Below are 56027 nucleotides of genomic sequence, written 5' to 3' on the forward strand. Positions count from 1 at the left end.
ATCAGCAGCAGCACGTAGGCGGCCAGGCCCCCCGCCCAGCCCAGCAGGCTGCGCCGCGAGTCGGCCAGGGTCTGCCGGTAGAGTTCCGGCCAAGAGGAAGCAGACCCGTGGGGCTCAGGCCACATGGGGCACCTCCGGGCGGTACTCGCCCAGGAACGCGTCTTCCAGGCTGGACGGCGTGAGGCTCAGGCTCCGGAGCGACTCGCGGGCGAGCGCCCGGATCAGGGTGTCCGGGGCGCCGCGCCACAGGCCGCGGAAGTCCAGCCCCAGCTGCTCGCCCCCACTCATGCCGGGCAGCTCGGCGAGCCTGAGCTGTGGGGGCGCGGCGAAGCTCACCCGCACCTGTTGCGGCAGGCTGGCCTTCAGCGTGGCCAGCTCCTCCACCCGGATGAGTTCCCCCGCGCGGATCAGACCCACCCGGTCGGCCACCCGCTCGACCTCGCCCAGCACGTGGCTCGACAGGAAGACCGTGCGGCCCCCGGCGCGCGCCTCGCGCAGCAGCTCCAGCACCGTCTCCTGGGCCAGCGGGTCGAGGCCGTCCGTGGGCTCGTCGAGGATCAGTACCTCGGCGCCCGTCATCAGCGCCAGCACCAGTCCCACCTTCTGCCGGTTGCCCTTGCTGAGCGTGCCCACCCGCCTGTTCAGGTCGAGGGTCAGGCGCCGCGCCACCTGGGTTCCGTGTTCGGGCGTGGCGGCGGGGCGCAGGGCCGCCGTGCGGCGGATCAGCTCTCCGGCCGTCCACTCCGGGCGCAGGTGGACGTCGCCCGGCAGGTAGCCCACGCGGGCGTGAACCGCCTCTCTCTCACGCCAGACGTCGTGGCCCAGGATCTGCGCCTGCCCGCCGCCCGGGCGCAGGAAGCCCAGCAGCGTGCGGATGGTGGTGGTCTTGCCCGCCCCGTTCGGCCCCAGGAAGCCGAAGATCTCTCCCGGCGGTACCGCCAGGGTCATGGGCTTCAGGCCGACCCCCGGCGCGTAGAGCTTGCTCAGGCCGCTGATCTCGATAGCGTTCATGTGCTCCCCCTTCAGGTGCCGTCTCGCTGCTGCCCCTCTGACCCGTGACCCTCTCGCCGCTGGCCTTCCCTTCGCTGCAGGGCGTGCCACTCCTCCAGCACCCTCGGAAACAGTTCGAGCCACAGTCGGTAGAAGGCGCCCATCTCGCGCAGCGCCCCCGGATCGCCGCCCGGCGGCAGCGCGGCCAGCCCTTCCTCGGCCAGCCGCACGAAGGTCTCCAGCTTGCGGTTGCCCTGCTCGGTCAAGGTCGCCCAGGCGCCGGGCCGCACCCGGAAGCGGTCGGCCCGCTCGCCCGGATTGGGCGCGTGCTCGATAAAGCCCATCAGCGTCAGGTGCTTCAGGCCGGTGCTGATGCCCGCCCGGCTGGACTGCAGCGTCGCGGCGAGTTCGGCGGCCGTGTGGCCCCCCGGCGGCGCGCACAGCAGCGCCCCCAGCACCCGCCCCGAGACGCGCGGCATCCCGATCATCTCCAGCATCACGCCCGCCCGCTCGATGAACTGCAGGTGGCCGCTGAGCCCGGGATCCGCCTTGCCCGCATCGGTCATGACGAAAGTGTACGACATTTCAGAATATTCTGAAAGATGTAGATGACCCAGGGCAGGTCAGACGCCTGGGCCCCGCGCGGCCTCCCGCGGACTACCCTGGGGAGCATGACCCAGACCGCGCCCGCGCCCCCGGCCACCGCCCTGCCCGAGCACACGCCGCTGAACCGGGAGCGCCTGATCGCGCCCGGCCCGGTCGAGGTCGATCCGCGCGTGCTGCTGGAGCTGGCCCAGCCCCAGATGCACCACCGCGCGGCGGCGGGCATCGAGAAGCTGATGCAGGCCCGCGCCCAGCTCACGGCCCTGCTGGGCGACCCCTACGACGCCGTGATCACGACCAGCAGCGGCACCGGCGCCTTCGAGGGCGCGCTGGTCAGCACCACGCCGGTCGGTGCCAGGGTCGTGAACGCCCAGGCCGGGAAGTTCAGCGAGCGCTGGGGCGAGATGGCCGCCCGCCTGGGCTACGACACGGGGGTCGTGGCGAAGCCCTGGGGCCAGGTGCTGGACGCGCAGGAGGTGGCCGACGCTGCCAGGGGCGCCCACACCCTGCTGATCACCCACTCCGAGACCAGCACCGGCGCCCTGCACGACCTGGAGGCGATCGCGGTGGCGGCGAAGGCCGGCAACCCTGACCTGATCGTCATCACGGACTGCATCACGTCCTACGGCGTGGCGGAGCTGCGTCCGGGCGCCTGGGGCGTGGACGTGATCGTGTCCGGCAGCCAGAAGGGCACCGCGACCCCGCCGGGCCTGGGTTTCGTGCTGTTCAGCCCGGAGGTGCAGGCCCGCATGGTCAGGGACACCCCGCGCGGCTTCTACCTCGACATGACCCGCGAGCTGGCCGGGCAAAAGGCCGGCAACACCCCGCAGACCCCGGCGATCAACCTGATCTATGCCCTGAGCAGCGCCCTGGAACGCCTGCTGGCGGTGCCGCTGGACGTGCTGTGGGCCGAGCAGCGCCGCAAGACCGACGCCCTGATCGCCGCCGGCGCGGCCCTGGGTGCCCCCGCCTGGGCCCCGCGTACCAGCCCCGCCGTGGCCGTCCTGACGTCGCCCCCCGGCCTCACGGGCCGGCAGGTCGCCGCCCGCCTCGCCGACATGGGCCAGCGCGCCCTGCCCGGTCAGGCCCCGTTTGAAGACACGGTGTTCCGCGTGAGCACCATGGGCTACGCCGACCGCTACGACGCCCTGGCGATCGCCGGCATTCTGGAAGACGCCTTCGCGGGGCTGGGCGTGGCCTTCGAGAGGGGCGTGGCGGTGCAGGCCGCCTGGGCGGCGTTGAAGGGCTGACCAGTGCGGCTGGAACCGGCGGCACCGGGATCATCTGCCGAGGCCATGGGACAGGGCCGGGGACTGCGGGCCGTCGCAGGCCACGTGGAGGAGACTCGACCCGCTTCTCCAGCAGCGAGGCCATCGCGCAGCGGGCCTGGAGGGTCTGGAACAAAGTGAGCGGCCCGCCACGGTGGAAACCGGTGGCGGGCCGCTCAGGTCTGTGGGGCTGATCTGGAGGGTGCTGATCTGGTGTCTGGATTGACGGCCTGTCCTGCCGAACGCTCCGTCGCGGCTGTTCCTCCAGAGATCGTCAGGTGATCAGTTGCAGGCCTGCCGGGTGTAGCCGCTCATCTTCGCGCCGCGCAGGTCGAGATCGCGCTTGATGGAGTTGATGTTCAGCGACCGGGACAGCTCGCAGTCCAGGGTGCCCTCATACTCGGCGTTCAGGGCCAGCTTGCCGCGCTTGACGTACTCGGACAGCGGGCCGCACTCGCCATACTGCTGGCATTCCTCGTTCAGGATGCCGTCGAACTTCTCGACCATCATCTTGCCCGTGCGGTCTTTCAGCAGGATCTTGTCGGGCCCGTTCTTCTGGAACACGGCCAGCCCGTAGGCGTGGGCGCGGTCGGCCACCCAGCCGTTGAAGTCGATCTGCTGCTGGGTCGTGATGCGCCCACCGCTGACGTTCTCGTCATTCTGCAGATTGTCGGGTTCGACCGCCGCGAAGCCCTTGTCGGCGCACATCTTCAACCGGTTGTTCAGGATGGTGGCGAGCACGGAGTTCGCCTTGAACACGTCAGTCACGTCCAGGAAGTACTCCCCCGGCCAGCCTGGATCGGCCTGAATCTTCAGGTACTCCGGATACTGGCCGGAATCGGGCAGGCCCGGCTGGTAGCTCCCGGCGTTGATGTAGCAGACCGTGTAGATCCCCTGCGCGTTCATCTGAGCCACCTTGGCGGCCGAGGTGCCGAAGCCGTCGACATCCATGAGCCGGACGCCGGCGGGTACCACGATGTCCGCGTCGGTGCCCGCGCTGATCTGCCAGTCCCAGGCCACGGTGCCGGCAGGCGGCAGCCGGATGCCCGAGGGCGAGGCCGGAGCCGGCGCTGGCGCTGGTGCGGGGGTCGGTGTGGGCGCTGGTGCTGGTGCGGGCGCTGGGGCCGGTGCAGGAGCGGGTGCAGGCGCCGGGGGGACGGTCTGCGCCGTGGACAGACAGCCCAGCAGCGTGGGCACGGCCCAGTCGGCGTGATCGTAGGCGTTGCCATTGCCGGCGTCGGTCACGACCATCGACAGGGTGCTGCGTCCGGCGATGTTCACCTTGATGGACCGGGTGGCGGTGGCGCCGGTCATGGTGCCGGAGTCGTACAGCTTCACGCCGTCGCCGAACACCTGGAAGACCACGCTGCCCCTGCTGCCCACCTCGTCGTCGACGCCGATGTCGGCCGTGAAGGTCGGGCACTGCCCGCCCACGGCGAAGGCCAGCCGGGACGTGGCATGGACGCCGTAGCCCTTGCTGTAGGTCTTCCCGTTCAGCGTCAGGGTGCGGCCGTCTCCAGCCGTGGCCTCACCGTTGCTGCGGTTCAGTTCGACCGGCCCATAGCCGTTGGTGGCCTGTGTCCAGGTTCGGCCGGTGACCGCGTTGTTGCCGGCCACGATGCTCAGGGCGAGCCCGCCCAGGGGCGTGTCGGTGGTGATGTCCCGGGCCGAGGGGACGCCGCCCGCCAGGGCCTCCTGAGGTGCGCTGAGCGGGCCGCCGCATCCGCTCAGGAGGGCGACTGCTCCCAGGAGCAGGAGGGGTGAGGATGATCGGCCGAGGGGAAGGTTCCTTCTCATAGCCGCCAAGATTAAGGAGGCTTAATGCACCGATGTGGGGAAATCCGACATTTAATCCGGCGGTCTTAGACAGCTTTATGAGATGTGAAACTGATGAAAATCGGCTCAATTCTTCTCGATAAAGATTCAGACAGGAGTCGCCCGATCAGCTGAGGACTCAGTGAGTTCACATCTGACCGCCTGTCTAAAGGCTCTGCCCCCGTCGGATACCCCCGGAGGAACAGCGGTGTTGAAGCCTGCCCCGATTCCTAAAAAGTAGTGCACGTCACATTGTAGGCCAACCCTCAGCCACGTCGCCTCGTGCGCCGCCCCAGCACCGGCGGCAGGGCCAGCGCCAGGGCCACGCCCAGCAGCAGCAGGGCCGTGAGCGGCTGCCGGACGAGGAGGCCGACCTGCCCCCCACTCTGTTGAAGCGCGGTGCGGACGAGGCCTTCGGCAGTCGGCCCCAGCACCACGCCGATGATCGCGGGCGTGAGCGGGAGGTCGAAGCGGCGCATCAGGAAGCCGACGACTCCGAAGACCGCCAGCAGGAACAGGTCGAACACCGAGTTGTTCAGCGAATACACGCCCACCGTGCTCAGCACCAGGATGCCGGCATACAGGTAGGCGCGGGGAATGGACGCGAGCCTCGCCCAGACGGCTGCCAGCGGCAGGTTCAGCAGCAGCAAGGCGCTGCCGATGTACAGGGAGGCGATCAGCGCCCACACCAGCGTGGCGTTGGTCACGAACAGCAGGGGCCCCGGCTGCAGGTCGTACTGCTGGAAGGCGGCCAGCAGGATGGCGGCGGTCGCGCTGGTGGGCAGCCCCAGCGTCAGCAGCGGCAGCAGCACCCCGGCCACCGAGGCGGCGTTCGCCGCTCCCGGCCCCGCCACGTCCTCGATGACGCTCCCGCCAGACGCTTCCGGATGTCGGCCGAGGCGTCGTTCAAGGGTGAGGCTCAGGCGGGTGGGGAGGTCGGCGTCGCCGGTCGCAAGCGCGCCGAGGGGGAAGCCCAGAACCGCGCCGCGCAGCCAGGGGTTCCACGAGCGGCGCCAGTCCCCGCGGGTCATGGCGCCCCCGCCGCGCAGCCTGAACCCGTCCTGAACCCGGCCGGGGCGGCTCGCCACGTACAGCGTCTCGCCGACGGCGAGCAAGCCGATCACCACCGTGCTGAAGTCGATGCCGTCGAGCAGTTCCGGGCGGCCCAGGGTAAAGCGCGGCGGTCCGCCCTGTGGGTCGGCGCCGATCAGCGCGATCGTCAGGCCCAGGAAGAGGCTGATCAGCCCGCGCAGGGGAGAGCGCGTAAAGGTGGCCGAGACCATCACGAAGACCAGCAGGATGAGCATGAAGCTGGCGCTGGCCGGCATGGTCACCGCCACCCTCGCGATGGCCGGCGTGACGAGGGTAAGCAGGGTGGCGGCGATGATGCCCGCGACGAACGAGCCGGTGGCGGCTGTCGCCAGCGCCGCCGCCCGGCCCCGCCGCGCCCTCCGGTGTCCCTCCAGCGCCGGGATGGGGGGGGCCGCCTCGCGCGGCGTGTCCCGCAGGCTGGAGGCGGCCGAGTCCCATGACATCCCGCCGTAATAGACGCCGGCGAACATGATGAAGGCGCTGACCGGGGGGAGCCTGGCCGTGACCGGCAGCAGCAGCGCCACGGTGAGTGCCGGGCCGAGACCGGGGCCAGGGCTTGGGCTGGAGAGCACCCCCACCAGCGTGCCCAGCGTGACCCCGATCAGCGCCCACAGCAGATTCGCGGGGCTCAGGGCGGTGCCGAACCCGCCGAGCAGTGCACTCAGGGTCTCCACTATCAGGGCCTCCACTACAGGAGGCCCCCGAGCACGCCGGCCGGCAGGCTCAGGCCCAGGCCCCGCGTGAAGACCAGGAAGATCAGCACGGCGAGCAGCAGGGCCACTCCGACCATCAGCGCCCAGCGCCGTTCGCCGAGGGCCAGGGCCACGCAGAACGCCATCAGGGCCGTGCCGGGCACGAAGCCCAGCGGCGGGATCAGCACCATGCCCAGCAGGAACCCGCCCAGGATGAGGCCGGGGGCCTTCAGATCGGCCGGAGCGTCTGGACTGGTGTCCGGGGCCCCAGCCGGCCCGGCCCGCTCGCCGCGCAGGGTGAGCACGGCCAGCCACGTGCCCAGCGCCAGCGTGCCCAGCGAGACGGTCAGCGGGAAGACGCGCGGGCCCACCACCGCGTCGGTGCCGGGGGGAATCCGGAGCGTGCCGTACAGCAGCAGCGCGCCGAGCAGCGTGACGCCCAGCGCCATCAGCAGGTCGGGGACGCTGGGAGCGCGCGGCGGATCAGGGGGTGATGGGCGGGAGGGGTCAGACATGCAGGGCTCCTCGTGGCGGGCGACCGGACGGGGCGGGGGAGCGGGCCGGGTTCAGCAGGCCGGTGTCCTGCGGGAGTCCCCTGCACCTCGGGCCGCCGAGCCTGGCGCCGCTCATGGACACCTCAGACCCGGACGCGAACGCTGCGGCATAGGGGAATGGCGTTGGGGAGGGGAAAGGGATGCCCGACCCCCGCCGCGCCCCGAACCAGGATCGGCGACGTCGAAGGGCACGTGATCCAGGGTCGAATCTGCATCGACCAATCTGGTAGGCAGCGGGGCCGATCTACTGACGTTCATGGTCGACCTCCGGGGGAGGGCCAGCGCCGCCCCCTGGGCGAACTGGTCGCTTCCAGCCTACGCGCCGGCCACCCCACGATCAATACTGCGGCCCCGCCAGCACGTCGTTTTCCGTATCCGATGCTTCCGTGCCCGGAACGCACGGCGGCGAGCACCGCGCACGGGGCGGCGCCGGTGGGCCAGGACGCGGCTGTCCGGTCGCCCCTGGAAGGCGTCCCTGGAATCTCCCCCGATCCGCGCTCTACACTGGGTGCCCGTGCGTCCCCTGGCCCCCCTGCTCCTGAGTCTCCTGCTGATGCTGGTGGGGTGTGCGCCGAATTTGGTGATCCATCCCTTCCGGGCGGCCCCCCTGGCGCTGGACGGCCCGGCCCCCGATGTGGTCGTCCTGAGCATCTCGGGCCGCTGTGCGCCGCCCTGCGTGTCGCCGCGTGACAACTGGGATTACCTGAGTTCGCGGGGCACCCTGGACAGACTGGCCGACACCATCTCCGCTGCCGGCTACCGCGTGCAGGTCGCCGGATACGCCAGCCACCCGGCGGCCCTGGCCCAGTCGCCCTATCTGGCGACGGCGCAGCGAGGCTTCGAATCCCTGCTGGCCGACTTCGACCGGATGAACCGTGGCTGGCTGGGCGGGCCGCGCCCCCCACGGGTGGTGATGCTGGCCCACTCGCACGGCGTGGTCTGGTCGCACCTGCTGACGCGCCGCTACCCGCAGGTGCCCTTCGCGCTGCAGATCGATCTGGACGGCATCTGTGTGGCCTGGGGCAGCGATTACGGCGCCGCCCTGCGCGACGTTCCCGCCCCGCCGGAAGGACTGCCCTCGGCCCGCGCCGCCTGCGACAAGGTGAACGTGAAGGGGCGCGGCGTGGCGTACAAGGACATCGTGTGGCCCAACGTGGCGCGCAACCTGGAAGTCCAGAGCAAGCGCCTGCCGTCCAGAACCGGCGCGAGTGGGGGCCTGCCGGTCAATTACCTGTTCGAGCTGTCGGCCAACCGGCGGCTGGACGGCACCACGGGCGGCCTCGAACGCTTCGTGTCGGCCCGCGAGGATCACGGCGCCGTGACCCGGCCCGGCAGCGACGCGCTGAACTGGGTCACGGCCAGGACGAACGTGATCCTGCAGACCTGGAAAACCCAGGACGCGGCCCTATCACCGTCCGACCGGCCAGACGCACACCGGCCAGACCCGAGCCAGCCTGACCCCGGCTTGCCCCGTCCCAGCCCGTCGGAGCGCTGATCTCAGGGTTTCCAGGCCGCCCAGGCCGAACCCGGTGCTGGACTCCACCTCTCCCACGGCATTTCCTTGATGGAGCGACATCCATATCCCCAGTGGTTTGGACAGTCTTGGAGTGAGTCTCTTTTCGAATGCGATCGAAACGAGTTTCTACTACGAAGTTAAAGTGATCCTGCGACATCCAAGACCCCTCACCCTTCCGCCGCGTTGCGGCTCCCTCTGCTTCGCAGGTCTTCGACTCCCTCTCCCCAGGGGAGGCTCGCAGAGCTGCGAAGCAGAGGGTTGGGGTGAGGGGTCTGCTGATGGCGACTCCGCCATGTCTCGCCATCACTTCAGTCCCGTATCAGCCCCTCCCACCTTATGGGGAAGGCTGGGACTCGGCGAGCTGCACAGCAGAGGGGGGCGACGCAGATGGCGTCCCAGACAGCAGGAACCGAATTGTTCAGTGATGGTGTGAAGAGACTGTCCGGATCATTGATCAAGCTCGCCAGTCCGCTCCACCTCTCCGACTGACTTCAGGGCTCGGCTAAACTTCGTTTCAGGGCTGAACCTCGTACAGTTCGACCTGGCGCAGCACCACCCCGCCGAACGACAGCACGGCCCGGTAGGCGCCCTTCTGGGGAGCGTCCAGCCGGAAGCTCGCGCGGCGCTGGGCGGCGTCCAGGTACACCGAGTCCTGGCCCAGGCTGCGGCTGCCGTCGAACCACTGCACCCTCAGGTAATCCGGTTCGAAGCGGCCGTCCACCTGCGCCTGCACGGTCAGGACGTCTCCCTGGCGCACCAGGGTCGCGGTGGTCACCCGAACCGGCAGGGCCACCTCGACCGGCGTGGGCACAGCGGGCACGAAGGCGTACCGGCAGGCCGTGAGCGGCGCGGCGAGCAGGCACAGCAGGGTCAGACGGAGCGCGGGGCGCAGCATGGGGCCATGCTAACGCCCGCGAGATGTGAAGCCCGGCCCGCTGCCGCTGTTCAGCGCAGGCGGTGGGCCTCGATGAAGCCGATGACGGCCTGCCGGGTGCCGCCCAGCAGGGTCAGCGGGCGGGCCATCGCCGCGATGATGGTGATGTGGTTCAGGCGGGGCAGCACGGTGCGCGTGACCGGCACCCCGGCCTTCTTCAGCGCGGCTTCCATGTTGATGGCGTTCTGCGGATAGACGGTCGTATCGTTGGCGGCCACCAGCAGCAGGTGGGGCGGCGCGTCCGGCCGCACGTGGCGGTCGGGCATCACCTGATCCGGCGTGGCGCCCTCGGGGAAGGCGCGGCGGCTGGCGAACTCGCGGAAGTCGTAGGAATAGGGCCCGGCGATCCCGATCACGCCGCGCACCGCCGAGACCGGCACTCCCGCCTCGCGCAGCCAGCGCTCGTTGTCGACCATCTCGACCGCGTTGAAGGCGCCGGCCGAGTGCCCGGAGACGAACAGGTTCTCCGGATTGCCGCCGAAGGACTTCGCCCGCTCGCGCAACACCTTGAGGGCCTGAGCGGCGTCCTGCACGTAGGTGGGATAGCGGTTCTTCGGCGCCAGGCGGTAGCTCATGACCGCGGTCACGTAGCCGGCGCGGGCCAGCGACTCGCCCACGAACTTGTGGCCGTCCTTGTCCCCGCCCTCCCAGGAGCCGCCGTGGATGAACAGCACCACCGGCGCGCCCTGGGCGTTCTGCGGCGCGTACACGTCCATGCGGTTGCGGCCGTCCGGGCCGTAGGGCACGTTCTGGGTCACGGTCAGGCCGCTGGTCGAGACGGCGCGGTTCAGCGTGTCCTGGGCGCTCTGCTGTGAGCAGGCGGCCAGGGTCAGGCCCAGCGTCAGGGCGCCGGCGGCGAACAGGAGAGGTCGGGGCAGCGTGGTCTTGGAGCAGAGCTTCATGGGCTCAGGCTAGAGCGCCGCCGCCGGGGCCACCTCACAGCAGCCCACAGTCCGCCTTGACCGTCCGTTGACCCACGGCCGGGCGCAGGGGTGCAGTCCCACACTCCGCAACGGGTCGGCCGCGCTAGCCTGCCCCGAGTGACCGACACCGCCCCACAGCCCACCCGGCCACCGCGCGAAGGGCCACCGCCTGGTGGGCCGGGGCCGACCGACGTGCTGATTATCGGAGGCGGCCCCGCCGCGCTGGCGCTGGCCGCCGAGCTGTGTGCCCGGCAGCTGAGCGTGCGCGTGGTCGCGCCCCATGCGCCCACCCCCTTCCGGCCCACCTACGGCGCCTGGCTGGACGCCCTGCCCGCCTGGGCCCAGGCCTGCGCGGCCCAGGTCTGGACAGACGTGCGGGTCTACACCGGCCCCAAGCCCACGCCCCTGCTGCGTCCCTACGCCCTGCTGGACAACGCCCGCCTGCTCCGGGCGCTGCTGGAACGTGCCGGAGAGGGCCTGCACTGGACGCTGGGAACGGTGCGGACGGTCGATGTGGACGCCAGGGGGCCGGGCGGCGCGGCGGTCGTCCACGGCGCCGGGGGAGAGCGCTGGCCTGCCCGCGTGGTCGTGGACGCCTCCGGCCACGGCGCCGTGGTCAACCCGCTGCAGTTTCCGGGCGGCCCCGCCTTCCAGACCGCCTTCGGGCTGGTGGCCCGCTTCAGGCGGCCTCCCATCGCCCCCGGCGCGATGGTCTGGATGGACTACCGGGGCCCGGCACACCCGCCCCGCCTGCCCACCTTCCTGTACGCCATGCACCTCGGCGGCGACCGCTACTTCGTCGAGGAGACCAGCCTGATCGCGCGCCCCGCCCCGGATCGCGGCTTTCTGGAACGCCGCCTGCGGGCCCGCCTGGAGGAAGCGGGGACGCCCCCCCACCAGACCGAGTCCAGCGAGTGGGTCGCCTTTCCCATGAACGCGGCCGCTCCTGCCCCCGGCCCGGTGCTGGCCTTCGGCGCGGCGGCCGGGCTGGTGCATCCCATCAGCGGCTTTCAGGTGTCGGGCGCGCTGCAGGACGCTCCGGTGGTGGCCCAGGCGCTCGCCCAGGCCCTGGCCTCCGGCACGGACGCGGCGCAGGCCGGCTGGGACGCCCTGTGGCCGCCGGAACGCCGCGCGGCCCGCGACCTGCATCTGCTGGGCGTGCGCGCCCTGCTGGCCCTGCCGGGGGATGCCCTGCCCGCCTTCTTCCAGAGTTTCTTCCGGCTGGGCGCGCCCCAGTGGCAGGCGTTCCTCGATCCCCGCACGCCGACCGGCCCGCTGGCCCGCACCATGCTACAGGTGTTCGCCGGCGCGCCCTGGAGCGTGCGCCGCCCCCTGGCCGCGGCCGGAGTGGCCGACGCGGGCGTGAGCGTGCGCGCCCTGAGCGCGGCGATGAAGAGACCTTCCCCGCCCTCCCACCTATCTCCTGCAGCGGCGCGGCACCCTGGAGCCATGACCAGATCCATGGACGCCCAGCACGACGACGCCACCCTGCAGCGCGAAGACCTCGACCAGACCGAGACCGTTGAGGAGGGGATGCAGGGCTCGACCGGCAGCACGGACGCCAACGGCCTCGACCCCCAGGCCGACCAGCAGGAGAAATTCCAGGAGTTGCGGGACAATCTCGCGCCGCTGGCCGGGCAGCAGGAGTAGGCGCATACTGGCCGCATGTCCCTGCTCGACATGATCGGCCCTGTCATGATCGGCCCCAGTTCCAGCCACACGGCGGGGGCCTGCCGTCTGGGCCTGGTGGCCCACCACCTGCTGGGCGAGGCACCCCGGCAGGCGACCATCGGCCTGCACGCCAGCTTCGCCAAGACTGGGCGTGGCCACGGCACGCATCTGGCGCTGGTCGCGGGCTTGCTGGGCTACCGGCCCGACGACGCCCGGCTGCCCCACGCCTTTCAGGAGGCCCAGGCGGCCGGGCTGAACTGCGAGTTCCGCGACGTCGACCTGGGGGACGTCCACCCGAATACCGCGCACATCGACCTGCGGGGCGAGCAGCAGCGGCTCACCCTGCAGGGCAGCAGCACGGGCGGCGGCGTGATCCAGGTCAGCCAGGTTCAGGGGCTGGGCGTCAACTTCAGCGGGGCCAGCCCCACCGTGCTGCTGCGCTACACCGACGCCGTGGGCATGATCGCCCGCATCGCCAGCACGGTCGCCGCCGACGGGGTGAACATCGCCACGCTGACCTGTACCCGCGAGACGCGCGGGGGCCAGGCGCTGCTGGCGATCGAACTCGATCAGGCGCTGAGTGCCGAGGCCCTGGCGTTCCTGAACCGCTGGCCGGACGTGAACTGGGTGCGGATGCTGCCGAAACTGATGGACGGCTGAGCGCCGGGTCGCTGCCGCCCTAGCGGTGGCCCAGCGCCCAGCTCACCTCGGCGGCGGCGTCCTGCAGGGCGCGCAGCAGGGTGTCGTGTTCCCTCAGGCGTGGCGTGGGCAGGCTCAGGCCCAGCGCGGCCAGCACGGCGTTCCCCTCACCCCGGATCGGCGCGGCGAGGCTGCTGGTGCCCGTCGCCCATTCGTCCTGGCTGTGCGCGTGGCCGTGCGCCCGGAGGCGCGCGGTCTCGGCCTGCCACTGTTCGGGCGTGGTCAGCGTGCGCGACGTGAGGGCCGGGGCCGGCTGCGGGAGGGGCTGTCCGGCCAGCGCCAGCAGCAGCTTGCCGCTCGCGGTGGCGTGGGCCGGGAGTTCGAAGTCGAGTTCACCGGCCACCGGCGGCCCGTCCCGTCCCTGTACCGAGCGGGCCACGCACAGCACGCGGTCTCCGTCCAGTACGCACAGGAAGGCCAGCAGGTGGGTGCCGCGCGCTAGGCGCTCCATCGCCTCGTGGGCCGGGGCGTACCAGGGCAGCGAGCCGTACAGGGCGCTGCTCAGCTTCAGCAGGCGCCAGCCCAGGCGGTAGCGGCCCCGCCCCACCCGGCTCAGCAGCCCGGCCGCGGCCAGCGTGCTCAGGCCCTCGTGGACGGTGGAGGTCGGCTGGCCCAGGTGCCGCGCCAGATCGCTCAGCGACCACTCGCTGCGGTCGGCGTCGAAGAGGGAGAGCAGCCGCACAGCCTGATCGACGGTGGCGTGGGTGCGCGGCATGGGGCCACTGTACCGGCTCTCGGCCCAGCTTTCCGGATAATCCGGAAGATCCGCTGGCGGCCCGCCGCGGCGGGGAGGACGATGCGTGCACCTCACCCCGCGTCTCCCAGGAGTGCCCATGACCCAGACCGCTGCCAGCCCGTCCGATGTCCCCGCCATCCGCGCGCCGCGTGGCCCCGAGCGAACGGCCAGGGGCTGGATTCAGGAGGCCGCCAAGCGCATGTTGATGAACAACCTCGACCCCGAGGTGGCCGAGCATCCGGAGACCCTGGTGGTGTACGGCGGGCGCGGCAAGGCGGCGCGCAGCTGGGCGGCGTACCACACCATCGTGGAGACCCTCGACCGGCTGGAGAACAACGAGACCCTGCTGATCCAGTCGGGGAAGCCGGTCGCGGTGCTGAAGACCCACGAGTGGGCGCCGCGCGTGATCCTGGCGAACTCCAACCTCGTGCCGCACTGGGCGACCTGGGAGACCTTCGACCGGCTCGACCGGGCCGGATTGATGATGTACGGCCAGATGACCGCCGGGAGCTGGATCTACATCGGCACCCAGGGCATCCTGCAGGGCACCTACGAGACCTTCGCCGGGGCGGCCCGCAAACACTTCGGCGGCAGCCTGAGGGGCACGGTCACGGTGACCGCCGGGCTGGGCGGCATGGGCGGCGCGCAGCCGCTGGCGGTGAAACTCGCCGGGGGGGTCAGCATCACCATCGAGATCGACCCCACGCGCATCCAGAAGCGCCTCGACACCCGCTATCTGGATGAGGTCGCCCACAGCCTGGAGGACGCCATCGCCCGCGCCGAGAGCTACCGGGCACAGGGGGTCGCCCGCTCCATCGGCGTGCAGGGCAACGCCGCCGTGCTGGTGCCGCGGCTCGTCGAGCTGAACTGGACGCCGGATCTGATCACGGATCAGACCAGCGCCCACGACCCGATGTGGGGCTACCTGCCCATCCTCGCGCCCGACGAGGACGCCGCCGCCCTGCGTGAGGAGCGGCCGGACGACTACCGGGCACGGGCCTACGAGGCGATGGCCGCGCACGTCCGCGCCATCCTCGCCCTTCAGACCCGCGGCGCGGTGGCCTTCGACTACGGCAACAACCTCCGCCACCGGGCGCAGGAGGCCGGCGTGGAGAACGCCTTCGACTACCCCGGCTTCGTGCCCGCCTTCATCCGCGACTCCTTCTGCGAGGGGCGCGGCCCCTTCCGCTGGGTGGCGCTCTCCGGCGACCCCGAGGACATCCGCGCCACGGACAGCGCCCTGCTGGAGCTGTTCCCGGACGACGAGCGGCTGCAGTCCTGGCTGAGCTACGCCGCCGGCCAGATCGCCTTCCAGGGCCTGCCGGCGCGCATCTGCTGGCTAGGCTACCGCGAGCGCGACCGCGCCGCGCGCCTGTTCAACGAGATGGTCGCGGACGGCCGCCTGAAGGCCCCCATCGTGATCGGCCGCGACCATCTGGATGCCGGCAGCGTGGCCAGTCCCTACCGCGAGACCGAGGCCATGAGAGACGGCTCGGACGCCGTGAGCGACTGGCCGCTGCTGAACTTCGGCGTGGGCATCGCGTCCGGCGCGGCCTGGATGAGCTTCCACCACGGCGGCGGCGTGGGCATGGGCTTCTCGCAGCACGCCGGGCTGGTCGCCGTGGCCGACGGCACCCCCGAGGCCGCTAAACGCCTGAGCCGCTGCCTGACCAACGATCCCGGCCTGGGCGTGATCCGCCACGCCGACGCCGGTTACGACCGGGCGCTGGACGTGGCGAAGGAACGCGGCCTGGATCTGCCGAGCCTGGGGATCGGGGACGGGGATCGAAGTGGACAATGAGGGCATGGGGAAACGAGTCTCGATGGCCCTGGTGTTGATCCTCAGCGGTCAGGTCAGCGCCCAGGAACGAGGCTTCGATCCTCGCCTGGCGGTGACCCTGACCACCATGTCGGGCAAGGTCGTGGAGATCAGGGGGCCCGAGATCATCACCGGGGCTGACGCCGATCTCGACTACAGGTGGGGGCCACCCACTGTGCAGGCGAACAGAACCGGCAAGTTCGTGGCTGTCCATTACTCTGGAAACAAGGCTCCCTGGTGGGCTTCCGAGGTCTATCTCGTTCGTCCCGATGGTCGGGTAGATCGGTTGAGGAACGACGCTGTTTTCAAAGTCACTTGGACTGTTGACGGCAGCTACCTGATTGGGTTCGGCGACAACACGCTCACGATATGGAACGTGAGTGGTGGCTTGCGGCAGGTCGCCTTTCAGGACATCCGCGCCTTCAATTACTCCTCCAAGAACGAGATCTGTCTCAACCTGGCCTGGTATAGCCCGACCACAGGGCAACCCAGCCGCACAACCGAAGTTCACCTCGCGGTGCCCTCGCTGACCCGGATTTTCGAGAAAGACACGGATGGTCAGCAGACTTGTGAGGCCCCTTGAGATGACCATCCCTCCCCACCTGCCCTACGGCGGGATTCCCACTTTTGCCCGCGCGCCCATCGTGGAGCCCGGGGGCGAATGGCGGGCGAACGTCGCGGTGCTGGGCATCCCGTTCGACCTCGCCCTGGGCTTCCGGCCCGGTGCCCGTTTCGCGCCGCGGGCCCTGCGGGAGGCCAGTCTGCGCTGGGTGCCGCCCCTGACCGGCCTGGACGGCGTGACCCGGCTCTCGGGCGTCACTTTTGCCGACGCGGGCGACGTCGTGCTGCCTAGCCTGGAGCCCGAGCTGGCCCGGCAGCGGATCAGCGCGGCGGCGGAACAGGTGCGGGATCAGTGCAGCCTTCCGGTGTTCCTGGGCGGCGACCACAGCGTCACGTATCCGATCCTGCGCGCCTTCGCGGGCGTACCCGATCTGCACATCCTGCAACTGGACGCCCACCTGGATTTCACGGACGTCCGCAACGACACGAGCTACAGCAACTCCAGCCCCTTCCGGCGGGCCAGCGAGGCCCTGCCGAACCTCGTGCACATCACGACCATTGGCCTGCGCGGCCTGCGCTTCGACCCGGAGGCGGTCGCGGCAGCGCGGGCACGCGGGCACGCCCTGATCCCCATGACGGACGTGGGCGCCGACCTTCCGGGCGTACTGGCCCAGCTGCCTCGCGGGAAGAATCTGTACCTCAGCGTGGACGTGGACGGCTTCGACCCCGGCGTCCTCCCCGGCACCAGCAGCCCCGAACCGGACGGCCTGACCTACGCGCAGGGCATGGCGATCCTGGCCGCAGCGGCGCGGCACAACACCATCGTGGGCCTGGACGTGGTGGAACTGGCCCCGAACCTCGACCCCAGCGGCCGGAGCGAACTGCTGGCCGCCCGGCTGATCATGGAGACGCTGTGCGCCGTGGACGAGTCCGACTCCGCACAGCCCGGGTGGAAGCCATGACTGGCACCGGAACGCTGTTCACGAACATCGGCCAGCTCGTCACCCCGGCAGCCGGCGTGCAGCGTGGCGCGGCGATGCGCGACCTGAACGTCACTCGCGACGCGGCGCTGCTGGTGCAGGACGGCGTGATCCGCTGGGCCGGGCCGCGCGCCGACGCCCCGGCCAGCCCGGACGAGCACGACCTGGGCGGCGTGGCCGTCGTTCCGGGGCTCGTCGATCCGCACACGCACGCGGTCTGGGCGGGGGATCGCCTGGCGGATTTCGAGGCGCGCATCGCTGGCGTTCCGTACGAGGAGATTCTCGCGCGGGGCGGGGGCATCCGCTCCTCGATGCGGGCGACCGGCGCGGCCAGCGTGGACGACCTCGTGACCCTGGCCCGGCCCCGCCTGCAGGCCCTGCGGCACTCCGGCGCCACGACGGTGGAGGTCAAGAGCGGGTACGGGATGGAGTTTGGCGCTGAATCGAGGATGCTGCGGGCCATCCGTGATCTCCAGGCTGAATTTCAGCTCGTCCCCACGCTGCTGATCCACGTCCCTCCCACGGAGGACAGGGCGGAGTACGTGCAGGCAGTGTGCCACGACCTCATCCCCAGCGTGGCGCGTGAGGGACTGGCCGCTGCCGTGGACGTGTTCACCGAGCGCGAGGCGTTCACGGTGAACGAAACCCGCGCCATCCTCCAGGCGGGGAAGGCCAACGGCCTGCACGTCAAAATTCATGCCGACCAGTTCCACGCCATCGGTGGCACCGAACTCGCCTGCGAGCTGGGCGCCCTGAGCGTGGATCACCTGGAGGCCAGCGGCCCCGCGCAGATCGCCGCGCTGGCCGCGTCGAGCACCGTGGCGACCCTGCTGCCGGGCGTCAGCCTGCACCTGGGACTGCCGGCGGCGCCGGGCCGCGCCCTGATCGACGCGGGCGCGGCCGTGGCGGTCGGCACCGACCTGAATCCCGGCTCATCTCCGCTGTACAGCGCTCAGATGGCCCTGGCCCTCGCGGTGCGCCTGTGCGGGCTGACTCCCGCCGAGGCCCTGTGCGCCGCCACCGTGAACGCGGCCGCTGCGCTGGGCCTCGCCGACCGGGGCGCCCTCGTGCCCGGCCAGCGGGCCGATTTCCTCGCCCTGCACAGTGCCGACTGGCGCGACCTGCCCTATACGCTGGGGGCCAGTTCAGTGCGAAGCGTCTTCGTCGGCGGCACTGCACTCTGATCTCTTTCCATCACCCATCAACTATCAACCTTCCCCCATCCCCCCTCCGAAGGAGCCCCCGTGATCCTCGACCAGCACCTCTCCCTTGAAGCCTTCCTGTCCGTCGTGCGCGGCGGCGAGGCCGTCGAACTGGCCCCGGCCGCGAGGAGCCGCATCCTGCGGGCGCGGGCGGTCATCGAGCGGATCGTGGACGGCGAGGCGGCGGTCTACGGGGTCAACACCGGCTTCGGGAAGTTCGCCTCGGTGCAGGTGCCGCGCGCGGGGCTGGAGCAGCTGCAGCACAACCTGATCATGTCGCACGCCATCGGGGTGGGGGAGAACCTGCCCGCCGAGGTCGTGCGCGGCATGATCCTGCTGCGGGCGCAGTCGCTGGCCCTGGGCCACTCGGGCGTGCGGCCGGAGGTCGTGGAGCTGCTGCTTTTTCTGCTGAACGCGGGGGCACACCCGGTCATCCCGGCGCAGGGCAGCGTGGGGGCCTCGGGGGACCTTGCGCCGCTGGCGCACCTGGCGCTGGGCCTGATCGGGCTGGGGGAGATGGAGTACCGGGGCGCGGCGCGGCCCAGCGCGGACGTGCTCAGCGCCCTGGGCCTGAGCCCGCTGACCCTGCAGGCCAAGGAGGGGCTGGCGCTGATCAACGGCACGCAGCTGATGGGCAGCCTGCTGGCCCTCGCGGTGGCGGACGCGCGCACGCTGCTTGGCACGGCGAACCTCGCGGCGGCCATGACCGTGGAGGCGCTGTACGGCTCGCACCGGCCCTTCCAGGCGGACGTGATGCGCCTGCGGCCCCATCCGGGCGCGGTGGCGGTCGCCTCGGAACTGCGCTCCTTCCTGCAGGACTCGCAGATCGCCCCGTCGCACCTCGTCGGAGACGGCAAGGTGCAGGATGCCTACTCGCTGCGGGCCGCGCCCCAGGTGCACGGGGCCAGCCATGACGCGCTGGAGCACGCCGCGCGGGTGCTGGCGGTCGAGTTCGCCTCCGTGACCGACAACCCCCTGATCTTCCCGGACACTGGGGACGTCGTGTCCGGCGGGAACTTCCACGGGCAGCCGCTCGCCGTGACCATCGACGCGCTCAAGGTGGCGGTGGCGGAGCTGGGCAGCATCTCGGAGCGCCGCTGCGAGCAGCTCCTGAACCCCGCCCTGTCCGGCCTGCCGGGCTTCCTGGCGCCGCAGGGTGGCCTGAACAGCGGCTTCATGATCGCGCAGTACACCGCCGCCGCGCTGGTCAGCGAGAACAAGGTGCTGGCGCACCCGGCCAGCGTGGACACCATTCCCACCAGCGCCAACCAGGAGGATCACGTCTCCATGGGCGCCCACGGCGCACGCCAGCTGCGGGCCATCCTGGAGAACGTACAGAACGTCGTCGGGATCGAGCTGATGTGCGCGGCCCAGGCGCTCGACTTCCAGCAGCTGCGCGCCGGGCGGGGCGTGCAGGCGGCCTGGGAGCACATCCGCGCCCGGATTCCCAACATGACCAGCGACCGTTACTACCGCCCCGATCTGCTGCGGATCGTGGAGATGGTGCGGAGCGGCGAGCTGCTGCGGGTGGCCCGCGAACCCTCGACGCCAGACGGCGCTCCGACCTAAGTCCGTTCCGGCGGGCACGGCGAGGGGAGTAGCCTGGAGTCATCTTCCATCAGGGCGGCGTGCCCAGGCCTGCCGCCAAAGGCAGGTTGGACATGCGAACTCTGACGAACAACGCGCTGGCCGGCGGTCTTCTGGGCGTGGGGCTGGGGGGCGTGTTCCTTGTGGCCCTGGCGACGCCCGCCACATCGGCGGCGGCTGATCCGCTGGCCACCCAGGTCAAATCCGGCGCCGCGGTCTACGCGAAAAGCTGCCAGGGCTGCCACGGCGACAAGCTGCAGGGTGTCCGTGGCCCGGCGCTGCTGGGCGCGGGCCTGCTGGCGAAATACGCGGGCGGCACGCACACGCTCGCCGACCTGCACACCAAGGTCTCCAAGACCATGCCCAAGAACGCGCCCGCCAGCCTGAAGCCCCAGCAGTATCTGGACGTGGTGGCGTTCCTGTTCGACCGCAACGGCGTGGCCCTCCCCAAGACCGGCCTGACCCGCGCCAGCTTGACCCAGCCGGCCGTGAAGGCGGCGGCCGCCACCCCGCGCGCCACCCAGGTGCAGGCGGGCGCGGCGGTGTTCGCCAGCAGCTGTCAGGGCTGCCACGGAGCGACCCTGCAGGGCGGGCGCGCGCCTGAGCTGCTGGGCACGGACTTTATCTCCAAGTGGACGACGGCCGGCGAGCTGCACGGGCTGGTGTCCAAAGCCATGCCCATGAACGCGCCGGGCACCCTCAGCGAGCAGCAGTATCTGGACGTCGTGGCGTTCCTCCTCGACCGCAACAAGGTCGCCGGCGGCCCCGCCGCGCTGAGTGCCAAGGATCTGGCGACCCCGCTGAAATAGTCTGGGAGGCGTCGGGCGCATCCCGGGCGGGTGGGCCGGGAACGCGGGTCAGCATTGTGGGACAGAGGAAGGGCTGGGGCGGGCCGACCCGCTAAGCTATTCGTCTAGACCACTGCCCCAGAGTTCCGCTGCCGAGGTTGCGCCCATGACCCTAGACGACATTCTCAACGCCCCCTCCCCGGCCTCCGCCTGGATTCTCGCCCAGGACTGCGCTGAGACCGGCCTCGACCCCCAGGACATCCGCGCCGAGATGCTGCGGCGCATCGGGCAGATGCGCGAGAGCATCGAGCGGGGCCTGAGCAGTGACGCCAGGAGCATCACCGGCATGGTGGGCTGGAACGCCAAGGGTCTGTGGGACGCGCCGGACGTGCTGGGCGCGCCCCTGCTGAGGCGGGTGCAGGCCTACGCGATGGCCGTGAACGAGGAGAACGCCCGCATGGGCAAGATCGTCGCGGCGCCCACCGCCGGCAGCGCGGGCACCATCCCCGGCGCCCTGATCGGCGTGGCCGACCACCTGGGGCTGCCCGACGAGCGATTGGTCGATCCCATGATCCTGGCGGCCGGCATCGGCAAGGCGATCAGCAGGCGCATGTTCATCTCGGGCGCCGCCGGGGGCTGTCAGGCCGAGATCGGCTCCAGCGCCGCGATGGCCGCCGCCGCCGTGGTCGAGCTGCTGGGCGGCACCCCGCGCGCCGCCGTCCACGCCGCCTCCATGGCCCTGATGAACACCATCGGGCTGGTGTGCGATCCGGTGGGCGGCTACGTCGAGGTGCCCTGTGTGAGCCGCAACGCCTTCTACGCGGTGCACGCCGTCAGCGCCGCTCAGCTCGCCCTGGCGCAGCTGGAGAGCTTCATTCCCCCCGACGAGGTGCTCGGCGCCATGGCCTCGGTGGGCCGCATGATGCCCGCCGCCCTGCGAGAGACCGCCGAGGGGGGGCTGGCCCAGACCCCGACCGGGCTGGCCGTGACCGAGCGCATGGAGGGCAAGGGCGGCGAGACGGGTGGGATGATCGATTTACCGATGGCCTGAGGAGGGGAGAGTGGTGCTCGGCTTGGATTTGCCCCGCAGCCACGCCTGAGAGGCGCGCCGGCCGGCCCAGGTGCTGAGGAAACCGGCCATTGCCGTCCCGCCTGCGAACGTCAGACTGGCCCAACTGAGCTGATAGACGGCGAAGTCTGTGGAGAACGCCTGGAACGACTCACCGGCCTCGCTCCAGACGCCTTCTGATCGCACGCCCAGGCTCAGCAGCCAGAGCACCAGCGGCAGGCAGGCCAGCACCGCCGCCACCCGTCCGGGCCGGAGCCCATGCCAGCCGAGCAGCAGACCGGCCAGACCCAACGTACCCAGAAAGAGCAGGTCGAAGCGGGCGGGGTGGACGTTCATCCAGGCACCGAGCACGTTCTGATCCATCTTCCAGGCGACTCTGGACACGGCCACCAGGCCGACCAGCCAGAAGGCGGCCAGTGCAAGCGCCACGCCGAGCGCGATCCCCGTATCGGCGAGAGGTCGGTCCCAGTCTCGCGCCATGTTCCGTGTTTCCCTGCCCCACACCGCGTCCTGCACGGTTACCGCCTCGTGCTCCATAGCCAGCCTCCACTCGTCGGGGGTCATGTCGATCTCCTGAAGAGGAATGCCTGAAGGCGGCTGGAGGCTGCTGCGCCCATCCACATCAGCACTGCCGTCAGGAGCATACGGAACCAGCCCCCGAGGGCCGCATACCCCATGAGATTCACCGATTCCTCGCCCCCAACGGTTGAAAATGTCATCGGGGCGTTGAACAGGGTGTACATCCACGCCCCAGCGCTGCACAGCATGATCGAAGCGGCGCCCATCAGAGCCAGAACGCCCGGCCGGACTCCTCCCAGACCCATCACGACGGCCAGGATCAGCGGAACGACGTAATAGTGGATTTCGATCAGGGAGCCGTAGCTCGTCCGCTCCAGCACCCAGAACCCCAGCGGGTCGTATTCCCTCAACACTTGCGACCGGATGCAGGCAGCCATGAGCGTGGTCAGGACAATGCCGTTCATCATTAGGGCCACCGCAGGAATGGTCAGTTCAGCTCTCAGAGGCCAGGGCCGAAGCCGACGCGCTGTCCAACGGGCCTCAAGCGCCCAGGGGCCGTCCGTGCTGTGGGCCGCCTCGTGCTCCATAGCCAGCCTCCAGTCGTCGGGGGTCATACGACAAGCCTCCGGCGGTATTGGAGTGCACCCCCGACCCCGGGCCACGAGGCAAGACACTTCGCTCTGGTCAGCCGTTACGCTGACCACACCGCGAAGGAGCCCGCATGCCCGGACGTCAGCACAGCCGAGAGTTCAAACTGGAAGTGGTCAGCCAGATCAATTCAGGCCAGCGCACCACCGCTCAACTCAGCCGCGAGCACGCTCTCGCCCCAAGTCTGATTCACCGGTGGCGTAAGGAGGTCGAGGCGCGTGGCGTGGCCGCGTTCACCGACGGGGCCGCAACGGATCGTAGCGCTGAGCTGCGAATCGCTGAACTGGAGCGTCACTGCGGCCAGTTGTCGCTGGAGAACTCAATCTTAAAAAAGTCCTTGTCGACGTACCGCTCGACCAGCGGCACCAAATGATCCAGGATGCGCGCAGCGCGCATCCTGAGGTGTCGGTACGTCGACTGTGCCAGCTCCACGATGTCAGCCGCTCCTGGTACCTCGAGCAGCAGGGCCGGGAGGTGGCCGACCCCGATCAACCGCTGGCCAAGGAGATTGAGGCCGTGGTGCTGAAGTGGAGCGGCTACGGGTATCGGCGAGTCACTCGTGAACTGGCGCGCCGGGGACACCGGGCGAACCACAAACGTGTCCTGCGCGTAATGCGGGAACGTCGGCTGCTGTGCCGTCCCAGGCGCCGGTACCAGGCGACCACCGATTCCAAGCACAGCGAGACTCGCTTCCCGAATCTGCTCCCACAGGTCGAGGCGGTCAAACCGGATCAGGTCTGGCAGTCCGATTTGACGTACGTCCGCGTGCAGGACGGCTTTGTGTACCTGGCCTGTGTGCTGGACAGCTGTACTCGCGAGATCGTGGGCTGGGCGATGTCGAAGTTCATGGACGTCGATCTACCCCTTACAGCGCTCAACAACGCGCTGACAGCGCGTTGTCCTGCTCCTGGTCTGCTGCACCACTCGGATCAGGGGTCGCAATACGCCAGCCGGCTGTACATTGACCGCTTGAAAGCCATGGGCATCACGCCAAGCATGTCCAGGACGGGCAATCCCTACGACAATGCCCGGATGGAAAGCTTCTACAAGACCCTGAAGACCGAGGAGGTCAATGTGCAGGAGTATGTCGATCTGGACGACGCCCGTGAGCACATCGACCACTACATCGGGACGCTGTACAACCGCGAACGCCTCCATTCCAGCCTGGGCTACGTTCCACCCGCCGAATTCGCCACCCGCTATCATCACGCCTAGAAGTGACTTGCCCCGTGGCGCGGTCGATTGGGTTCACTCCAGTATCGAGAAAGGTGTGCCAGGCCGATGCCTAATGTCACAGCAAGAGTGTTGATCAGCAGCATCGATCCGAGTTGTGGCCAGGCTATCTCTACAGGGATTGAGGGCAGTAGATCCATTGGCAGGTAAATGGCCCCCGACCAGCTCGTGGGCATCGGCAGCGTCACAACTCTGGCCAGTAGAGACAGCAGCAGTGTCGAGACCAGATGCACCAGCCTGACCGGGAACGGCCTGATGTTCCGTTCGGTCAGCTGGTAGGCGATCATGCAGGGCAGGGCCAGCCCCCCGAGCGCCAAAGCTGGAAGGTATGGTTGCCCGGATACGCCAGTGCTGAGGCTCAAGGCATTAAACCCAGCGGTCATCACAGTACCCAGGACGACATAGATCAAGGTGGCTGCGGCCATCAGGTTTGCTCGACTGCGGAAATGCAGGACACGGCCGCTGCGGCGGGCCTCGCGCTCCCATTCTCCATCCTCCACGCTCGCCGCCTCGTTTTCAATTCCTGTTTTCCACTCTTCAGGGGTCATGTCAGCGCTCCTTTCAGGGTGCGTACCGGCTGAGAGTCGTGCCGCTCGCGCGCCAGCTTCAGGCCGGCGTCACTCAGGCGGTAGATGTGGCGGGGCGGCTTGCCCGGATGCGGCGAGTCCTCCCACCGGGCGTCCAGATAGCCCTGCTCGTGCAGCCGTTGCAGGATGGGGTAGAGGGTGCCGCTTTTAAGCTCCGTAGCTTTACTCAGGTCGTAGCCGTAGGTGTGGCTGGGGTAGGTATCCAGCAGGCTGTGCAGCACGGCGCGGGTGTGCGGGCTGGTATTCGGGGAGCGGGGCATGTCCTATTTCGACATATATAGACTTTAAAGTCAAGCGGCGGAGTGGGTGGCCCGGAGTCCGATCAGGCCAGCGTCTTCCGATCAGGCCAGCGTCTGCAGCCCGAGTGCTTCCCGAAGCTCGGCGTGAGAGTGCAGGAAGCGGGTCACGCCGACCTCCTGTAGGGCCTCACGCCCATCGTGGGTCAGGTGCCCGTCGTGGGTCAGGTGGCCGCCCGCCAGCAGGCCCCACACGGTCGCCCCGGCGGCCACGCCGGCACTCGCCCCCGGCGCGCTGTCCTCGATCACCACGCAGCGCGTCACGTCGGCGCCCAGTTGAGCGGCGGCGTAGCGGTACAGCTCCGGGTGGGGTTTGCCCAGGCCGCCCACGAACGAGGGATCGTAGGCGTGGGGGCCGACCAGCGCGGACAGCCCGGCGCCGTCCAGCTTCATCTTCAGGCGGTTTTTCTCGCTGTTGCTCGCCACCGCGAACGGGATGCCTGCCGTCCGGAGCGCGCCCAGCGTCTCGGCCGCGCCCTCGATCAGTGGGACGTGCGAGAAGGCGCCGTTGAAGCGCTCGCCGAGCATGGGCAGGAAGTCCTCGGGGGCCTTCCAGCCGCGCCCCTCCTCCAGCGCTCTCAGCACGCCCTCGAAGCGCTGCCCGGAGGTCAGGCGGGTGATCTCGGCCGCGCTGAGGTGCAGGTCGCGCTCGGCGAAGATCTCGGCCCACAGCGCCCCGATGATGGTCTCGGTATCGACCAGCACGCCGTCGAGATCGAACAGGACGGCCGCGAACTCCACTTCCGGCATCACGTATCGGAGTCCGGGCCGTGCTCCCAGCCGGCCAGGATGTGGATGTGCGTGTGGAAGATGACCTGCCCGCCCCCAGCGCCGCAGTTCACCAGCAGGCGGTAGTCCTGGGCGTGCATCCGGGCGACCTTCAGCGCGGTCAGCCACAGCTCGCCCAGTTCGGCGGCGTCGGTGATCTCGTCGATGCGCGCCGTGACCTTCTTCGGGATGACCAGCAGGTGGATCGGCGCCTTCGGGGCGACGTCGCGGATGGCGATGTACCGGTCGTCCTCGTACACGATCTCGCTGGGAATCTCCCGCGCGATGATGCGCTCGAACAGGGTGGGCTGGGACGTCATGGGGTTCACTCTACCCGCCGGGCCCGTCCAGGCTGGGGCTTCATCTGGCGTTCATCTCGGGGGGAGGCGTGATCCGATCCGCCCGGCCGCCGCTTATAGCTGGATGTCAGACGAACGCCCCAGGGTGAGCCCCTCACCGGCCCGGCGTGACCATCCTCCGCAGCCCCTCACCGGGTCACGCCCCCGCGGCGTGCTCCGCGGGCCCTTGCACCCCCTCCCAGGAGACCGACCATGACGACCATCGACGACCAGACCACGACTGCCACCACCGACACCCTCAACCGCCGCGCCGCGCTGGGCTTCCTGGGCAAGATCGGCCTGGGCACCGCCGCCTTTGGGCTGGCCGGCACGGGCGCCCTGGCCGCGCCCAAGAAGGACATCGACGGCGACGTGCTGAACTTCGCCCTGAACCTGGAATACCTCGAAGCGGCCTTCTACCTCGCGGCCGTGGGCCGGGTCAACGAACTGCGCGCCATCGGCGGCGGCGCCGAGATCCGGCTGCCCAAGAACCTGGACATGACGCGCGGGATGCAGTTCAAGGACAGCAACGTGCAGGCGCTGGCCAACGACATCGCCGAGGACGAGCTGCAGCACGTCAAGTTCCTGCACGGCGCGCTGGGCAAGGGCGCGGTCATGCGGCCCGTCATCGACCTGAGCGGCGCCTTCGACGCGGCCGGTCAGGCGGCCTCGGGCGGCGCGATCAAGGGCTTCAACCCCTACGCCAACGACCTGTTCTTCCTGCACGGCGCCTTCATCTTCGAGGACGTGGGCGTCACGGCCTACAACGGCGCGGCCACGCTGATCACCAACCCGGCCTACCTGCAGGCGGCGGCGGGCATCCTGGCCGTCGAGGCCTACCACGGCGGCGCCATCCGCACCATGCTCTACCAGCAGCGTCAGGTCACGGCGGCGGCCGGACTGTACGTGGGCCAGGTCGTCGGCGCCATCAGCGCCCTGCGCGCCAAGGTCGGCGGCGGCAAGGACATGGGCCTGAGCGACGCCAGGGGCAGGGCCGTCATCGCCCCGGCGGACATGAACGGCGTGGCCTACGGCCGCACCACCCGCGAGGTGCTGAACATCGTCTACCTGGCGCCGAACGCCAGCAAGGGCGGCTTCTACCCGAACGGGCTGAACGGCTCGATCAAGTAAGCCAGACTTCAGGTGTGCTCTAGGCGCACCCGAGCGGAGCGAGAAGAAGTGGCGGCCGGAGTGCGGCGAAGGAGGGATCTGCCGGTGGTGTCCTGGCAGGTCTCGGAAGCAGAGCACTTCGGCGGAACAGAGAAAGGCGGCCTGGACGTGGTTCCGGGCCGCCTCCCTGTGTGCCTCATGGGGTTGATAGCCTGAGGGAGTGACCCCTGCGCCCACCCCGGCCGACCTGCGCGCCGCCGCCCGCCGCACCCTGGAGCGTCAGCCGTCGGTACAGGCGGCCCTGAACGCCATGGGCTTCCTGCAGGCCGATCCCATCCGGGCCCCGGCGCGCGCCCAGGACCTGACCCTGATGGCGCGCGTGCCCGGCTACCGTGCCGGCGATCTGGAGCGGCTCTACCCGGAGCTGGACGCCGAGGAGGACATGATCCCCAACTACGGCTTCGTGCCCCGGGCGGTGCAGGCGCTGCTCCACCCGCGCGTGGTCGAGTCCACCCGCATCGAGCGCGAGCACCCGGAGCTGCTGGACGAGGTGCGGGCGCTGCTGCGGGAGCGCGGGGAGCTGCACCCCAAGGAGCTGGTCGCCGCGCTGGGCAGGCGCACGGCGTCCAACTACTGGGGAGGGCAGAGCAGCGCCACGACCCGCGCGCTGGACGCCCTGCACTACCGGGGCGAGGCCCGCGTGACCCGGCGATCCGGCGGGGTGCGGGTCTACGGCGTGGCCCCGCATCTGGAGGCGCTGCGGGCTGCGCCCCTGCCCGAACCCGAGCGGCTGCGCGCGGCCGTGCATCTGCTCGCCGCGCTGTACGGCCCGCTGCCGGAGGCCAGCCTGGGCTACCTGACCTCGCTGTCGGGCTTCGGCTTTCCGCACCTGAGAACGGCGCTGCGTCTGGCGTTCCGGCAGGCCGTGAAGGAGGAACTGGCTGGTGCGAAAGTGGATGGCCTGCGCTACGTCTGGACACTGGACAACGATCCGCAGGGCGCCCCCACCCCGCGCGGCGTCCGCATCGTGAACCCCTTCGACCCACTGGTCTGGGATCGGCGGCGTTTCGAGCACCTGCACGGCTGGGCTTACCGCTTCGAAGCCTACACCCCGCCCGCCAGACGCACGATGGGCTACTACGCCCTGCCGGTCTTTCAGAACGAACGCGCGGTCGGCTGGGCGAACCTCAGGGTAGAGGGGAGCGAGCTGCGCGCCGAGGTCGGCTTCGTGCCGGGTGTGCGCGAGACGGCGACGCTCAGGAAGGGGCTGGACGCGGCACTGGGCCGCTACCGGACATTCCTGGGCCTGGAGACCTCCGCCTCCGCCCAGGCCTGAAGGACGTCCTCCTGCGCCTGGATCACGCCGCTGCCCGGTTGCCGGTGAGCCTGCCGGATGGTCGAGAGGACATTCAGCGCGAGCCCTGCCCGCTCCTCGTCGGCCAGGGCTGAGGGTGTGAGCGCCAGACCGTGTTCGGCCAGTTCCTCCCGGTACGCCTCCCGCAGCGCCGGCCCCAGTCGGGCGCGTTCGGCGGCGTTCAGGCGGATGGCTAGCAGGTGCGCCAGATCCTCACCCAGCACGGATGGGTGCGTCTGGCCGTAGTCGATCAGCACCGCCTCCTCGCCGGAGCGCGGCCACAGCACCTGCCCGGAATGGATGTCGCCGTGGGCCAGCGTGACCACGCGGGAATGCGAGAGCAGCTTCGGCAGGGCCTGCACGATGTCCTGCACGGCCCCCTCTGCCGGGCCATACCTCCAGGTCTGCGCCGCCATGCGCCCGGCCCGTTCGAGCGTTCCCGAGGGGTTCCAGGCCCAGTCGCCCCGCAGGTGGGGCAGACCCGGCCCGCTCCAGAAGGCGTGGTGCCGGGCCAGTAGGCGCACCACCTCCAGCAGCGCGGCCTCGCGCGCCCCGTCGGTCTGGAAGGCGCCCCAGCCGGTGGTCTCGTCCGTCAGGTCGCGGGTCAGCAGATGGGCCCGCGTGCCGCCGGGCCCCCCGGCCGAGTGGAGGTGCGGTGCGTGGCGCACGGGCGACAGCGGCGCGAGGTCGCGCAGGTAGGCGCTCTCGCGGGCCAGGCGCTGCGCCGCGCGCCCGTCGGCCCAGCCGGCCGGCAGGTACTTCAGGAACAGCGGGCCGTGGGCCGAGGCATAGCGGGCGAAGGCCGCCCCCTCGCCTGTCCAGGCTTCCACCACGCGGCGGGGGCCCGGAAACAGCGCCCGCAGGTCGCGCGGCCAGATCCAGGCAGCGAGCACCGGGCCGTGGCCGCGCAGGGCGTCCCAGACGTCACCGAGCAGGGCGACGGGACGCGGCAGGGCCGCCCCCATCAGGTCAGCCCCAGCAGGCCGGCCCCCATCAGGCCAGCCCCCATCAGGCCAGCAGGGTCACCACGCCCAGCAGGCCGCCGCCCAGGGCCAGCGCCGCCACCACGAAAGCGCCCAGGCAGCCCAGCGGCCCGCGTGAGCGGCGCACCTGACGGTAGTGGCCGCCCTGCACGTAGCGGCCCCGGTGTCCGCTGGAATGGCTGTGGCTGTGGCCCAGCAGGCCCCCCGCGAGCCCACCTGCCAGTCCACCCCGGCGGCGGTGACCACTGCGACTGAAGGAAAACGATCCGACCGAGAATCCACTCATGCCCCCAGGTACGGAGGACGGCAGTCCAGGGTTCCCCGATTTCACGAGGCTGATCCCGGTTCAGGCATGAGCCTGTTACACACCCTACTCAGGCGCTTATGATGGGCCCCATATGAGCAGCGCAGTGAGCGAGCGGAAGTATTTTGGCACCGATGGTGTCCGGGCCGTGGCGGGCGAGCACCCCCTCACGGCCGGCTGGGTCATGGCCCTGGGCGCGGCGGCCGGCGAGGTGCTGCAGCAGCGCCACCCCGCCGCCAGCGTCGTGATCGGCAAGGACACCCGACAGAGCGGCGACATGCTGGAGGCGGCCCTGGCGGCCGGGCTGACCAGCCGGGGCGTGAACGTGATCCACGTGGGCGTGCTGCCTACCCCTGGGGTGAGCTACCTGACCCGTCACCTCGGGGCGGCGGCCGGCGTAGTCATCAGTGCGTCGCACAACCCCTACGAGGACAACGGCATCAAGTTCTTCGGCGCCGACGGCCAGAAGCTCTCGGACACCACGGAGCTGGAGATCGAAGCAGCCCTCGACCGCGTGGCGCGGCTGGTGCCGGTCACCGGGGTGCGCCTGGGGGGCGTGACCAACTACACCGAGGCCGAGCGGCTGTACGTGGATTTCCTGCGATCCCACGCGCCCGACCTGCGCGGCCTGAAGATCGCCCTGGACTGCGCGAACGGCGCGGCCTACCGGGTGGCGCCCAAGGTCTTCCAGGCGGCGGGCGCCGACGTGTTCGCGGTGTACACCACGCCCGACGGCCGCAACATCAACCGGGGCTGCGGCTCCACGCACCTCGATCACCTGCAGCGCATCGTGCGGGAGGGCCCCTACGACCTGGGAATCGGCTTCGACGGCGACGCCGACCGAGCCCTGTTCGTGGATTCGCGGGGGAACGTGGTGCACGGCGACCACATGCTGCTCCTGAACGCCCGCGCACGCGGCGAGAAGTCGGTGGTCACGACGATCATGGCGAACATGGCGCTGGAGGTGCGGCTCCGGGAAGCGGGCATCGCGCTGGAGCGTACGGCGGTGGGCGACCGCTATGTCCACGAGCGGCTGCACGGCCAGGGCCTGCATCTGGGCGGCGAGCAGAGCGGACACGTGTTGTTCCTCGACATCTCCCCGACCGGCGACGGCGTGCTCACGGCGCTGCTGACCCTGGCGAGCATGCGGCGGCTGAACACCTCGCTGGATTCCCTGCACGACGACCTGGTGATGTTCCCGCAGACCCTGGTGAACGTCAGGGTGGGCGACAAGAAGGCCATCGCCCGCGACGAGGTGGTGCTGTCGGCCGTGGCCGAGGCCGAGGCGCGGCTCTCCGGGCGGGGCCGCGTGAACCTGCGCCCCAGCGGCACCGAGAACCTGATCCGCGTGATGGTCGAGGGCCAGGACAGCGCCGAGATCCACGAGATCGCGCGCACGCTGGCGGGGCTGGTCGAGCAGCGGGGACAGCTCGGGAGCTGAACGGCGGGGCTGGCCCAGATCAGCGGCGCCTCCGGAGCATTACGCCCACAGTAGAATCGTTGGCATGACCTCCGGCTCTCCCGACACGCTGGTGCTGATTGACGGGCACGCGCTGGCCTTCCGCTCCTATTTCGCGCTGCCGCCGCTCACCAGCCGCTCCGGTGAGCCGACCAACGCCATCCTGGGCTTCCTGCGCCTCACGCTGCGGCTGGTGCGCCAGCGCAGCAATCAGGTGATCGTGGTCTTCGACCCGCCGGTCAAGACTTTCCGGCACGTGCAGTTCGACGGCTACAAGTCCGGCCGCGCCGACACGCCCGCCGACCTGCCGAAGCAGATCAACCGCATCCGCGAGATCGTGGACGCGCTGGGGCTGCCGCGCCTGGAGGAACCCGGCTACGAGGCCGACGACGTGATCGCCACGCTGACCCGCATGGCCGAGGGCACCGGCATGCAGGTGCGGATCGTGACCAGCGACCGCGACGCCTATCAGCTCCTCGATGACCACGTCAAGGTCATCACCAACGACTTCAAGCTGATGGGCCCGGCCGAGGTGCTGGAGAAATACGGCGTGACCGTGCGCCAGTGGGTGGACTACCGCGCCCTGACGGGCGACGCCAGCGACAACATCCCCGGCGCCAAGGGCATTGGCCCCAAGACGGCGGCCAAGCTGCTGCAGGAATACGGCACGCTGGAGGGCGTCTACGAGGCGGCGCGGGCCGGCACCCTGAAGCCCGACGGCACCCGACAGAAGCTGCTCGATTCGGAAGAAGCCGTCCAGTTCAGCCACCAGCTCTCGTGCATGGTCACCGACCTGCCGCTGCAGGTCGACCTGGGCCGGGGCCGGCTGCCCGGCGATCCGGCGCGGCTGGAGGAACTGCTCAGCGAACTCGACCTGCACTCGGTCAAGCGCGACGTGGCCGGCCTGGACGGCCAGGAGTCGGCCCTGCCCGACGCCGTGCTGGACGCGGGCGAGCGCTCGGCCCCCGCGGCGGATCGCCCGGCGCAGGAGGGGGGCGAGCCGCTGGAGGCGCCCGAGGTGCGGCCCTGGCGGACTCCCGGTCAGGACGTGGTCTGGGGCTATGTCCTGTCGCGCGAGGACGACCTGACGGCCGCGCTGCTGGGCGCCGCCACCTATGAGCTGGAGGACGGGGTGGCCGTGGTTCGGAGTGCCCCGACCCAGGAGCCCGACGAGTGGCAGCGGGCGGTCGAGGCGGCGCGGCCGGTGGGGTTGTTTGGTGAGGAACTGGGCGCCGATCCGCCCAACAAGGCCCAGCAGAAGGCGGCCGAGAAGGCCCGCAAGGAGCAGGACAGGGCCACCGCGAAGCTGCGCGGCCAGTTCCCCGCCACCGTGGACGACGCCGAGTTCATCGGGCAGCGCGAGGTGCGGGCGGCGGGGGCCAAAGCGCTCTCGGCCCACCTCAGCGTGCGCGGCACGGTGGTCGAGCCCGGCGACGACCCCCTGCTGATGGCGTACCTGCTCGACCCCACGAACACCACCATGGCGACCGCCTGCGAGCGCTACCTGCGCCTGCCCTGGCCGGCCGACGCGGCGGGCCGGGCGGCGATCACGGCGGAGCTGCTGCGGGTGCTGCCAGGGCAGCTCGACGAGGCGCGCCGCACGCTCTACGACGATATGGAGCGCCCGCTGGCGAAGGTGCTCTCGCGCATGGAGGTGCGGGGTGTCCGGCTGGATACCGAGTACATCCAGACCCTGGCCGCGCAGATGGGCGTGCGGATCCGAACCCTGGAGGCCCAGATCCACTCGCTGGCGGGCCGCGAGTTCCAGATCCGCAGCCGCGATCAGCTCGAAGCCGTGCTCTACGACGAACTGGGGCTGGCCAGCGGCAAGAAGACCAAACTGACCGGCAAGCGCTCGACCGCCGTGGCCGCCCTGGAGCCGCTGCGCGACGAACACCCCATCATCCCCGCGCTGCTGGAATACCGCGAGCTGGAAAAGCTGCGCGGCACGTACCTGGAGCCGATGCCGAACCTCGTGAACCGGCGCACCGGGCGGCTGCACACCACTTTTAACCAGACCACCGCCGCCACCGGCCGCCTGAGTTCGCTGAACCCGAACCTGCAGAACATCCCCATCCGCTCCGAGCAGGGCCGCGAGATCCGCAAGGGCTTCATCGCCGACGAGGGCTTCTGTCTGATCAGCGCGGACTATTCGCAGATCGAGCTGCGGCTCCTGGCCCACATCGCCGACGATCCGCTCATGCAGCAGGCCTTCACCGAGGGCGCCGACATCCACCGCCGCACCGCCGCGCAGGTGCTGGGCCTGGACGAGGCGACCATCACGCCCAACCAGCGCCGCGCCGCCAAGACGGTCAACTTCGGCGTGCTCTACGGCATGAGCGCCCACCGCCTCTCGAACGACCTGGGCATTCCCTACGCCGACGCGGCCGGCTTCATCGAGGTGTACTTCAGCACCTATCCGGGCATCCGGGGCTACATCGACCGCACGCTGGAATTCGGCCGCACGCACGGCTACGTGGAGACCCTGTATGGCCGGCGCCGCTACGTGCCCGAACTGGTCGCCACGAACCGCACGCTGCGCGAGGCCGGCGAGCGGCTGGCCTACAACATGCCCATCCAGGGCACGGCGGCCGACATCATCAAGCTCGCCATGATCCGGCTCGACCGTGAGCTGGACGCCCTGGGCGCCCGGCTGCTGCTGCAGGTACACGACGAACTGCTGATCGAGGCCCCCGAAGACCGGGCGGATCAGGTGGCGGCCATTACCCGCGAACTGATGGAGGGTGCCGCCCAGCTCAAGGTGCCGCTGGCCGTCGAGGTCGGCGTGGGGCCCAACTGGTACGACACGAAGTAGGGAAGCAGGGAGGCTCCGGGGTCAGGCGGACCGCCCGAGCGTCATGTCACCCGCAAAACCATGGCCTGGAGGCTGTGTGGATCGGGTGGAGGTCGGTGGGCGATAAGCAGTGGCAGATGGGCAGAGCCGGCGCCACCCGAGCCTGAGTGGCATCCTGAGCCGCACGTCAGGCTCCACGCTGCCTGGGTTGACCGTTGCCCCTGTCCATCCTGTGCTGGTGCAGATGAACCGGGGTGCTGGCCGTCGGTTGCCACGAGCGCCTGCTGACCTTCCTCCACGTGGCTTTGGAGCCGTGAGGTCGGGTCTGACGATTCACCAGGCGGGCTTGTGCCTCAACCCCATTGGCTCAGGGGTAACCGTGATGCTTACGAGGCGGTCGCGAGGCTCTGTCACGTGGAGCGCTGTGTATCCGCTCTACAGCAGCGCCGCGCAGCTCCGGGGGGAACCGGCGGCGCCAGGGCTCACTTCGAGCTTCAGACCTTGACGAATTCCTGCACGCCCATCACGAACATCACGGCGCCGCCCACCGGCACCTCCACCGGGTCGCTGACCAGACTCTCGTTCTGCTCGCCCATGGGCACGCTGGGGGCGACCAGCCGGGTACGCGTGCGGCAGGTCTGGCGCACCAGGCGCTTGAGATCCTCCATGCGCTCGTCACTCACGCCGATCATCAGGGTGGTGTTGCCTTCACGCAGGAAGCCGCCCGTGCTGGCGAGTTTCGTCACTTCGAAGGCCTGTTCGGACAACACGCGCATCAGTGCCGAGGCGTCTGCATCCTGAATGACCGCGAGAACCAGCTTCATGCGGCGCAGCATATCAAACGGGGTGTGAAGGCACGGTCAGGGCGTCGGCGGGCGCGAAGTGGCCAAGCACGACCGTCTGCCGGCATGAAAAAAGGGCCTCCGGAGAGGCCCCGGAGGCCGGCTGAAGCTTAGGCGACCTGCTTCTTGCGGGTGGCGATCTTCTCGGGCGCGGCCTGTTCCTGGCCCAGCGCCTGGGTTTCTTTCAACCGGAAGATGACCAGGCTGCCCACGAAGGTGCAGGTGATCATGCCGTGCGCGTTGAGCAGGCTCAGGGCCGTCATGACGTCTTCACGGGTCATGCGGAGCTGGTCGCTCATGTACAGGGCGCTGTCGGCGCGGCCCTCGAGGTAGTCGCGCACCTTCTTGGCGTCGCTGGTCAGCGGGGTGGCGGGCACGTCGGCCAGACCGGGGTCGGCCAGACCGTACACGGCGCGGGTGCCGGTGCCGGGCAGGCGGCGCACGCGGCCCTGGTCGAGCAGGCTGGCCAGCGCGGCGCGCAGGTGCGAGAGGGCCAGGCTGGTGGTCTTGGCGAGTTCGGTTTCGACCCATTCGGGCTTGCTGTCCAGGGCCTTGAGCACCAGCTTTTCGTTGGCGCGGCGGGTTTCCTGCAGATCTTCGAGGGTGGGGGGATTGAACATGCAAACTCCTCCGGTGATGGACTGCGGCTCCGTCAGGCTTGGTGGCAGCTCCGCAGGTTGAGGGGGGTGTCAGGCGAGACGCAGTGCGGGGGGTGTTCGCTTGACCGGGTACAAGTGCACCCTTCGGTGCAACTTTCCTATTATATTCAGGTTTTTTCTCATTTTGGATGAGCCGCGGGGGTGTTGACATTTAGGGTTTTACCGTCCCTACCGGGGTGAATGCCGTGTCTATCGGCACTCAGGAGGTAGCCGCATTGTATAGCTGGGCTGCCCTGTCCCTCTGGGAAGGACAGATATGAAGGGCCGCCCCCGGGGCCTCCCTGAGAGCCGCCCCTGTGGCTGTCGAAATGGACGATTGCAACTCTGGTCTCTTATTCCCCGTACCGGGGGAGACTGCGGGCCCGTCCCCGGCCTCCCAGCCCACGCCCGCCCCCCCTTCCCCCTTCCTGTCCCATGACCCTCCCGGAGCGACATGCTTGAGATCCAGAACATCACCAAGACCTACGGCTCATTCCAGGCCCTGCGCGGGGTGAGCCTCCAGGCCCCGGAGGGCGAGGTCTTCGGCCTCCTCGGCCCAAACGGCGCCGGCAAGACCACGCTGCTCAGAATCCTGGCCACCCTGCTGCTCCCCACCTCCGGCACCGTCAGGGTCAACGGGCTCGACGTCCTACGCGAGCCCGAGGCCGTGCGCCGCATCGTGGGTGTGGTCAACGGCGGCATGGGTCTGCCCGCGCGCCTGACCGGCCGGGAGGTGCTGCGCTCCTTCGCCGGCCTCTACGGCCTGACCCAGGCGCAGACCGAGGCGCGGATCGCCGAGCTCGACGAGCGGCTGGAGCTGGGCCGCACCCTGGACGTGCGGGCCGGCGAATACAGTTCGGGCATGAAGCAGAAGGTCGTGATCGCCCGCTCGGTGATCCACGACCCGGCGGTGCTTATCCTTGACGAGGCGGCCAGCGGCCTGGACATCTTCGCCCGCCGGACGCTGCTGGACTTCGTGCACGCCACGCGGGCGCCCGGCCGCCTGACCCTCTACTCCACCCACGTGATGAGCGAGGCCGAGGAAGTCTGTGACCGCGTGGCGATCCTGCACGAGGGGCAGCTCCGCACTGTGGGCCGCATTCCGGACATCCTGGCCGACACGGGCGAGCCCAGCCTGGAACGGGCCTTCTTCACCCTGATCCGGGGAGGCCCGGTCGGGGACGGCCCGATCCAGAAAGGCCAGAGCCAGAGAGGAGGGCCGCGTGCGGTCTGAGGCGCGGCCTGGGCGGCCCTCTGGCTGGCTGCGCTGGAATATGGTCTGGCGGATCGCGGCGCGCGACCTGCTCTCCACCCTGCGCGATCGCCGGACGGTCGCCGCCACGGTGCTGATGCCGATGATCCTGATCCCGCTGTTCACCCTGGGCCTGCCGCTGATGCTCGGGGGGTTCATCGGGGGGCAGCAGCAGGAGCGGCAGAAACTCGGGGTGGTCGGCACCCTGCCGCAGACCCTGAGGAGCGCCCTGACCCGCGACGAAACCCTGCCGGACGGCACCCTGGTGCGGGCGGGCCTGCAACTCGTGGCCGTGACGGACGCGCGCCGGGCGGTGCAGTCTGGCGAGGTCGAGGCCGCCGTGCAGGCCACCGCCGCGATTCCCACCGAGGCGGGCCAGGGCCGTGGCCGCCTGGAGGTCTACGCCAAGCTGAACAACATGCGAACCCAGACCGGGGCCTACAGCAAGGTGCGGGACGTGGTCGACACCTACAACCGCACGCTGACCCTGGCCCGCCTGAAGACCCTGGGCCTGGGCGAGCAGGCGCTCACGCCGGTCACCGTGGCCCCGGTCGACGCCAGTCCGCCCCAGGAGCAGCGCAGCGGACAGCTGGCCTTCCTGATCCCCATGCTGATGCTGCAGTTCATCCTGAGCGGCGCGATGGCCACCGCCGTGGATGCCACCGCCGGGGAAAAGGAACGCGGCACCCTGGAGAGCCTGCTGGTGTCGCCGGTGCGCCGCAGTGAGGTCGTGGCCGGCAAGCTGCTGGCGACCACCCTCACCGCCCTGACCAGCGCCAGTTTCAGCGTGCTGGGCTTCGTGCTGAGCGGGCTCCTGGTCGCCCGCCTGACCACCGGGCGCAGCGGCCCGAGCAGTGACATTACCCAGGCTCTGGGGGGCCAGCTGACCCTGACCCTGGGCGGCACCCTGGCGCTGCTGGGGCTGGCCCTGAGCGCCGCCCTGCTGATCAGCGCCCTGCTGATCGCCGTGGGCATCTACGCCCGCTCGTTCAAGGAGGCGCAGACCTACATCGCGCCGTTGTCGCTGGCGATCGTGCTGCCGGCCGTGATGCTGCAGTTCAGCGACTTCCTGAGCCTCAGCGCGGGCATCTATCTGGTGCCGCTGTTCGGGGCCATGCTGTCCATCCTGGAACTCGTGCGCGGGGTGGTGGCGCCGCCGCACATCCTGCCCGCGATCCTGGCGAATCTGGTGGGGGCCGCCCTGCTGGGCGCGCTGGCCCTGCGCTCGTTCAACCGCGAGGAGGTCATCTTCAGGAACTGAGCGGTCTCCGACCCGACAGGCCTCGGAAGGCTGCACAGCAGACACCACACCAGACACCGAGAACCCAAGGACTGACGCGAGATGGCCGGATCTGTGGTGGTGTCCGGCCAATGGACAGACGCCGGGTGAGCGGGGAAGGGGAGACGCCTTGCAGACCCCACCCGCCCGAAGTGAGGAGCCGCGGCGACGGTCTGCTCTGACTGGGCGCCCTAGAATGCCCGGCGATGCGGCTGGCGATCATTGCGGACATTCACGGCAACCTGGACGCACTGGACGCGGTACTGGGCGACGCGCGCTCGCAGGGCGCCGAACGCCTGATCGTCAACGGCGACGTGGTAAACCGTGGCCCGGACTCCGTGGCAGCTCTGGAACGCCTGCTCCAGCTTCCGGCGGTGTCCTTCACCCTGGGCAACCACGACGACCTGCTGAGGCTCTGGCAGGCCCGCAGCCCGGCCCTTCCCGCCGACTGGTTCGCCGATCCGTTCTGGGGCGCCACCGCCTGGAGCACGGCGCAGCTGGAGAGGGCCGGGCTGCTCGACGTGCCCGCCGCCTGGCCCATGACCCTGAGCCTCGGCGAGCCGGGGCTGCCCACTGTACTGATCGCGCACGGCACGACCGACGACTACCGCGAGGGCATCAGCGAACGTACCCCCGCCGAGCGCATCGGGCAACTGCGCCAGGGGCCGGACGGGGCCGAATACAGCGTGCTGGTCGGCTCGCACATCCACCGACCGGCCCAGGCCCGAACCGCGGGCACGCTGGTGCTGAATACCGGCTCCGTCGGGTCGCCCGCCAACGGCGATCCACGCGCCCAGTACCTGCTGCTCACGGGCACGCCCGGCGTCTGGCAGCCGGACTTCCGCGCCGTCCCCTACGAGCGGTCGGCCGTGCTCGCGCGCTTCGCGTCCAGTGGCCTGCTCTCGACCGGCCTGAGCGCCGAGATCTTCCGTCAGGAGGTCATCACGGCGCGGAGCCTGTACACGCCGTACTGGCTCTGGACGGAGGAACAGGGACTGCCCCGCACGGTCTCCACCTGGGAGACGTTTCTGCGCTCCGTGCTCCCGATCGCCCGCGAACCGGCCCGCTGAAGCTGCCCAGCCGCGTTCGTCCTGAGGGACTTCTGGGCACGGCTGCTCTCACGGGGCTGGCTCGGTATCACGCCCCTTCCCACAGGGCTCTGAGCTCTGAGCTATGAGCACCACCAGCCCTGAGCTCATAGCCCAGAGCTCAGAGCTCACAGCCCTCCAGCCGCCTCCCCCAGCACAGCAACAGACCCGCCCATAGATGCTGGGCGGGTCTGGGACGAGGAAGCTTACTTCAGGGTCGGGGGGATCAGCACGGTGTCCAGGGTGTACACCACGCTGTTGCCTGCGGTCAGGGGGGTGGTGTTCGCCAGCTTGCCGCCGGTCAGGGTGGTGCCGGAGAGCACGCCCGCCTTGTAGCTCGTGCCGTCGGCCTGCAGATCGATGGAGCTGCCCTCGGCGCTGCGGAGCTGGGCCACTTTCAGGCCGTCGTCGACGACCTTGCCGCTGACCACGTGGAACAGCAGCACCTGCTTGAGCTTGGCCGGATCGGCGTTCAGGGCGTCCAGGGTCGCCTGGGGCACCTTGGCGAAGGCGTCGTTGGTGGGCGCGAACACGGTGTAGTCACCCTTGAGCAGGGTATCGACCAGACCGGCCTTGGTGATCAGGCTGACCAGGGTGCTGAACTGCGGCTGGCCCTGCAGCAGCTCGACCAGGGTGGCGGCTGCCGGCGTGGTGGTCACCGTGGCCGTCGTGGTGGTGGTCGTGGTGGCCGCGGGGGTGGTGGCCGCCGGCGTCGCAGCCGGAGCGGTCGCTGCCGGAGCGGCGGCGGCCGGCTCAGCCGCGGCGGGAGGGGCGGGGAGCACCAGGTTGGGGGGCAGCAGCACCTTGTCGATCACGAAGATGTTGCCGTTGCTGGCTTCCACGGCGGCGCCGTCGACCTTGGCGCCGCCCACCGTCTGGGTGGTGCCGTCGAGCTTGAGATCCAGGCTGCCGCCCTCGGCGCTGGCCAGCTGGGCCACGGCGCCGATCTGCTCGGCCGTCTGCTTGCCCGTGACCACGTGGTACAGCAACACCTTCTTGAGGGTCTCGGGATCGCTGGCGATCAGGGCCAGCGTATCGGGGTCGACCGCCTCGAAGGCGGCGTTGGTTGGCGCGAACACCGTGTACTCGTTGCTCATCAGCACGTCGGTCAGGCCGGCGTCGCTCAGCAGGTCACGCAGCGTCGAGAAGCGGTCGTCGTTCAGGATGACGTCGTACAGCGTGTTCGACGCTATTTCGGCCGTGTCTGCTGCGGGGGCCGCCTCGGTGGTCGTCGTTTCGGTCGTGGCCGTCGTCGTGTCCGTGGTGGTCGTGGCCGTATCTGCCGCGGGAGCCGCCTCGGTGGTCGTGGCCGCCGTGTCGGTGGTGGTCGTGGTGGAGGTATCGGTGGTGGTTGTGGTCGTCGTGGCGCCGCTCAGGGGCAGGGCCGGGATCGCCATGAAGTCGGCGGCGGGGGGCGCACTGGCCGCCGGAGCGGCTTCGGCGGCGGGGGCCTCGGCCGCCGGCGCTTCTGCAGCAGGGGCCTCAGCAGCCGGGGCTTCGGCAGCGGGCGCTTCTGCAGCAGGAGCTTCAGCGGCCGGCGCTTCGGCCGCGGGGGCCTCGGCAGCGGGCGCAGCCTCGGTGGCGGGCGCCGCGGCTTCCATGGCGGGCATCAGCACCGTGTCGATCACGTGGACGACACCGTTACAGGCCGCGACATCGGCCTTGGTCACCCGGGCGTTGTCCAGCATGACCATGGCGCCGTTGACGGTCACCAGAATGCCGGAGCCCTGCACGGTGTTCACGGAGGTCGAGGTCTTGACCTGGGCGGCGCTGACCTTGCCGGGAACCACGTGGTACAGCAGGATGGTCTTGAGCAGTTCGGTGTCGTTCAGGGCGGCCGCCAGCGTGTCGCTGGGCAGCTTGGCGAAGGCCGCGTTGGTCGGCGCGAACACCGTGTACTGGCCGCTCTGCAGCGTCTGGGTCAGGCCGGCCGCGTTCAGGGCGGTGGCCAGGGTGGAGAAGTTGGGATCACCGGCGACGATCTGCGCGATGGTCTTGCAGGCTCCGGCGGGTGCGGGGGCGGCAGGGGCGCCGCCACCACCGGCGAAGGCCGGGGTCGCAAGCATCAAGCCGAGCGTGATAAAGCTGGTCTGCTTCTTCATCGAATCACCTCTGAAAGGAACTGGATTGCCAATTGTCCGAGACTCAATCTTCCCCAGAACGCATGAGAATGCAACCTGAGAGAGCATCTGGTCAGGTCATCTAAATGAATTCGACGCACGCTTTGGTGCTATTCTCATATTCCGCTCATGCTTGGATGAGCCGACCTAGGCTCGCCGTATGCATCCACCACGCCATCCGGCAGCCGACGGCGGAACGTTGGGGAAAATGTTGTTCCCATCGGAACTTCACGAATTCCGATATCCTTTGCCGCGATTGGTATCCCGGCAACCCATGTCTGGATGGTCGGTGCAGCCCCGAGGCCCTGATCTGATCCGGGCTCCAGATTCGTCCCTGTCCGCTCAGCGCCCGAAATACTCGCTCAGGTCGGCTTCCGTGATCAGGATGTCGCGGGGCTTGCTGCCCTGGTGCTTGCTGACGATGCCCATGGATTCCAGCATGTCCATCAGCTTGCCGGCGCGGGCGTGGCCCACCGAGAGCCGGCGCTGCAGTCTGGAGACGCTGCCCTGCCCTTCCTCGATGCAGATCTGCGCGGCCTGCCGCAGCAGGGGGTCGCTGAAATCCATGTTCGAGCGGTCGGTGGTCGGGCCGCTGGCCTCAATCCCACCGTCGAAATCCGCGCCGTAGGTCTCCACGAACACGTCCTCGAACACCTGCCGGCGCAGTTCGTCGCTGATCCGCACCGACTCCAGCTCGCTGATGTAGGGGCCCTGGAGCCTCAGCGGTTTGATCAGTCCCGGCTGGTAGAACAGCATGTCGCCCATGCCGGTCAGTCGCTCGGCGCCCATGGCGTCCAGGATCGTGCGCGAGTCGTGGCTGGAGCTCACCGCGAAGGCGATGCGGGCCGGCACGTTCACCTTGATCAGGCTGGTCAGGATGTCCACGGAGGGCCGCTGGGTCGCCAGGATCAGGTGCATCCCGGTGGCGCGGGCCATCTGCGCGAGGCGCATGATCGCGGACTCGACCTCCTTGGGCGAGGTGATCATCAGGTCGGCCAGCTCGTCGATGATGATGACCAGGTGCGGCAGCTCGGTCTCGCCGGTCTGGCGCATCTTGGCGTTGAACTGCTCCAGGTTCTTGGCGCCCACCTGGCTCATCATCTTGTAGCGCCGCTCCATGTGGGCCACCGCGCCCAGCAGCACGCCCGCCGCGTCCACCGGATTGGTCACCACGCTGCGAACCAGATGCGGGATGCCGTCGTAGGGGGTCAGCTCGACCATCTTGGGGTCGATCATCAGGAAGCGCAGTTCGGTGGGCAGGTACTTGAACAGCAGTGAGGTGATCAGGGTATTCACGCACACCGACTTGCCCGAGCCGGTCGAGCCCGCCACCAGCAGGTGCGGCATCTTGGCGAGGTCGCCGACCATCAGCTCGCCGTCGATGCTCTTGCCCAGGATGACCGGCAGTTTGGCGCGCGTGTTCCGGAAGCCCGGCGCCGCCGCCGCCTGATGGAAGGTCACGGGCTCGCGCTCGGTGTTGGGAACCTCCAGGCCGATCACGCTCTTGCCCGGTACCGGCGCCTCCACCCGCACGCCGCCCACCGCCAGGGCGCGGGCGAGGTCGTTGCTGAGGCTGGCGATGCGGCTGATCTTCTCGCCGGGCGCCGGCTCGATCTCGTAGCGGGTCACGGTGGGGCCGCGCGCGTAGTCCACGACCTTCGCCTGCAGGTTGAAATGCCGCAGGGTCTCGTCGATCAGACCGGCGCGCTGCCGGGCGGCGGCGTCGAGCTGGGCCGTGTTCACCGCGGCCAGCGGCACCGGATCGAGCAGGTCGTAGCCCGGCAGCGCCAGAGGCAGGGCGCCCACCACCGGGCGTGGCTCGACCCGGCCGCGTTCGTCCGAGTCTTCCCAGGGGGCGCTCGCGGCGGCGCGGGTGGCGGTGGCCTGCACGCCGCCCCCGCCCAGCAGCGGCTCGGCCGGGCGGGGAGGCACTGCGGCCAGGGGCCGGGCGGGTGGCCGCGCCGACTGCTCCTGCGCGGGCCCAAAGGGCAGGTCGTCGTCGTCCCAGCCGCTGAAGGGGTCGGGCGACGTGCCTGCATGGGCGCTCAGGGCGGACGTCGGCAGGGGCTCGGCGTCCGCCTCGTCCCAGAGGGCGGCATTCAGCCCTGGAGCCCCCGGTGCGGACAGGTTGACCGGTTCCCGGCTGCCATGTATAAGCGCATGGGCCGGGGGTGGCGGAAACGCCGGAGCCTCAGCCCGATGCGGTGGGCTCCCAGCGGTCAGGCCCCCGGTGAAATCGATGTCCAGGGTCGGGGGCACCGACTCGCTGCGGGTGCTCATGGCCTCGGCGCGGCGCCGCGCCTCCTCCTGCGCCTGGGCCAGCCGCGCGCGCCATTCCCCCGGATCGGCCAGGGTGCCGTCCGGATCGGCGGTGATCGCCTCGGCCAGCATGCCGGCCACCTCGGTCGGGGCGCGGTCGAAGGCGGCGCTCAGCTCGGGCCAGCCCGCGTAGGCCCCGGCGCGTGCCTGCCAGCGCGAGAAGTCCTCGGAGAACAGCCGCCACGCGCCCACGCGCTCCTTGTGGGCCGCCCACTCGCGGGCCAGGATGGCCGTGTCCGCCCTGGCCAGCGCCTTCTCGGCGGCCTTGCGCTCGCGTTCCAGGCGCCCCGCCCGCTGGGCCAGCCGCTGCACTTCCATCACCATCGAGCGGCGCAGGCGTTCCAGCGCCCCGCTCGCCAGGGTGCTGGGCAACTCGGCGCACAGCTCGTGGCGCCCGGCCCGCACCTCGTTCGCGATCGTCTCCACCGTGGCCCCGGCGTCCGGCGCCTCGCGGGTCACGTCCTCGCGCAGGTCGCGGGCGGCGTTGTTCACGAAGGTCTTGCTGACCTCCCGCCAGGCCGCCTGATCCCTCTCCAGGTGCTTGAGCCCGGTCTCGTCCAGCGCCCGCAGCCCGCGCTGGGCGGTGCGGATCTCGTCCTGCTGGGATTTCAGCTCCTTGGCCTGCGGGTACAGGCGCCGCAGCGTCTCCAGGTCGCGGGCCTGCGCGGCCAGCTGCTGGCGGGCGTCCGAGCGCAGTCGGGCCGCCTCCCGCCCCTCCTGCCGGGCCTCGATGGCGCCCTGTACCCCGGCCGACGCCCCGCCCAGCAGCACGCTCACGCGGCGGAAGACGGTCTTGAGCAGCGCGAAGGGCGAGTACCGCAACATCAGCTCCAGGCCCAGGGTCAGGGTCACCAGCGGCAGCAGCGCGGCCAGGTAGCTCAGCGCCCGGAACAGCGGCGTCATCGCCAGCTCGGCCAGCCGTCCGGACTCGCCGGGCTGCAGGGTCTCCTGCAGCGCCAGCACCGAGAGCACGACCACCGCTCCGCCCAGCACGCGCCGGGTCAGGTTCCGCAGGTCGCGGCCCAGGAACACCAGCACCCCGTAGGCCACCGGCACGATGGGCAGCAGGTACGCGCCCCAGCCCAGCCAGAGCAGCAGCAGGCCACGGCTCTGGCCCATGAAGCCGGCCGTGCCCGCGGTCGATTCCCCCTGTTCGAGCAGCAACGTCACGGCCAGGAAAATGCCCAACGCGAACAGAACCAGTCCCAGCGCCTCACCATCGAAGCGGCCGACCGGAGGAGCGCTTTTCGCACGAGCCTTCGCCATGCCCGGCAGTGTACCCCACGGCGCCTGACAGACGCATCTCAATCAGCGGCCAGCACGGCATTTCAGCAGTGCCCCTGACGCCCGGCGGCCTCATACTGCAGGGGTGACCCTGATCCTGCCCGCGACCCTCGCCGACGCGCTCTGGGCGCACGCCGCGCGCGAGGCCCCGCGCGAGTGCGTGGGCGTGCTGGGCGGCCGGCAGACCGGAGACCTCGCCCAGGTCACGGCGCTGTATCCGCTGGGCAACATCTCGGCCCGCCCCGAGCACGAGTATCTGGCCGACCCCGGTCACCTCCTGCGGGCCCTGCGGGCCATGACCGCCGACGGCCAGACGCTGGTGGCGCTGTACCACAGCCACCCGCGTGGCCCGTCCTGGCCCAGTCCGACCGACACCCGGCTGGCGAGCTACCCGGTGCCCTACCTGATCGCCGATCTGCGCCGCCGGGAACTGCGCGCCTTCCGCCTGCCGGCCTGTCAGCCGGTGCCGATCGAGCTGGAATGAAAACGGGCCTTCACCCGCCGAGCTGACCGTGGCACCGCCTCCTGGGGTGAGGGGTGCGGGTCGGCTGCCGAGGAGGGGTACAAAAAAAAGCGCCCACGGGGGGCGCTGGACGCGGGTTCAGAGGGCTACTTGCTGAGCTGACCGATGATGCTGAACATCGGGAGGAACATCCCGGCCACGATCGTCCCCACGATGCCGCCCAGGAACAGGATCATGATGGGCTCGATGGCCGCCGTCATGCCCTCGACGGCCTCATCGACCTCGCGGTCGTAGAAGTCGCCGACCTTGCTGAGCATGGAGTCCAGCGAGCCGGTCTCCTCGCCGATGGCCACCATGGAGACCACCATGGGCGGAAAGACCTTGCTGGTCGCCAGGCTGGAACTCATCTGGTCGCCCACCATGACCACGTTCTTGGCGTTCTCGATGGTCTCTTCCACGATGGCGTTGTTGGCGGTGCCCTTGGTGATCTCCAGGCTCTCGATGATGTTCACGCCGGAACTGATCAGCAGCCCGAAGGTGCGGGCGAAGGAGCTGATGGCGCTCTTTTTCAGCAGGTTCCCGAAGATCGGGATGCGCAGCTTGATGTCGTCGATGACGTGGCGGCCCTTGGGCGTCTTGTAGTAGGCCCGGTAGGCAAACGTCACAATGGCGATGATGGCCACGATGTAGAGGGTGCCGTGCTGCAGGAAATTTGACACGGCCATCAGCGCGCGCGTGATCAGCGGCAGCGGCGCGTTCATCTGCGCCAGGATCGAGGCGAACTGCGGCACGATGGTGGTGAGCAGGAAGTAGGTGATCAGCACGGCGAAGATCAGCACGATGACCGGGTAGGTCAGAGCGCTCTTGATCTTGCCGCGCAGGGCGAGTTCCTTTTCCTGGAAGTCGGCGATGCGCTCGAGCACCGAGTCCAGGGTGCCGCTGGTCTCCCCGGCGCGCACCAGGTTCACGTAGAGCCGGTTAAACAGCTTGGGATACTTCACCAGCGATTCGCTCAGCGGCGTGCCGCTCTCGACATCGGTACGCATGGCCTTCACGATGGCCTGGAAGCCTTTGTGCTCCAGCTGCCGCTGCAGGATCGCCAGCGACTGCACCAGCGGCACCCCGGCGTTGATCAGCGTGGCCAGCTGCTTGCTGAACACCGCCACCTGTTTGAGGCTGGGCGGCCGGTCGCCGATGAAGGGGATCTTGATATCGGCGTTCAGGCCCGCCTTCGGCGGCTTGATCTCGACGATCATGAGGTTCTTCGCGCGCAGGGTGTCGCGCACCTGGGCGACCGACTCCGCCTCCATCTGAGATTTCAGCACTTTCCCAGAGCGGTCGCGCACACGGTATTCGAAGACGGGCATACCGGATGAGTATAGTCTTGGGGGTCTTGCGGCCACCTTACAAACCGGGGGTCAGACCCCAGCCGGACACCGGCCCGCCTCTGCGATCCGCCACAGCCCCTGCGACCCTCCTCCACGATGAATCCCCCACCCGTTCCCCCCACCCCCGCTCCCGAGTGGCACGCCGCCGTGTCGGCTGCCCTGGACGCCCTGCACAGGGGCGGCGTCGTCGCCTACCCGACGGAGACCGTCTGGGGGCTGGCCGCGCACCCGGCCTTCCCGGAGGCCGTGCAGCGCCTGCGCAGCGAGAAGGGCAGTGCCGCCGACAAACCCCTGCAGGTCTCCTGCGACAGCGCCCGGCAGGCCCTCCTGCTGGCCCGGCCGGATGGGTCGCTGGAACGGCTGTCCGGGCTGTGGCCCGGCCCGCTGACCGTGGTCACGCCGGGCAGCGCCCTGTGCCCGCCGGCGCTGATGCCACAGGGCAAGGTGGGCCTGCGGGTGCCGGATCATCCGGTGGCGCTGGAGCTGCTGCGCCGCTCCGGCGGCTTCCTGGTCACCACCAGTTGCAACCGGACGGGCGAGCCCCCCGCGCTGACCGAGCAGGAGGCGCGGGCCACCGACCTGGCCGACCTGACCCTGCCCGACGGTGGGGTGCCGGCCGGCGGTCAGGCGAGCACCGTGGTGCTGCTGCCTGGGGGTCTGATCCTGCGCCGGGGCATTCTGGGCGAGGCACAGATCCGGGCCGCCTTGCGGGGCACCGCACTCCCCCCGACCGGAGAGCGGCCATGACGGCGCCTGCCCGGGCGCTGATCGGCGCCTCGCTGCTGGCGGCTGGTCGGCCGGTCAGCGCCCGCGAACTGGGCACGGTGCTGGGCCAGGACGAGGTCACGGTGCGCCGCGAGATCCAGGCGTTCATCGGGCAGGTGGAGGCGGCGGGGCTGGGCTTCCTGGTCGAGGAGGTGGCCGGGGGCTACCGCCTGGTCGTGCCGGCGGGGCTGGCGGCCCAGCTCTCGCCGCTGCTCTCGCCGCCGCCGCTGCCGCCCCTGAGCAGCGCCGCGCTGGAGGTGCTGGCGGTCGTCGCCTACCGGCAGCCGATCACGCGCGCCGAGATCGAGGCCATGCGCGGCGGCAGCGCGGGCACGGTGGTCACCCTGCAGGAACGCGAACTGGTCAAGGTCGTGGGCCGCTCGCAGGCGGTCGGCCAGCCCCTGCTGTACGGCACCACCGAGCGCTTCCTGCTGGAGTTCGGCCTGGGCGGCCTGGGCGACCTGCCCCCCCTGGAGGGGGAAGACTTCGCCCATCTGCTGCGGGGCTAGGCGGCCGGGGCGGGCTGCCTGCCGCCCTCCACACCTCCCGCTTCGTTAGCCCTCCACGGCGGTCCTCCACTACGGGGGGTCACTTGTGGTTCCGTGGGGAATAGGAGAACATGGCCACAGCAGGACATCGCTGGCCTCACCGCGCGGTGCCCGCCCCCCCTCCCGCATGACCCATTCCTCGGCCAGTCTCGAAACCTTCGACTTTCTGGAGTTGCTGTATCTGCTGACCGACCAGGAGCGCACGGGTGTCCTGACCGTGTACCGCGCGGACGGCCAGTTCCAGGCCTGGCTGGAGCGCGGCCTGATCCGGCAGATCGATTTCGGCGCGGAGCAGGGGGTGCGCGCCCTGATGCGCCTGATGGCCGATCCGCGTGGCCGCTTTCAGTTCGACGAGGGAGTGACCCACCCCGCCCCCCGGCTCTCGGCGCCGCTGGACGAGCTGGCGCTGGAACTGCTGGACGCGCTGCCGCCCCCGCCGCTGACCTTCGACGGCCCGGTGCGCGTGACCTCGCGTGAGCGCCTGAACCGCCTGCGCTGGAGCCTGCAGGATCAGGACGTGCTGCGCCAGATCGAGGCCCAGCGGCCGGTCGGTGAGCTGGTCGGCGATCCCGACGCCCGCCGCCTGCTGGAAAAACTGTTCCGGATCGGGCTGATCGTGCCCCGCAAGTCCCGCCTGGCGCGGCTGACCGTCACGGTGACCCGCCAGGTGCAGGGGGTGGCGCTGGTGGACGAAGTGATCTTCAGGCGCTGGAAGGAGGATCTGGTGCGGCCCCCGCAGAGCATCGCGGTGCGAACCGACGACGGCGAGGTCTACACCCTGCCGGTTCGCAGCGGCAGCAATCTGGCCGCCCTGCTGATGATCCCGCCGGAACTGCTGATGCGGACCGACCTGCGAGCCGGCGACAGCGTGCTGGTGCGCCCCCTCTAACCTGGGTCTCCGTTTCGTCAGGGCACGGCCACCCCTGCCACGCCGAGGTGCGGGGCCGTCCTGCTCACTGGAATTGATCCACGCCTGCCCGTTCACAGGCGGACACCCGCCCGACTGATCCCACTCCACTGATCTCACTCCACTGGCCCCGCTACACTGGCGCGGTATGGCCGCCCTGCCCACCGCTTCCCACCTTGTCCGCGCCGTGATGGCGCGCGAAACCACTCCACAGGCCCTGCTGGAGGAGAGTCTGGCCCGCGCGCAGGCGCACCGGGGACTCAACGCCCTGATCAGCCTCAACGCGCACGCCGCCGAGCAGGCCGCCCAGGTGCAGCGGCGGGTCGAGGCGGGCGAACTCCTGCCGCTGGCCGGGCTGCCGGTCGTGGTCAAGGACAACATCAACGTGGAGGGCACCCACACCACCTGTGGCAGCCGCATCCTGGAGGGCTATGTCAGCCCCTACACCGCGACAGCCGCCCAGCGCCTGCAGGACGCGGGCGCGGTGATCGTGGGCAAGGCCAACATGGACGAGTTCGCCATGGGCTCCAGCACCGAGAACAGCGCCTCCGGCCCCACCCTGAATCCCTGGGCCGACACCCGTGTGCCCGGCGGCAGCAGTGGGGGCAGCGCCGCCGCCGTCGCGGCCGAAATCACGGCCGTGGCGCTGGGCAGCGATACCGGCGGCAGTGTCCGGCAGCCGGCCGCGCTGTGCGGGGTCTACGGCCTGAAGCCGACCTACGGCCGGGTCAGCCGCTTCGGTCTGGTCGCCTACGCCAGCAGCCTGGATCAGATCGGCCCGCTGGCCCGCAGCGCCGATGATCTGGCGCTGGTCATGAACGTGATCGCCGGCCACGATCCGCGCGACGCCACCAGCCTGCAGGCCCCCCCGCAGTTCCGCGCGGGCACCCCGGACGACCTGCGGGGCCTGAGGGTCGGCGTGATCCGCGAGAGCCTGGAAGGCAACACCAGCGGGGTCGAGTCGAGCCTGGACGCCACCCTGGACGCCCTGCGCGGGGCCGGGGCCACCATCCACGAGGTCAGCATCCCGGAACTGCGCCACGCCATCGCGGCGTACTACCTGATCGCCATGCCCGAGGCGAGCAGCAACCTCGCGCGCTTCGACGGCATGGTGTATGGCCACCGGGAGGCCGGCAGCGACCTCACGCAGGCGATGACCCTGACCCGGGAGCGGGGCTTCGGCCGCGAGGTGCAGCGCCGCATCATGATCGGCACCTACGCCCTGAGCAGCGGCTACTACGACGCCTACTACAGCAAGGCCATGAAGGTGCGGCGCCTGCTGGCCGACCGGTTCACGGCGGCCTTCGGGGAGGTGGATGTGCTGGTCACGCCGACCAGCCCGTTTCCCGCCTTCCGGCGCGGCGAGAAGACCAGCGACCCGCTCGCCATGTACGCCGCCGACGTGGATACCGTGGCGATCAACCTCGCCGGCGTGCCGGCCCTCTCGGTGCCCGCCGGTTTCGAGGTGGTGGAGGGGCGCCGCCTGCCGGTCGGTGTCCAGTTCATCGCCCCGGCCCTGCAGGACGAACTGCTCGTGCGGATTGCCGGGGGCCTGGAAGGTATCGGCGCCGTGCGTGTGGAGCCGGTCGATCCGGCCTGACCCAGAGGGAGGGGAGGGAAGCAGCCGGGCTGGACGGGTCTGGCAGGGTTTGGGCGATTTCATCCCGCAGGAGTGGAAGGCCGTTCGGACACCTGAGGGCACCCCCACGGACTCCGACCCCTTCCCGTCGGTCGGGGAGTTCGTTCGGGATAAAGGGATTCGCCGAGCCACGAGGGTGAGCAGGGGCCACGGCGGACTGGACGGCGATAGACGAGTCCTCGGCGCTGTTCCGGGCGTCCGGGGATCAGACGGAAGCCGAAGAGGCTCAGCCCCGGCGGAGCAGGACGCGTCGCCGGCCCACGGGCCTCAGGTGATGGCCCGGTTGCGCTCGCCAGGGCCGCCTGCACAGATCTGGTTGCGGCCCTGATCCTTGGCGCGGTAGAGCTGCTCGTCGGCCACCGAGATCAGTTTTTCGTGGTTGGCCACGGTCGGCTCGCAGGCCACCCCGATCGAGAGGGTCACGCTCAGGCGCGGGTGGATCTGCGACCAGTCGTAGGCGCGTACCAGATCCTGCACCCGCTCGCAGACGTTCTGGGCCTGGGGCAGCAGGGTGTTGGGGAAGACGAACAGGAATTCCTCGCCCCCGTAGCGGCCGATGGAATCCATGTTCCGCACCGCCGACTGGAACAGCTGCGCCACCATCCGCAGCACCTGATCGCCGACCAGATGCGAGAACTGATCGTTGATCTGCTTGAAGTGGTCGATGTCCGCCATCGCCACGCTGACGGGCCGGCGGGTCACCCGCGCCTCCATGAACTCGTGCTGCAGCAGGCCCTCGATGTGGCGGCGGTTGTACAGGCCCGTCAGGCCGTCTTCGGACAGCTGGCGTTCCAGCAGCTTGGACTGCTCCTCGAGCATGTTGACCAGGCTGCTCTTCTCCGCGTTCACCCGCTCCAGGGCCTCGTTGGCGCTGGCCAGCTCGATGGTCTTGAGGCGGTAGATCTGCGCCTCGGACTTCGCGCGCTCGACCTCCAGCTGGGTCATCATCGAGCGGGTCTTCATGGCGGCCGTCTGGTCGTGGATCTCGCGTTCCAGATCGTGGTGCTGGCGGTAGAGGTTGAAGGCCTCCTCGTGCCGCCCTTCCTGGGCCGCGAGTTCCGAGAGCTGCTGGTAGGCCTGGAGTTCCAGGTCGCGCATCGACCACTGCTGGGACGCCATCAGGGCGCGTTCGTAGTAGGTGCGGGCCTCCGCCGTCTCCTGGTGGCTGTGCAGCAGCTGCCCCAGCTCGTAGTGGTTCCAGGCCGCGTTGACGTGCAGATCCTCTTCCCGCGCCTGCTCGATGGCCTGGAGCAGCAGGGCCTTGCCGCCCTCGATATCGCCCAGGTGCGCGGCCGCCTTGCCGGACAGCGCCAGGCTGAGGTTCATGACCGACATGTTGCCCGTGATCTGCGCGAATTCCACGGCGGTCTGGGCCGACTGGGCCGCCAGCTCGATCTGTCCCCGGTCGAAGGCGATGGTGGCGAGCGTGTTCAGGGCGTGATCCTGCCCCGGCACCACGCCCAGGTTGCGGTACAGCTCCAGGCTCTGTTCCACGAACTGCTGGGCCTGCGCCAGATCGCGGTTCTTGTAGCTGATGCTGGCGAGGTTGTGCAGGCAGTGGGCTTCGCGCAGATGGTCGCGGTGTTCGCGGGCCAGGCGCAGCACCAGCGCCAGCTGATCGGTCGCCTTGGCGTAGTCCTGCAGGCTGTTGTACACGGCGGCGATGTAGTTGGCGCAGTCGGCCTGCAGTCCGGGGTCGTCCAGGCGCACGCCGATGTCCAGCCCCTGCGACAGGTGGCTGAGCGCCTCCTCGTAGGCGCCGGCATGGAGGCGGTAGTAGCCGGCGGTGCGGTGGGCCATCCCCAGGGTGCGTTCGTCGGCGCCCTGGCGGGCCAGTTCGATGGCGCGGGCGGCCAGCTCCTGCCCGGTTTTCAGGTCGCTCTGACGCAGTTCCCAGGCCCTCTCGATCAGTTCCTGCACTTCCAGGTTGGCCGGGCTGGCGGGCACCGGCAGGCGCGCCGGCATGTCCACCGCCACCGTGCCGAACAGGGTGGTCGGCCCCGAAGCGGCCTGCCCGCCCGTGATCAGTTCCAGCAGCTGTCCCACGATGGTCGGGTCGAACTGGGTGCCCGCCTGCCGCTGCATCTCGTCCAGGGCGGCCTGCACCGGCCAGGCGTCCTTATAGGGCCGCTCGGTGATCAGGGCGTCGAAGACGTCGGCCACGGCCACGATCCGGCCGCTGATGGGAATCCCCTCGCCCCTCAGCCCGCGCGGGTAGCCGGTGCCGTCCCAGCGCTCGTGGTGGGTCATGGCGATTTCCTCGGCGACCCGCAGCAGCCGCGACTTGCTGCCCTCCAGCACCTTGGCACCGATCACCGTGTGCAGCTTCATGCGCTCGTATTCCTCGGCGGAGTAGCGCCCGGTCTTGAGCAGGATGTCGTCGCCGACCCCGATCTTGCCGATGTCGTGCAGCCGGGCGGCCCAGCGCAGCAGCTCGATCTCCTCCTGGGGCAGCCCCATGGCCTGACCCAGCGAGGCGCTGAGTTCCCCGACCCGCCGGGTGTGCTGCCCGGTCTTGTCGTCGCGGTACTCGGCCGCCATCCCCAGCCGGTTGACGATCTCGATCTGCACCGCTTCCAGCTCGGCGGTACGCAGGCGCACGGTCTCCTCGGCCTGCAGGCGGGCCAGCTGCGAGGCGTCGTTGAGCTGGCGGTACATCTCGGTCTCGCGCCGCGCCCGCTCGGCCTCGAAGCGCACGGTCAGCGACTGGGTCTTGCGCTCGCTCTCCTCGCTGAACAGTTCGCGCTCCAGGTCGCGAAAGGCGCGCAGGTGGGGGTAGGCCTCGGCCGGGCGCCCCAGCGCCTCCAGGCCCGTGAACAGGCCCTCCAGGATGGAGAGTTTGGAGGCCTGCAGTTCATGGGCCGTGGCGAGTTCCAGGCCCTCCTGCAGGTGCTGGCCAGCGGCCTCGGCATTGCCGCGCTTGAACTCCAGCCGGCCCAGGCTGAGCAGGGCGTTCACGCGGCCCTGCACGTCGTGGCTCTCGGTGGCCCAGTAGCGCGACTGCCCGAACATCTCCTGCGCCTCGTTCAGCGCCCCCTGATCCAGATGCACCAGGCCGACGTTGTCGTACAGGTCGATGAGGTGGTGGGTCAGGTCGTGCTCGCGGGCCAGGTCGATGGCCTCGGTGAGGATGGCCTGGGCCTGCTCGAACTCGCCCAGATCCTTGTGGGCCAGGCCGCTCATGCCCATGGCGCCCAGTTCGGTCTCGATGTCGCCGCTGCGCCGGGCCTGCTCCAGCCCCGGCTCCAGGAAGGTCAGCGCCTGCGCGGGCTGCGCCATGGTGAGGAAGATCCGGCCGATGTTGACGTTGCACGCGGCGCGCAGGTCGTCGGGAATCTCGGTGTACTGGTCGCACAGCTTCTGGCACTGGTACAGCGCGGCCAGCGCGTCGGCGTGGGCGCCCAGATACGACCACAGCATGCCGATGTTATTCAGACACAGGCCCTGCCCCACGCGGTCGCCGTCGCGGGCGCGCAGTTCCACCTCGCGCTGCTGGGCGTTGACGGCCACGCTGAACTGGCCGCAGTGCTGCGCGGCGGTCGCCAGCATCGAGAGGGCCTCGACCTCCTGCGCGTCCTGACCGGCCGCGCGGGCACGTTCGGCGTAGAGCTGCGCCGCGTCGATCAGTTCCTCGTTGCGCCCCTCGGCCGCCAGCTCGGCGCACACCGAGGCGTAGGGAGCCAGCGCCTCCTCGCTCCGGTGGGCGGGCAGGGAGGAGGGGGAGACCGGCATCACCACGTCCGGGACACCCGTGCCCGGCATAGCGGTGCCCAGGAAGGAATCATTCATCGCGTCTCCCATGCTATCGCCTGTCCACCATGGGCGCGCTCGACATGGGCATCAGGCCGTCCAGCGCCAGGCGGAAGACCTCCGAGAGCTCGCGCGCCTGATCCGGGCAGACCACGTCCGAGATCAGCACGTCCACCGGAAAGGGGGCTCCCTTCACGAACTCCCGCAGCGCCCCGCGCAGCCGCTCCTGCCAGCCGGCCAGGGCGCTGCGCCGACCCAGTTCGGGAGGAATCCTCAGTAGGGTGGCGAAGGTCGCGCCGTTCAGGCGGTAGGCCCGGTCCTCGGTGCGGCCGGTGTCGTGGAGCAGCCGGGCCAGTTTCACGATCAGATCGTTGCCCCCCGCGTAGCCCACGGTCGCGTTCATGAAGCGGATGTTCCCCACCTCGATGACCGAGAGCACGAAGCCGCTGCCGTGCCGGGCGCTGTAGGCCACCTCGCCCGTCAGATCCGTCAGGAAGGCCTGCCGGTTGCCCAGCCCGGTGTACTCGTCGGTCAGGGCCGTGCGTTCCATGGCCTGCATGTGCAGGTGCCGCGAGAGGTTCAGGGCCAGCGACTGGGCGGCCGTCTGGAGCAGCGGGGTGTTCTCGTGCGAGCCGTGCGCCGCTCCTTCCGGGTCGAAGGCGTGGATGGTCAGCGTCTGGCCCTGCATATCGCACTGCACGCTCAGTCCACCCGAGCCGGGCAGGCCGCCGGAGCCGGGCCGCGCCACCATCCCGGCGGCGAGCACCGTGCCGTCCTGGCGGTAGGCGGCCAGCGCTGGCCCCTGGGTGGAGGGAAACCAGGCCGCGCAGGCGGCGTAGCCCGAGAGCCGGGCCAGCACCGGCAGGCCGACCTCCAGCAGCTCCGCGACGCCGCGCGCCTGTTCCAGCTGGCGCGAGAGCAGGTTCAGCAGTTCCGCCTGCTGGATGGCCCGCAGCAGCTGTTCGGTGCGCTCGTGGACGCGCTCCTCGAGCCCGGCGTTGAGGATACGGAGTTCCTGCTCGGCGTTGCGCCGCAGATCGATTTCCATGTTCAGCCGCAGGGCGGGATTGACCAGGGCCGCCACGGCCTCCAGCTGGGCGTACATGCTGGTGTCCCAGACCACGCCGGGCGCACTCACGACGGCCAGCGTCCCCCAGGGGGAATCGGAGCCGGCCAGCGGCAGCAGGGCCACGGTCTGCTGCTGCGCGCCCCAGCCCTGTTCGTAGACCGGCTGGTTGCTGGTGACCGGCGGCAGTTCCGACCAGGCCACGGCCGTCGAGCCGGCGGCGCCGCGCACCAGCCAGGGCATCGCCACCGCCCCGCCCCCGGTGTCCGGCCGGGTCAGCAGGGCCACCCCCCGCAGCTTGACGGTGGTCGACAGGGCGGCCTCGACCTCCAGCAGCACGCTGTCGGTGGTATTGACGCGCAGAATCCGCCGCCCGAGATCCAGGATCATGCGGGCGTCGCCCGACAGGTGGCGGTAGTGCGGCAGCGCCTGCAACTGCTGCGGCGCTCCCGGCCGCCGGTAGCCCGAGCCGCGCACGGTCTCGATCAGGTGTTCTCCCGCCTTGCGGCGGATCCGTTTCACGTAGGCGTCCACGATCCGGTCGTCTCCGCCGAAGTCCAGGCCCCAGACGCGTTCCAGGATCTCGCTCCGGTTGAAGAGCCGTCCCGGATTGCGGTTCAAGAGATCGAAGAGGGCGTCTTCCTTGGCCGTCAGGGTGGCCCGCGTCTGAGCGTCGAGGTCAGCGCTCACGGCACCTGCCTGCGGCGTCCGGCCAGGGGGAGAGGAGTGCCGCCTGCAGGGGTCTGACTGCCGTCCCAGAGCCAGTTGCCTTCACAGTCCCGTCCTG

The 56027-nt window shown here is 70.1% G+C and carries 49 protein-coding genes (1 of these 49 running past the window's edge); 25 read left to right on the forward strand and 24 right to left on the reverse strand.

Annotated features, from left to right (window positions below; all coding sequences use genetic code 11):
* The 3 genes in view from CVO96_RS14820 to CVO96_RS14830 are tightly spaced (at most 11 nt apart) and all read right to left on the reverse strand, a layout consistent with a single transcriptional unit that may run on beyond the window.
* On the reverse strand, window positions 1-125 hold the 5' portion of the coding sequence (locus CVO96_RS14820; protein ID WP_103312884.1) for an ABC transporter permease subunit. Its footprint begins 694 nt before the window's first position; only the first 125 of its 819 coding nucleotides appear in the window; it begins with the start codon at window positions 123-125; its stop codon lies beyond the left edge, outside the window.
* Entirely contained in the window at window positions 115-1011 is an 897-nt protein-coding gene (locus CVO96_RS14825) for an ABC transporter ATP-binding protein (protein WP_103312885.1), read from the reverse strand. Before CVO96_RS14825 ends, CVO96_RS14820 begins: the two co-directional genes overlap by 11 nt.
* Before the next feature lie 11 nt (window positions 1012-1022).
* A complete protein-coding gene (locus CVO96_RS14830) occupies window positions 1023-1556 on the reverse strand; it encodes a GbsR/MarR family transcriptional regulator (protein WP_165795313.1) in 534 nt (177 codons plus the stop codon).
* A gap of 105 nt (window positions 1557-1661) precedes the next feature.
* Here CVO96_RS14830 and CVO96_RS14835 point away from each other — a divergent pair, with 105 nt between their 5' ends.
* The gene (locus tag CVO96_RS14835; RefSeq protein WP_103312887.1) at window positions 1662-2843 is read left to right on the forward strand and encodes an aminotransferase class V-fold PLP-dependent enzyme; all 1182 of its coding nucleotides are present in this window, start codon (window positions 1662-1664) and stop codon (window positions 2841-2843) included.
* Window positions 2844-3143: 300 nt separating this feature from the next.
* Here CVO96_RS14835 and CVO96_RS21465 read toward each other — a convergent pair whose 3' ends face one another.
* From CVO96_RS21465 to CVO96_RS14850, 3 genes are all read right to left on the reverse strand, one after another.
* A complete protein-coding gene (locus tag CVO96_RS21465) occupies window positions 3144-4658 on the reverse strand; it encodes an endo alpha-1,4 polygalactosaminidase (RefSeq protein ID WP_165795314.1) in 1515 nt (504 codons plus the stop codon).
* A 284-nt stretch (window positions 4659-4942) separates the two neighbouring features.
* Window positions 4943-6442: a tripartite tricarboxylate transporter permease gene (locus CVO96_RS14845; protein ID WP_103313539.1), complete on the reverse strand. Its 1500-nt coding sequence runs from the start codon at window positions 6440-6442 to the stop codon at window positions 4943-4945.
* A gap of 14 nt (window positions 6443-6456) precedes the next feature.
* On the reverse strand, window positions 6457-6975 hold the full coding sequence (locus CVO96_RS14850) for a tripartite tricarboxylate transporter TctB family protein (protein ID WP_103312888.1): 519 nt from the start codon (window positions 6973-6975) through the stop codon (window positions 6457-6459).
* A 553-nt stretch (window positions 6976-7528) separates the two neighbouring features.
* Here CVO96_RS14850 and CVO96_RS14855 point away from each other — a divergent pair.
* The gene (locus CVO96_RS14855) at window positions 7529-8509 is read left to right on the forward strand and encodes a hypothetical protein (protein WP_207795320.1); all 981 of its coding nucleotides are present in this window, start codon (window positions 7529-7531) and stop codon (window positions 8507-8509) included.
* A gap of 535 nt (window positions 8510-9044) precedes the next feature.
* Here CVO96_RS14855 and CVO96_RS14860 read toward each other — a convergent pair.
* Both CVO96_RS14860 and CVO96_RS14865 read right to left on the reverse strand, forming a co-directional pair.
* Window positions 9045-9425 carry a hypothetical protein gene (locus tag CVO96_RS14860; protein WP_103312889.1) on the reverse strand — a complete coding sequence of 127 codons (381 nt, stop codon included), beginning with the start codon at window positions 9423-9425 and terminating at the stop codon, window positions 9045-9047.
* Between the two features lie 50 nt (window positions 9426-9475).
* Entirely contained in the window at window positions 9476-10366 is an 891-nt protein-coding gene (locus tag CVO96_RS14865; RefSeq protein ID WP_103312890.1) for an alpha/beta hydrolase, read from the reverse strand.
* 138 nt (window positions 10367-10504) lie between these two features.
* Here CVO96_RS14865 and CVO96_RS14870 point away from each other — a divergent pair, with 138 nt between their 5' ends.
* Both CVO96_RS14870 and sdaAB read left to right on the forward strand, forming a co-directional pair.
* The gene (locus tag CVO96_RS14870) at window positions 10505-12037 is read left to right on the forward strand and encodes a lycopene cyclase family protein (RefSeq protein WP_103312891.1); all 1533 of its coding nucleotides are present in this window, start codon (window positions 10505-10507) and stop codon (window positions 12035-12037) included.
* Between the two features lie 15 nt (window positions 12038-12052).
* Entirely contained in the window at window positions 12053-12718 is a 666-nt protein-coding gene (gene sdaAB, locus CVO96_RS14875; protein ID WP_103312892.1) for an L-serine ammonia-lyase, iron-sulfur-dependent subunit beta, read from the forward strand.
* A 19-nt stretch (window positions 12719-12737) separates the two neighbouring features.
* Here sdaAB and CVO96_RS14880 read toward each other — a convergent pair whose 3' ends face one another.
* The gene (locus CVO96_RS14880) at window positions 12738-13472 is read right to left on the reverse strand and encodes an IclR family transcriptional regulator (RefSeq protein ID WP_103312893.1); all 735 of its coding nucleotides are present in this window, start codon (window positions 13470-13472) and stop codon (window positions 12738-12740) included.
* A 118-nt stretch (window positions 13473-13590) separates the two neighbouring features.
* On the opposite strand from CVO96_RS14880, the gene hutU reads away from it, so the two are divergent.
* From hutU to sdaAA, 7 genes are all read left to right on the forward strand, one after another.
* Complete coding sequence (gene hutU, locus CVO96_RS14885; RefSeq protein WP_103312894.1) at window positions 13591-15294, forward strand: urocanate hydratase; 1704 nt, start codon at window positions 13591-13593, stop codon at window positions 15292-15294.
* Window positions 15295-15298: 4 nt separating this feature from the next.
* Window positions 15299-15895, forward strand: a complete 597-nt coding sequence (locus CVO96_RS14890; RefSeq protein WP_103312895.1) for a hypothetical protein — start codon at window positions 15299-15301, stop codon at window positions 15893-15895.
* A gap of 1 nt (window position 15896) precedes the next feature.
* The gene (locus CVO96_RS14895; protein WP_103312896.1) at window positions 15897-16835 is read left to right on the forward strand and encodes an arginase family protein; all 939 of its coding nucleotides are present in this window, start codon (window positions 15897-15899) and stop codon (window positions 16833-16835) included.
* Entirely contained in the window at window positions 16832-18037 is a 1206-nt protein-coding gene (gene hutI, locus CVO96_RS14900; RefSeq protein WP_103312897.1) for an imidazolonepropionase, read from the forward strand. Before CVO96_RS14895 ends, hutI begins: the two co-directional genes overlap by 4 nt.
* 60 nt (window positions 18038-18097) lie before the next feature.
* Complete coding sequence (hutH, locus tag CVO96_RS14905) at window positions 18098-19624, forward strand: histidine ammonia-lyase (protein WP_103312898.1); 1527 nt, start codon at window positions 18098-18100, stop codon at window positions 19622-19624.
* A 92-nt stretch (window positions 19625-19716) separates the two neighbouring features.
* Entirely contained in the window at window positions 19717-20451 is a 735-nt protein-coding gene (locus CVO96_RS14910; RefSeq protein ID WP_103312899.1) for a c-type cytochrome, read from the forward strand.
* 145 nt (window positions 20452-20596) lie between these two features.
* Window positions 20597-21481 (forward strand): L-serine ammonia-lyase, iron-sulfur-dependent, subunit alpha, encoded by an 885-nt coding sequence (sdaAA, locus tag CVO96_RS14915; RefSeq protein WP_103312900.1) that lies wholly within the window; start codon window positions 20597-20599, stop codon window positions 21479-21481.
* Here the strand turns inward: sdaAA and CVO96_RS14920 are convergent.
* Both CVO96_RS14920 and CVO96_RS14925 read right to left on the reverse strand, forming a co-directional pair.
* Entirely contained in the window at window positions 21467-22063 is a 597-nt protein-coding gene (locus tag CVO96_RS14920) for a hypothetical protein (protein WP_103312901.1), read from the reverse strand. The two genes, sdaAA and CVO96_RS14920, sit on opposite strands and share 15 nt — an antisense overlap.
* Window positions 22060-22632: a hypothetical protein gene (locus CVO96_RS14925; RefSeq protein ID WP_103312902.1), complete on the reverse strand. Its 573-nt coding sequence runs from the start codon at window positions 22630-22632 to the stop codon at window positions 22060-22062. Before CVO96_RS14925 ends, CVO96_RS14920 begins: the two co-directional genes overlap by 4 nt.
* A 107-nt stretch (window positions 22633-22739) precedes the next feature.
* On the opposite strand from CVO96_RS14925, the gene CVO96_RS14930 reads away from it, so the two are divergent.
* Together CVO96_RS14930 and CVO96_RS14935 are read left to right on the forward strand one after the other, a co-directional pair.
* Window positions 22740-23039, forward strand: a complete 300-nt coding sequence (locus CVO96_RS14930; RefSeq protein ID WP_103312903.1) for a transposase — start codon at window positions 22740-22742, stop codon at window positions 23037-23039.
* A complete protein-coding gene (locus tag CVO96_RS14935; protein WP_103312904.1) occupies window positions 23036-23881 on the forward strand; it encodes an IS3 family transposase in 846 nt (281 codons plus the stop codon). The genes CVO96_RS14930 and CVO96_RS14935 overlap by 4 nt, the downstream gene beginning before the upstream one ends.
* Here the strand turns inward: CVO96_RS14935 and CVO96_RS20795 are convergent.
* The 4 genes from CVO96_RS20795 to CVO96_RS14950 form a co-directional block, all read right to left on the reverse strand.
* Complete coding sequence (locus CVO96_RS20795; RefSeq protein WP_133161806.1) at window positions 23878-24447, reverse strand: hypothetical protein; 570 nt, start codon at window positions 24445-24447, stop codon at window positions 23878-23880. The two genes, CVO96_RS14935 and CVO96_RS20795, sit on opposite strands and share 4 nt — an antisense overlap.
* Window positions 24444-24746, reverse strand: coding sequence for a PadR family transcriptional regulator (locus tag CVO96_RS14940; RefSeq protein WP_103312905.1), 303 nt, complete (start codon window positions 24744-24746; stop codon window positions 24444-24446). The genes CVO96_RS20795 and CVO96_RS14940 overlap by 4 nt, the downstream gene beginning before the upstream one ends.
* An 81-nt stretch (window positions 24747-24827) precedes the next feature.
* Window positions 24828-25532, reverse strand: a complete 705-nt coding sequence (locus CVO96_RS14945) for an HAD family hydrolase (RefSeq protein WP_103312906.1) — start codon at window positions 25530-25532, stop codon at window positions 24828-24830.
* The gene (locus CVO96_RS14950) at window positions 25532-25870 is read right to left on the reverse strand and encodes a histidine triad nucleotide-binding protein (RefSeq protein ID WP_103312907.1); all 339 of its coding nucleotides are present in this window, start codon (window positions 25868-25870) and stop codon (window positions 25532-25534) included. Before CVO96_RS14950 ends, CVO96_RS14945 begins: the two co-directional genes overlap by 1 nt.
* A gap of 231 nt (window positions 25871-26101) precedes the next feature.
* On the opposite strand from CVO96_RS14950, the gene CVO96_RS14955 reads away from it, so the two are divergent.
* Complete coding sequence (locus CVO96_RS14955; protein WP_103312908.1) at window positions 26102-27019, forward strand: ferritin-like domain-containing protein; 918 nt, start codon at window positions 26102-26104, stop codon at window positions 27017-27019.
* A 199-nt stretch (window positions 27020-27218) separates the two neighbouring features.
* The gene (locus tag CVO96_RS14960; RefSeq protein ID WP_243398387.1) at window positions 27219-28334 is read left to right on the forward strand and encodes a DNA glycosylase AlkZ-like family protein; all 1116 of its coding nucleotides are present in this window, start codon (window positions 27219-27221) and stop codon (window positions 28332-28334) included.
* Here the strand turns inward: CVO96_RS14960 and CVO96_RS14965 are convergent.
* Both CVO96_RS14965 and CVO96_RS14970 read right to left on the reverse strand, forming a co-directional pair.
* The gene (locus CVO96_RS14965; protein ID WP_103312909.1) at window positions 28286-29317 is read right to left on the reverse strand and encodes a phosphotransferase family protein; all 1032 of its coding nucleotides are present in this window, start codon (window positions 29315-29317) and stop codon (window positions 28286-28288) included. The genes CVO96_RS14960 and CVO96_RS14965 overlap by 49 nt on opposite strands.
* Before the next feature lie 43 nt (window positions 29318-29360).
* Window positions 29361-29621, reverse strand: a complete 261-nt coding sequence (locus CVO96_RS14970) for a hypothetical protein (protein ID WP_103312910.1) — start codon at window positions 29619-29621, stop codon at window positions 29361-29363.
* Between the two features lie 124 nt (window positions 29622-29745).
* Here CVO96_RS14970 and glmM point away from each other — a divergent pair, with 124 nt between their 5' ends.
* Both glmM and polA read left to right on the forward strand, forming a co-directional pair.
* Window positions 29746-31080 (forward strand): phosphoglucosamine mutase, encoded by a 1335-nt coding sequence (glmM, locus tag CVO96_RS14975; RefSeq protein WP_103313541.1) that lies wholly within the window; start codon window positions 29746-29748, stop codon window positions 31078-31080.
* 64 nt (window positions 31081-31144) lie between these two features.
* Window positions 31145-33913, forward strand: coding sequence for a DNA polymerase I (gene polA / locus CVO96_RS14980; protein ID WP_103312911.1), 2769 nt, complete (start codon window positions 31145-31147; stop codon window positions 33911-33913).
* Between the two features lie 473 nt (window positions 33914-34386).
* Here polA and CVO96_RS14985 read toward each other — a convergent pair whose 3' ends face one another.
* Both CVO96_RS14985 and CVO96_RS14990 read right to left on the reverse strand, forming a co-directional pair.
* Window positions 34387-34716, reverse strand: a complete 330-nt coding sequence (locus tag CVO96_RS14985; RefSeq protein ID WP_103313542.1) for a cyclic-di-AMP receptor — start codon at window positions 34714-34716, stop codon at window positions 34387-34389.
* A 128-nt stretch (window positions 34717-34844) separates the two neighbouring features.
* Entirely contained in the window at window positions 34845-35354 is a 510-nt protein-coding gene (locus CVO96_RS14990; protein WP_103312912.1) for a transcription initiation factor IIE subunit alpha family protein, read from the reverse strand.
* 472 nt (window positions 35355-35826) lie between these two features.
* Here CVO96_RS14990 and CVO96_RS14995 point away from each other — a divergent pair, with 472 nt between their 5' ends.
* The 3 genes from CVO96_RS14995 (at window position 35827) to CVO96_RS15005 (ending at window position 38973) form a co-directional block, all read left to right on the forward strand.
* A complete protein-coding gene (locus tag CVO96_RS14995; RefSeq protein WP_103312913.1) occupies window positions 35827-36606 on the forward strand; it encodes an ABC transporter ATP-binding protein in 780 nt (259 codons plus the stop codon).
* Window positions 36607-36646: 40 nt separating this feature from the next.
* Window positions 36647-37885 carry an ABC transporter permease gene (locus CVO96_RS15000; RefSeq protein WP_103312914.1) on the forward strand — a complete coding sequence of 413 codons (1239 nt, stop codon included), beginning with the start codon at window positions 36647-36649 and terminating at the stop codon, window positions 37883-37885.
* Between the two features lie 224 nt (window positions 37886-38109).
* The gene (locus CVO96_RS15005) at window positions 38110-38973 is read left to right on the forward strand and encodes a metallophosphoesterase family protein (RefSeq protein ID WP_103312915.1); all 864 of its coding nucleotides are present in this window, start codon (window positions 38110-38112) and stop codon (window positions 38971-38973) included.
* 224 nt (window positions 38974-39197) lie between these two features.
* On the opposite strand, the gene CVO96_RS15010 is transcribed toward CVO96_RS15005, so the two are convergent.
* Both CVO96_RS15010 and CVO96_RS15015 read right to left on the reverse strand, forming a co-directional pair.
* Entirely contained in the window at window positions 39198-41057 is a 1860-nt protein-coding gene (locus CVO96_RS15010; protein WP_243398388.1) for a fasciclin domain-containing protein, read from the reverse strand.
* Window positions 41058-41453: 396 nt separating this feature from the next.
* A complete protein-coding gene (locus tag CVO96_RS15015; RefSeq protein WP_103312917.1) occupies window positions 41454-44696 on the reverse strand; it encodes an FtsK/SpoIIIE family DNA translocase in 3243 nt (1080 codons plus the stop codon).
* 103 nt (window positions 44697-44799) lie between these two features.
* Between CVO96_RS15015 and CVO96_RS15020 the strand changes: the two genes are divergently transcribed.
* The gene (locus CVO96_RS15020) at window positions 44800-45198 is read left to right on the forward strand and encodes a M67 family metallopeptidase (RefSeq protein ID WP_103312918.1); all 399 of its coding nucleotides are present in this window, start codon (window positions 44800-44802) and stop codon (window positions 45196-45198) included.
* Between the two features lie 125 nt (window positions 45199-45323).
* Here CVO96_RS15020 and pilC read toward each other — a convergent pair whose 3' ends face one another.
* Window positions 45324-46544, reverse strand: a complete 1221-nt coding sequence (gene pilC, locus CVO96_RS15025; protein ID WP_103312919.1) for a type IV pilus assembly protein PilC — start codon at window positions 46542-46544, stop codon at window positions 45324-45326.
* A 117-nt stretch (window positions 46545-46661) separates the two neighbouring features.
* Here pilC and CVO96_RS15030 point away from each other — a divergent pair, with 117 nt between their 5' ends.
* The 4 genes from CVO96_RS15030 to gatA all read left to right on the forward strand — a co-directional run bounded on the left by CVO96_RS15030 (window position 46662) and on the right by gatA (window position 50385).
* Window positions 46662-47312 (forward strand): L-threonylcarbamoyladenylate synthase, encoded by a 651-nt coding sequence (locus tag CVO96_RS15030; RefSeq protein WP_103312920.1) that lies wholly within the window; start codon window positions 46662-46664, stop codon window positions 47310-47312.
* Window positions 47309-47839 carry an SMC-Scp complex subunit ScpB gene (gene scpB / locus CVO96_RS15035; protein ID WP_103312921.1) on the forward strand — a complete coding sequence of 177 codons (531 nt, stop codon included), beginning with the start codon at window positions 47309-47311 and terminating at the stop codon, window positions 47837-47839. Before CVO96_RS15030 ends, scpB begins: the two co-directional genes overlap by 4 nt.
* A gap of 166 nt (window positions 47840-48005) precedes the next feature.
* On the forward strand, window positions 48006-48767 hold the full coding sequence (locus tag CVO96_RS15040; protein WP_103312922.1) for a DUF4388 domain-containing protein: 762 nt from the start codon (window positions 48006-48008) through the stop codon (window positions 48765-48767).
* A 166-nt stretch (window positions 48768-48933) separates the two neighbouring features.
* Window positions 48934-50385: an Asp-tRNA(Asn)/Glu-tRNA(Gln) amidotransferase subunit GatA gene (gatA, locus tag CVO96_RS15045; RefSeq protein WP_103312923.1), complete on the forward strand. Its 1452-nt coding sequence runs from the start codon at window positions 48934-48936 to the stop codon at window positions 50383-50385.
* 306 nt (window positions 50386-50691) lie between these two features.
* Here the strand turns inward: gatA and CVO96_RS15050 are convergent, their stop codons facing one another.
* Both CVO96_RS15050 and CVO96_RS15055 read right to left on the reverse strand, forming a co-directional pair.
* The gene (locus CVO96_RS15050) at window positions 50692-54213 is read right to left on the reverse strand and encodes a diguanylate cyclase (protein ID WP_165795315.1); all 3522 of its coding nucleotides are present in this window, start codon (window positions 54211-54213) and stop codon (window positions 50692-50694) included.
* A gap of 13 nt (window positions 54214-54226) precedes the next feature.
* Window positions 54227-55930 carry a winged helix-turn-helix domain-containing protein gene (locus tag CVO96_RS15055; protein WP_103312925.1) on the reverse strand — a complete coding sequence of 568 codons (1704 nt, stop codon included), beginning with the start codon at window positions 55928-55930 and terminating at the stop codon, window positions 54227-54229.
* Window positions 55931-56027 lie beyond the last annotated feature (97 nt).

It is taken from the genome of Deinococcus koreensis, from assembly GCF_002901445.1.
Classification (GTDB): Bacteria; Deinococcota; Deinococci; order Deinococcales; family Deinococcaceae; genus Deinococcus; species Deinococcus koreensis.

What these genes read in the sequence shown, in the direction of transcription:
- CVO96_RS15015 (WP_103312917.1), bottom strand. Translation starts at nt 44,696, where the DNA reads ATGGCGAAGGCTCGTGCGAAAAGCGCTCCTCCGGTCGGCCGCTTCGAT.
- CVO96_RS14995 (WP_103312913.1), top strand. Translation starts at nt 35,827, where the DNA reads ATGCTTGAGATCCAGAACATCACCAAGACCTACGGCTCATTCCAGGCC.
- CVO96_RS15040 (WP_103312922.1), top strand. Translation starts at nt 48,006, where the DNA reads ATGACCCATTCCTCGGCCAGTCTCGAAACCTTCGACTTTCTGGAGTTG.
- CVO96_RS14925 (WP_103312902.1), bottom strand. Translation starts at nt 22,632, where the DNA reads ATGACCCCCGACGACTGGAGGCTGGCTATGGAGCACGAGGCGGCCCAC.
- pilC (WP_103312919.1), bottom strand. Translation starts at nt 46,544, where the DNA reads ATGCCCGTCTTCGAATACCGTGTGCGCGACCGCTCTGGGAAAGTGCTG.
- CVO96_RS14890 (WP_103312895.1), top strand. Translation starts at nt 15,299, where the DNA reads ATGGGGAAACGAGTCTCGATGGCCCTGGTGTTGATCCTCAGCGGTCAG.
- CVO96_RS15000 (WP_103312914.1), top strand. Translation starts at nt 36,647, where the DNA reads ATGGTCTGGCGGATCGCGGCGCGCGACCTGCTCTCCACCCTGCGCGAT.
- scpB (WP_103312921.1), top strand. Translation starts at nt 47,309, where the DNA reads ATGACGGCGCCTGCCCGGGCGCTGATCGGCGCCTCGCTGCTGGCGGCT.
- CVO96_RS14940 (WP_103312905.1), bottom strand. Translation starts at nt 24,746, where the DNA reads ATGCCCCGCTCCCCGAATACCAGCCCGCACACCCGCGCCGTGCTGCAC.
- CVO96_RS14945 (WP_103312906.1), bottom strand. Translation starts at nt 25,532, where the DNA reads ATGCCGGAAGTGGAGTTCGCGGCCGTCCTGTTCGATCTCGACGGCGTG.
- gatA (WP_103312923.1), top strand. Translation starts at nt 48,934, where the DNA reads ATGGCCGCCCTGCCCACCGCTTCCCACCTTGTCCGCGCCGTGATGGCG.
- CVO96_RS15005 (WP_103312915.1), top strand. Translation starts at nt 38,110, where the DNA reads ATGCGGCTGGCGATCATTGCGGACATTCACGGCAACCTGGACGCACTG.
- CVO96_RS14970 (WP_103312910.1), bottom strand. Translation starts at nt 29,621, where the DNA reads ATGAGTGGATTCTCGGTCGGATCGTTTTCCTTCAGTCGCAGTGGTCAC.
- CVO96_RS14910 (WP_103312899.1), top strand. Translation starts at nt 19,717, where the DNA reads ATGCGAACTCTGACGAACAACGCGCTGGCCGGCGGTCTTCTGGGCGTG.
- CVO96_RS14950 (WP_103312907.1), bottom strand. Translation starts at nt 25,870, where the DNA reads ATGACGTCCCAGCCCACCCTGTTCGAGCGCATCATCGCGCGGGAGATT.
- CVO96_RS14895 (WP_103312896.1), top strand. Translation starts at nt 15,897, where the DNA reads ATGACCATCCCTCCCCACCTGCCCTACGGCGGGATTCCCACTTTTGCC.
- hutI (WP_103312897.1), top strand. Translation starts at nt 16,832, where the DNA reads ATGACTGGCACCGGAACGCTGTTCACGAACATCGGCCAGCTCGTCACC.
- CVO96_RS14930 (WP_103312903.1), top strand. Translation starts at nt 22,740, where the DNA reads ATGCCCGGACGTCAGCACAGCCGAGAGTTCAAACTGGAAGTGGTCAGC.
- CVO96_RS14955 (WP_103312908.1), top strand. Translation starts at nt 26,102, where the DNA reads ATGACGACCATCGACGACCAGACCACGACTGCCACCACCGACACCCTC.
- CVO96_RS14860 (WP_103312889.1), bottom strand. Translation starts at nt 9,425, where the DNA reads ATGCTGCGCCCCGCGCTCCGTCTGACCCTGCTGTGCCTGCTCGCCGCG.
- CVO96_RS15010 (WP_243398388.1), bottom strand. Translation starts at nt 41,057, where the DNA reads ATGCTTGCGACCCCGGCCTTCGCCGGTGGTGGCGGCGCCCCTGCCGCC.
- sdaAB (WP_103312892.1), top strand. Translation starts at nt 12,053, where the DNA reads ATGTCCCTGCTCGACATGATCGGCCCTGTCATGATCGGCCCCAGTTCC.
- polA (WP_103312911.1), top strand. Translation starts at nt 31,145, where the DNA reads ATGACCTCCGGCTCTCCCGACACGCTGGTGCTGATTGACGGGCACGCG.
- CVO96_RS15050 (WP_165795315.1), bottom strand. Translation starts at nt 54,213, where the DNA reads ATGAATGATTCCTTCCTGGGCACCGCTATGCCGGGCACGGGTGTCCCG.
- sdaAA (WP_103312900.1), top strand. Translation starts at nt 20,597, where the DNA reads ATGACCCTAGACGACATTCTCAACGCCCCCTCCCCGGCCTCCGCCTGG.
- CVO96_RS14880 (WP_103312893.1), bottom strand. Translation starts at nt 13,472, where the DNA reads ATGCCGCGCACCCACGCCACCGTCGATCAGGCTGTGCGGCTGCTCTCC.
- CVO96_RS14965 (WP_103312909.1), bottom strand. Translation starts at nt 29,317, where the DNA reads ATGGGGGCGGCCCTGCCGCGTCCCGTCGCCCTGCTCGGTGACGTCTGG.
- hutU (WP_103312894.1), top strand. Translation starts at nt 13,591, where the DNA reads ATGACCCAGACCGCTGCCAGCCCGTCCGATGTCCCCGCCATCCGCGCG.
- CVO96_RS14865 (WP_103312890.1), bottom strand. Translation starts at nt 10,366, where the DNA reads ATGAAGCTCTGCTCCAAGACCACGCTGCCCCGACCTCTCCTGTTCGCC.
- CVO96_RS21465 (WP_165795314.1), bottom strand. Translation starts at nt 4,658, where the DNA reads ATGAGAAGGAACCTTCCCCTCGGCCGATCATCCTCACCCCTCCTGCTC.
- CVO96_RS14985 (WP_103313542.1), bottom strand. Translation starts at nt 34,716, where the DNA reads ATGAAGCTGGTTCTCGCGGTCATTCAGGATGCAGACGCCTCGGCACTG.
- CVO96_RS14825 (WP_103312885.1), bottom strand. Translation starts at nt 1,011, where the DNA reads ATGAACGCTATCGAGATCAGCGGCCTGAGCAAGCTCTACGCGCCGGGG.
- CVO96_RS14990 (WP_103312912.1), bottom strand. Translation starts at nt 35,354, where the DNA reads ATGTTCAATCCCCCCACCCTCGAAGATCTGCAGGAAACCCGCCGCGCC.
- CVO96_RS20795 (WP_133161806.1), bottom strand. Translation starts at nt 24,447, where the DNA reads ATGACCCCTGAAGAGTGGAAAACAGGAATTGAAAACGAGGCGGCGAGC.
- CVO96_RS14830 (WP_165795313.1), bottom strand. Translation starts at nt 1,556, where the DNA reads ATGACCGATGCGGGCAAGGCGGATCCCGGGCTCAGCGGCCACCTGCAG.
- CVO96_RS14935 (WP_103312904.1), top strand. Translation starts at nt 23,036, where the DNA reads ATGATCCAGGATGCGCGCAGCGCGCATCCTGAGGTGTCGGTACGTCGA.
- CVO96_RS14850 (WP_103312888.1), bottom strand. Translation starts at nt 6,975, where the DNA reads ATGTCTGACCCCTCCCGCCCATCACCCCCTGATCCGCCGCGCGCTCCC.
- CVO96_RS15030 (WP_103312920.1), top strand. Translation starts at nt 46,662, where the DNA reads ATGAATCCCCCACCCGTTCCCCCCACCCCCGCTCCCGAGTGGCACGCC.
- CVO96_RS14920 (WP_103312901.1), bottom strand. Translation starts at nt 22,063, where the DNA reads ATGACCCCCGACGAGTGGAGGCTGGCTATGGAGCACGAGGCGGTAACC.
- CVO96_RS14835 (WP_103312887.1), top strand. Translation starts at nt 1,662, where the DNA reads ATGACCCAGACCGCGCCCGCGCCCCCGGCCACCGCCCTGCCCGAGCAC.